The following is a 44328-nucleotide window of genomic DNA, read 5'->3' as shown; positions in this document are numbered from 1 at the left end:
CCGACCCCGGTGGCCCCGGGGGCGTCGGCGGTCCCGGTCGTCTCGGCGGTTCCGGCCGCTCCGGTCGCCACGCCCACGGCCGGTGTCACGGAGCCCCCTGCTCTTCCGCCCGCCTTCGAGGAGCCGGGGTTCGCCAGACCGCAGCACTATCCGAGGCGTTATCCGAGGCTTCCGCGGTGGTCGCGGCTCCCGCGGTGGACCAGGGAAACCGCCGAGGCGGAGGAGCCGGTCGGCTGCGCGGGCACCCTGGACAAGGGCGTGGAGTGCCCGGCGAGCCCGGGTGAGTCCAAGTCGTTCCTCACCCCGGTCCCGCAGGTGGGGGGGAGCGAGAGCGTCGCCCCCGTCACGGGAGGCTCCACGGCGGTGCCGCCGTCCCTCCCCTCGTCGAGCGCGGCGCCCGCCCTCAAGTCCGGGGAGTGATCCCGCCGGGGCGTCCGTTAGGGTGATCGGCGCGTGTCGAGTCGGAGGGGGAGGCCTGTGGGCGGACTCGCGCCGGGTGCGGTCGAGTTGAGCGGCGTCGGTGTCCGGGTGGTCGGTGGGACGTTGCTGGACGGGGTCGACTGGCGGGTCGGGTACGGCGAGCACTGGGTGGTGCTCGGACCGAACGGCGCGGGCAAGACGACTCTGCTGTCGCTGGCGGCGGCCGTACGGCATCCGACGGAGGGCACGGTGACCGTGCTCGGCCAGCGGCTTGGCCGGATGGACCTGCGGGAACTGCGCCGCCACATCGGCCTGGTCGCCGCGAGCCAGCGGCTCGTCGACGAGGAACTGCTTGAGGAGGAGGGCGCGAGCGCCCACACGGTCGTGCTGACCGGTCACACCGGCACGAGCGCCCCGCTGTGGGACCGTTACCGGCCCGAGGAGCACGAACGCGCCCACCGGATGCTGGGCGAGATGGGCTGCGGGGAGCTGGCTGAGCGGCTCTTCCGGGTCTGCTCGCAGGGAGAACGGGCCAGGATCCGCGTCGCCAGGGCGTTGATGGCCGATCCGGTTCTCCTGCTGCTCGACGAGCCGTTCGCCGGGCTCGACCTTCCGGCCCGGGAGGACCTGATCACCGCGGTGGAGGGCCTCGCCATGACCCGGCCCGCGCTGACCACGGTCACGGTCACCCACCACCTTGAGGAGGTGCCCGCGACCACGACCCACGCTCTGCTGATGCGCGAGTCGCGGATCTGCGCGGCGGGGCCGGTCGAGCGGGTGCTGACGGAGGAGAACCTGTCCGGCTGCTTCGGCAGGCCGCTGCGGGTCGGCCGGCACGAAGGACGCTGGTCGGCTGTGGCCGTACGGAGCTGACGCGGGACCTGCCGGTTTCGCGCCCGGTGGGGTCAGTCCTTCTTGCGCTGGCGGATGAGGCCCATGAACCCCGGGCTCGGCTTGAACCTCGCGGTCCAGGTCTCGGCGATCTCCAGGGGTTCCCCGGTCTGTGGGTTACGGCCGGTCCGTGCGGGTTTGTGGACGATCTCGAAGGAACCGAAGCCTGGGATCGCGACCTTCTCCTCGGCCGCGACGGCTGTCTGGATGGTTCCCAGGATCGCTTCGAGGGCCGCCGCGGTCTGCCTCCTGGTGAGTCCCGCCTCGGCCGCGGCCTTCTCGATCAGCTCGCGCTTGTTCATGGGGACAGTTAACGCCATTCCCCTCATCGTCGGGGAGGTGCCTGCCGTCCCATGGGGGGACGGCAGGCACCTGGGGCCTTCAGCGGTCCGACTGGGCGGCCAGCCGTTCCGCTTCCCCGTACAAGGCCTCGACGAGGATGAGCTCCAGGCGGAGGTCTTCGTCGACGAGGCCGTCCAGAACTTCCATTCGGGCCTCCCACTACTCGGACGTCTCACGGGCCGTGAAAGTTCACACGGGTACCGGATCGGACGTGACCGTGATCTGTGAAACCGCGCCGGGCGTGTGAGCGGCCTCCACCACTCCCGTGTCGTCCTATGTCGCGACGAGCTCGGCGAGATCGACGTGCTCGCCGACCTCGCGCACGTCCAGGCAGTACGCCAGCAGAACCCGCCGTTCGCCGACCCGCCGGGTGACACGCAGGCACGGTCGATCGTTGAGCACGACCGCCTCGACCTCGATGCCGTCCGGCCCTCGCCAGATCCCCATGGAGTCGAGGCTACGAACAGTCAGGTAAGGCCGGGGTAACCAACCGGGCATATCGTGATAGGTCCCGTAAGCCATGTGGTTTGACCGCTTCCGTCGGTGATTAGCCGTTGTGCTCTGGGTAACAGACGGTCTTAATCCAAGTAATCAGGGAGAAATCAACATGGTTCTGCCCAAGCTAACCCCCGAACAGCGTCAGGCGGCCCTCGCCAAGGCCGCCGAGACCCGTGTCGCCAGGGCCAGGCTTCTGGCCGAGGTCAAGGCGGGATCGATCAGTCTTGAGCAGCTGCTCTCCAGGAACGACGAGATCGCCAGGCGCATCAAGGTCTCGCAGGCGCTGCGCGCCCTGCCGGGGATCGGCAGCATCAAGGCGGCCCAGCTCATGCAGCGGGCCGAGGTCGACGAGACCCGCCGTCTCGGCGGCCTGGGAGCGCAGCAGCGGCGCAGGCTGATCAGGGCCCTGGTGAGCGGGACGACGAGCTGAACGACGCCCTGAGGCGGAACACGGCGAAGGCCCCGCCGTACGGCCTCGGGAGATCCGTACGGCGGGGCCTCACGCGACGACCTGGTGGCAGGGCCCGCCCGGGGAGCGATCCCATGCCCTGGAGGCGCCCGGGCGGGCCCTTGTCCGAGGGGTCAGTGAGCCGTCTCGAACTGCTCCTCCTCGGTCGAGCCCCTGAGGGCCGTGGTCGAGGAGTCCGGCGCCACGGCCGTGCTGACCAGGTCGAAGTATCCGGTGCCGACCTCGCGCTGGTGGCGGGTGGCGGTGTAGCCGCGTCGCTCCGCGGCGAACTCGGCCTCCTGGAGGCCGACATAGGCGGTCATGCCCTCCTCGGCGTACCTCCTGGCCAGGTCGAACATCGAGTAGTTGAGCGAGTGGAAGCCCGCCAGCGTGATGAACTGGAACTTGTATCCCATGTGCCCCAGCTCGCGCTGGAACTTGGAGATCGTGGAGTCGTCGAGGTGCTTCTTCCAGTTGAACGAGGGCGAGCAGTTGTAGGCGAGCATCTGGTCGGGGTAGACGGTCTTGACGGCCTCGGCGAACCGGCGGGCGACGTCCAGGTCCGGAGTCGAGGTCTCCATCCACAGCAGGTCGGCGTAGGGGGCGTAGGCCAGGCCCCGTGCGATGCAGGCGGCGACGCCGTTGCGGACGCGGTAGAACCCCTCCGCGGTGCGCTCGCCGGTGGTGAAGGCCTGGTCACGGGGGTCGACGTCGGTGGTCAGGAGCGTCGCGGCCTGGGCGTCGGTCCGCGCGATGATCACCGAGGGGACGCCCGCGACGTCGGCCGCGAGACGGGCCGCGTTGAGCGTCTTGACGTGCTGGCCGGTGGGGATGAGCACCTTTCCGCCCAGGTGGCCGCACTTCTTCTCCGAGGCGAGCTGGTCCTCCCAGTGCACGCCCGCCGCACCCGCGGCGATCATGCCCTTCATCAGCTCGAAGGCGTTGAGCACTCCGCCGAAACCCGCCTCGGCGTCGGCCACGATCGGGGCCAGCCAGTGGGGGGCGTCGCGCTCCTCCTCCGACCAGGTGATCTGGTCGGCGCGCAGCAGCGCGTTGTTGATGCGGCGTACCACGGCCGGAACCGAGTTGGCGGGGTAGAGGCTCTGGTCGGGGTAGGTCTGCCCGCCCAGGTTGGCGTCGGCGGCCACCTGCCAGCCTGACAGGTATATGGCCTTCAGCCCGGCCTTGACCTGCTGAACGGCCTGGTTGCCGGTCAGCGCGCCGAGGGCGTGCACGTAGTCCTCGGTGTGGAGCAGTTTCCAAAGCCGCTCGGAACCGAGCCGGGCGAGAGTGTGCTCCTCCTGGACGGAGCCCCGGAGTCGAACCACGTCCTCGGCCGTGAAGGTCCGCTCGGTACCCGCCCAACGAGGGTCGGTCTGCCACTCTCGCCGCAGCTCGTCTGCGGCTCCCTTGAGGCGATCGTTCATCGTCACTCCTTGTCGTCCCCTGGGTGCCTTGCACCGAGTGTGTTCCCCATCGAAAGGGACGAACAGGTCACCGATCGCGAAAGAATCAACTTTATTGCTGTTCTGGCAAGGATTGGCCGTCTTGGGTGCAGAAGAAATTCATAGTTTTCGATATGGACTAGACCAATCCCGGGTTGGGTGCGTGGGTGCTTGAAATATCTCTCGAAATTTCGTTTAGCATCGTGGTATGGCATCGCTCTTCGGAGAAGAACCGCTGTCCTTGACGCAGGAGCTCGACCTCATCGCGTTCGGGCAGCGGCTGAGACACCTGCGCAAGCAGCGCGGCCTCACCCTCTCCGACCTCGGTGAACGCGTCGGCCGCGCGCCGAGTCAGCTGTCGCTGCTGGAGAACGGCAAGCGCGAACCCAAGCTGTCGCTGCTGAAGTCCCTTTCCGTCGCGCTCGGCGTGCCCGTCGAGGAACTGCTGCGCCGCCAGGCGCCCAACCGCAGGGCCCAGCTGGAGATGGAGCTTGAGGAGGCCCAGCGCGACCCGCTGTACGCCGGACTCGGCCTGGCCAGGCTGAAGGTCTCCGCCCGCGTCCCCAACGACGTGCTCGAACACATCCTCGGCCTGTACGGCGAGCTACGCTCACGTCAGGCCAGGGGCACCGCGACCCCGGAGGAGGCGCGGGTCGCCAACGCCGAACTGCGGCGCATGCAGCGCGAACGGGGAAACCACTTCGAGGAGATCGAGAAGGCCGCGGCCGAGGCGCTGTCCGCGGTCGGCTACCGTACCGGGGCGCTGTCGCAGGGCACGGTCCAGGCCCTGGTCACCCACTTCGGCTACACCGTGCAGACCGTCCAGGACCTGCCCCGCACGGTGCGCTCCATCACCGACCTGCGCAACCGGCGCATCTACGTCAAGCACGAGCAACTCGGCATGCACACCCCGCGCACGATCCTGCTGCAGACACTCGGCCACCTCGCCCTGGGCCACCACAGGCCCCGCGACTTCGCCGACTTCCTGCGCCAGCGGACCGAGGCCAACTACTTCGCCGCCGCGGTGCTGGTGCCCGAGGCGACCGCCGTGCCCTTCCTCAGGGAGGCGAAACAGGACAGGGCGCTCAGCGTCGAGGACCTCAGGGACGTGTTCGCCGTCTCCTACGAGATGGCCGCGCACCGCTTCACCAACCTCGCCACCCACTTCCTCGACCTGACCTGTCACTTCGTCCGCAACGACGCGGGCGGGATCATCTTCAAGGCCTACGAGAACGACGGCATCGTCTTCCCCGCCGACGAGCAGGGGGCGATCGAGGGTCAGCGGATGTGCCTGCAGTGGTCGGGACGCCAGGTCTTCCGCTCCCCGGACAGGTTCTCGGTCTTCTACCAGTACTCCGACTCGCCGACCGGCACCTACTTCTGCATCGCCCACGTCGACCCCTCGCGGGAGCGGGACTTCGCGATCACCCTGGGCGTGCCGTACCGGGAGTCACGCTGGTTCCGCGGCAGGGAGACGACCAACCGCACCAGGTCGAACTGCCCGACCGGTGACTGCTGCCGCCGCCCGCCCGTCGAGCTGGCCCAGCGCTGGGACGGCTACGCCTGGCCCTCGGCGCGCGGCAACTCCCACGTCCTGGCCGCGCTGCCGCCGGGGTCGTTCCCCGGCGTCGACGAGGCCGACGTCTACGCCTTCCTCGAACGTCACGCCGCGGGCTGATCGCGCTCCAGCACGAGCCAGGGGTTGCCGAAGAACTGGTAAGCGGGCGCCGTCGCCGGGGCGACGCAGCGCAGCGAGCGCAGCACCTCGGCCGGAGGCTCCCCGGCCAGGGCGCGCCGGTGGAACTCCTCGACCAGGCCGTCCCCGACGGGCCTGAACGGCGCGACGGCGGCGCACGCCCCCGCCAGCAGGAACGGCTGGCAGTCACCGGGCTCGTCGAGGAAGACGAACGCGCCACCGCCCATGCCCCGGCCGAGGGACTCGGGGGCCGGGCCGCCCGTGGCGAAGTGCACCACGTCCGGCGGGTCGCCCAGCAGCGCGAGCACCTCGCCCAGCGAGGTGCCGACCTGCCTGGCGCCGAAGGCGGAGACCAGCGGGTGCGGGTGCGGCCCGCCGTGCACGACCGCCATGCCACGCCCGCCCGCCCGCGCCGGAGGCGGCAGCTCAGGGCGGTTCCCGCCGAGCGGCCAGCGCCCCGTCACCGCCTGGCAGTTCAGGAAACCGGGCAGGGACCGGTCGAACGGATGCTGGAGCACGGCCAGATCCCACGGGACGTGTGGCTCCTGGGACAGGAAGAGCACACTCGGCCGCCGGGGCGACACCCGCCCGGCCACCGCGTTGAGCAGCTCCCAGAACCCCGGCGGGACGTGCGCCGCGACCCGCGCCCCCACCTCCTCCAGGGGCAGGGACTGCTCGGCCAGGCCCCGCCCGAACTCCGAGGCCCGCATGCCCAGCTCGCAGACCTCCGCCTGGTCGGGGGTGACGAAGTGCGGCGACTGGTAGGTCCACCACAGCCGTCCCGGCCGGTCACCGTGGACGACGACCGCCGTGACGTCCGGCGCCTGCCCGGTCTCGGCGAGCCGAACCCGGGTTCCGGCCACCGGATGCGGGGCGTTGTCCCTGCCGAGCAGGCCGGGGGAGTCGAGGACCGCCAGCGCCCGCACACCGAAACCGACCACCTGGCCGCGCACCGCGTGCACCACCTGGATCTGCCTGGCGGTGACCGGCTGCTCCTGCGCCGTGGCGACCAGGCCGACCTTCGCCCTGGGGTACGGCGAGGCCTCGTCTGCGCGCAGCCGTACCCGCCAGCCGCCGGGCGCCTCGAACCCCTCCGCGACGATCTGGATGTCAAGATCGGCAGGTCCGAGCCCGCCGTACGGCGCCGCCCGCCCACCGGGTGCCTCCTCGGCCACCAGGCCGACCTCGACCTCGGCTCCCCAGCCCGCGACGACCTCGGCGGGCGCCTCGATGAGGGGAAGCGGGGGTGCCTGCCCGGCGGCGGACGACTCGCCCTGCCTGCGGCGACGGCGGAAGGCGCCGGTCAGTCTGCCGATCACCGAGCGCGCGGGCCCGGGGGAGGCGCCGGACGGGACGCGGCCGAGCGGGCCGGTGCTCGCGGCCGGAGGCTCCTCCTGCGGGGGCGCGTCCTGGCCGAGCAGCAGGCAGAAGCGTTCCCACGCGGGGCCGTACTGGGAGATGAGGGCGACCACGGCCTCGGCGAGCGGTCCTGGCGGCTGCCCGCCCTCCCCGGCGAGCAGCGGATCGAGCCGGGCGCCGAGCTCTGCCGGAGGCTCACCCGGCATGCCGCCGAGTTCGTCACGGACGGTGCGCGCCGCCCTCATCACGGCCACCGGGTCCATACCGTCCCTCCTCGCTCCGCTCTGAGCCGATCTTCCCACTGCGCGGCGGGTACGGGAGCCCGTACCCGCCGAGAATAGGAGCCGCATAGGGTGATACCCGTGGATTTCGAGGTGCTGGGAAGGAAGGGCTGTGCTGCCTGAGGTGGAGGCATGGCTGGGCAGGCGCACCTCGTCGTCGGATGACTGGTCCCTGCCCTGGTTGCTCAAGGCCAAGGGGAACAGCACGATCAGTGTCGTGCTTCCCGCGCGTGACGAGGCCGAGACGGTCGGTGAGATCGTCACGGCGATCCGGCGCGACCTGGTCGAGAGGACCCCGCTCGTTGACGAGATCGTGGTCATCGACTCACGCTCCGTGGACGAGACCGCGGCGCGCGCCGCGCAGGCCGGGGCCAGGGTGGTCGCCCAGGACGAGATCCTGCCGGACCTGAAACCGCTGGACGGCAAGGGGGAGGCCCTGTGGAAGTCCCTCGCGGTGACCTCGGGCGACCTGCTGGTCTTCGTCGACGCCGACCTGCGTGAGTTCCGCACGTCGTTCGTGACCGGGCTGCTCGGCCCGCTGCTCGACGATCCCGGTGTGGTCTACGTCAAGGGCTGCTACGACCGGCCGCTGCAGAATGTGCAGAGCGGGGGCGGGCGGGTCACCGAGCTGGTCGCCAGGCCGCTGCTCAACCTGCACTGGCCGCTGCTGGCCGGATTCGTGCAGCCCCTGGCGGGTGAGTACGCCGGGCGGCGCTGCGTGCTTGAGCGGGTCCCCTTCGTCACCGGCTACGGAGTCGAGCTGGCGCTGCTGGTCGACCTGCTCGAACTCGTCGGCCTCGACGCCCTCGCCCAGGTGGACCTGGGCAGGCGTGTCCACTCCCACCAGTCGACCGAGGCGCTCGGCGGGATGGCCGCGCAGATCCTGCAGACCGCCTGGTCCCGCCTGGAACGGCACAACAAGATGGTCTCGCTGCACACGCCCTCGCCCCGGCTGGCCCAGTTCCGCAGGGGGGCGCACGGCCACCAGGTGACCGTGCGCGACGTGGCCGTGGCCGAGCGGCCCCCGATGGCCACCGTCGAGGGACGGCGCCCGGCGAAGTGACCGGCCCGCGCGGGCGGCGGGGTTACGCGCCGCGCCGGTTGGCCAGCCGCCACCCGGCCAGCGCCAGTGCGGCCAGGACCAGCGCCCCGGCCACGTAGACCCACGGAGACGGCGAGGAGCCCCCGCCCGAGGAGGCGGCGGGGGCGGGGGTCACGGGGGTGGTGGTGACAGTGGGACGGGTGGGCGTGCCGAGCGCGGACAACAGGGCCGCGGGCAGCGGCTGCCCCTCGATCCCGTCGTCCGCGACCAGCGCCCCCGTCCCGGCGCGCACCCGGTGGTCGCCGTCGCACAGCGCCGTGTGCAGCGGCAGCCCCGGCTCGGTCGGGATCATGCCGCTCTTCCTGGAGGACGCGAACACCAGGTACCGGGCCCCCTGCTCGAAGTTGTAGCCGCAGGCCGCGCTGTCGGCGTTGGTCGTCACCTGGTACTCGGTCAGTGCCTGCCCCTTGTAGACCTGGTCGGCCCTGAAGGTGTAGACGACCGGCGCCGGCACGGACGCGTCGGTCTTGGCCGGGCGGGAGGCGAGCACCGTCCCGGTGAAGACGACACTCGCGTTCCCCACCTGTTCCGTGGGTTGGAGCGGGGCGCAACTGCAGGCGCACGCGGTGCCGGGAAAGGCCACGATGGCGGCGGCCAGCAGGAGGAGGACGGTGACGACCCTGTTAATCATGTCCTCATCACGTATCCCGGCGCCCTGCGGTTCGCCCGCGGGCTCATTCCTCCGGCGTGGGGCGGTCGTGACGGGGCGTTCTGTACCAGACGACCGCGCCGATCGCCGCGAGTGCCGCCAGAGCGGCCCAGATCCACCAGGGGATGCCGCTCGGAGCCTCCTCACCCGCCGCGGCGGGTGCCGGTGAGGCCGAGACCTGGACCGCGGAGGCGGTGGGCGCGACGGATTCACCCGGTGCTGACGGCTCTCCGGAACCGGTCACGGTGAAGGGGATCTCGCCCTCGATGGGGTGGCCGTCCGAGGAGACGACCCGCCAGGCGATCACGTATCCACCCGGGGCCAGCGGCTGTGTCACGTCGGCGGTCACCTTCGGTCCCTCGGTGCGCGGCGTGCCCAGGGGCGCCTGTGTGTTGTCCGTCCGGCGCAGGACGACGGCGGGGAAGTGGACCCGGGAGCTGAAGACCAGCTCGATCCGCTCGGGGGAGGACACCTCGGCGTTCTTCGCCGGGGAACTGCTGCGCAGCTGGTCGTGGGCGAGCGCCGCGGGCGCGGTCAGGACGAGGAGGACCCCGCAGCCCGCGACCGCCAGGACCATTCTGCGCATGAACTGCGGCAGATATGCCATAACGGACTCCATGGAGACTTCCGGACGCGCGATCGGCGCGGCCGGGCAAGGCGGAAGGCACCCCCGGCAGGGGCACCCGATCACGGGGCGCGCCGGCCACCGGACCCGCCAGGGTCTCCCTCAGCCGGCGCGCGGAAGCGCGGGCGGCCCGCGCCTGCGCGGAACCGGGCAGGCCCACCCGCTCGGGAGGGGCACGGCCTCGACGAACGGCACGAGAACGGGAACGGCCGCGGGCGTCCAGGTGGCGGCGAGCACCGGAAGGATCGGGAGCCGCGCGCCGTACACGCGGATCATGAGCCACAGGGCGCTCTCGCCGCGCCACAGCCACCAGCCGGTCAGCAGCGCCGCCGCGAGGTGGACCGCCGTCATGCCGGGCCGGGCGTGCCCGTGGGCCAGCGGGATCACCGGGTACGGCACGGGCGCGGCCCGGCTGAACAGCTCGTGCAGCAGGACCTGTACGCCCACGCTCGCGGGAAGCACGACCTGCGGGCCGCGCTCGTGCCCGTTGAGGGCGTAGCCGAGGCAGAGGGCGACGATCCCCCCGAGGACGGCCGTGTACGGCGGCACCGCCCCGCCCCCGGCCAGGGCGTGGCCACCGCCGGAGACCACGAGGCACAACGTCGCGAAGACGAGTGCCCGCGGCAGACGGAGCGCTGACGCCACTGGGGCCATGACCGTCATCCTGTCAGCCGGGTCAGGCCCCGAGAAGACCGGGGGACGTCGCCGCTGGGCTAGCCTGAGGCGCGATGAACCGTTTGACGACCTCAAGGGGCGAGTTCGAACTCGCCCGTTTCCCCGAGCACTCCCGGCAGGAGCTACGCGCCTGGGACGCCGCCGACGAGTATCTCCTGCGGCACCTCGAAGGGGCGGACGGCGAGCCGGTCGCCCTGTCCGGCACGGTGGTCGTGTCCGGTGACCGGTGGGGAGCCCTGGCCACCGCGCTGGCCGCCCACCGGCCCGCGCCCGTGCAGATCACCGACTCCTTCCTCACTCAGGAGGCGACCCGGGCGAACCTCGCCCGCAACGGGATCGATCAGGACGCCGTCCGGCTCCTGTCGACCGGGGACACGCCCCCGGAGCGGATCGACGTGCTGCTGGTCAGGGTGCCCAAGAGCCTGGCACTCCTGGAGGACCAGCTGTGCCGTCTGGCCCCGGCCGTGCACCCGGGCACCGTCGTCGTCGGCGCCGGGATGGTCACCGAGATCCACACCTCGACGCTGCGGCTGTTCGAGCGCGTCCTCGGGCCGACCAGGACGTCGCTGGCGGTCAGGAAGGCACGGCTGATCTTCTGCACGCCGGAGCCGCGCCCGGCCCCGGCCGTCAACCCCTGGCCGCTGAGCTACACGCTGCCCGGCGACGTCGGAGCGGTCTCCGGCCTGACCGTCGTCAACCACGCGGGCGTCTTCTGCGCCGACCGCCTCGACATCGGCACCAGGTTCTTCCTGAGGAACCTTCCCGGCCGCAAGGGGCCGGAGCACGTGGTCGACCTGGGTTGCGGCAACGGAGTCGTCGGCCTGGCCGTGGCGCTGGCCGACGAGGAGGCGCGGGTGACCTTCGTCGACGAGTCCCACCAGGCGGTCGCCTCGGCGCGGGCCACGTTCCTGGCCAACGACGTCCCCGCCCCGGACAGGGCGGAGTTCCTCGTCGGCGACTGCCTGTCCGGGACGCCCGCCGGATCGGTCGACCTGGTGCTGAACAACCCGCCCTTCCACAGCCACCGGGCGACGACCGACGAGACCGCCTGGCGGATGTTCACCGGCGCCCGCGCCGCACTGCGCCGCGGAGGTGAGCTGTGGGTCGTGGGAAACCGGCACCTCGGCTACCACGTGAAGCTGCGCAGGCTCTTCGGCAACTGCGAGGTCGTCGCGAGCGACCCGAAGTTCGTCGTCCTGCGGGCCGCCAAGCGCTGACGCCGTACCGGGCCGGTCCCGCACCGTCGCACGGCCCACGCCAGGTAGGCGGGTGTCTCGTCGGTGACGACGTGTTCGACGCCGTAGCCCGCCATGCGCCGCCACGCGGCGGGGTCGTTGGGGGTCCAGGCGTAGACGGCGACCCCGGCCCGCGCGTACGCGCGGGCCAGCTTTCCGGTGAGCCTGTCGTGACGGATTCCGACGAAGGCGAACCTCCTGGCCAGCGAGACCGGAGGGGCCGTCCTGGCCAGCAGGCCCCGGCGCGCGTGGATGGAGCGCACCGCCCGCAGCGTGTCCGGGGAGAACGACATCAGGCTCGCCCACCGGTAGGCGTTCAGCCGGTGGTACTCGCCGGAGAGGGAACGCAGGTCCGCCGCGTCCGGGACCTCCTTGAGGTCGAGCAGCGTCCGGCCGCCTGCCGCGCGCAGGAGCCGCAGCGCCTCGTCCAGCGTCGCGGGCCGCTCGCCGCCCAGGGTGCGCAGCGCGCGGAAACGGGACAGGGTCATGCCGGAGACCCGTCCCGTGCCCGTGGTCGTCCGGTCGACCGTGGCGTCGTGCATCAGCACCGGCTGGTGGTCCCTGGTGAAGTGGACGTCCAGCTCGACCTGTCCGGACCCCGCCGCCAGGGCGTCGCGGAAGGCCCTGAGGGTGTTCTCCGTGCCCGGCGGGCCGTACCCGCGGTGGGAGACGACGGCGGGCGCCGGACACCCGGCGGGCACCGGGGGGAGGGAGGCGGTTCGCTCACCGCCCCGGCCGAGCGTCACGACGGCCAGCGCGGCGAGCACCAGCGTCCCGCGCGCGAGCCTGACGGCGGCCGGGTTACCGGAGGACACGAGGGTGGATGTCGGACCGGGGAACAGGAAGCCGGGGAATGGTACACACAGTTATTGACTGTAACTGTGTGTCATCAATCCGCAAAGGGCCGGTCATGCCCGGTACGGCCGCCGGCCTGGGCCGGTGGCCGTACCGGGTCAACGGTCATCGGTCGCCGCGTACCTCGACCCGCTGCCTGCGGTAGTTCGCGCCCGGCCCGCCCGGGCGGTAGCCGCGCTCCACGTTGCCCGCGATGTCCACGGAGAACCAGTGCACCTCGGTCGTACGGTCGACCGTGATCCGCTGCGCCCCCTCACGCGTCCCAGCGGCGACGAGCTTGGGAGAGTTCAGCGTCGGCCTGCTGCCGTCCAGCGTGTAGTAGACGTTCGCGGGCTCGTCGGTGGTGAAGGTGAACGTGGCCGAGGCGCCGGTCCTGCCGGTCACCTTCAGCTCGGAGCCGGGACGCCGCCGGTCGCCCGAGTAGGCCCTGGCGACCTCCAGGATGGCGATCTGGCCGCTGGAGAACTCCATCGCCTCCTCGTGCCCCTCGGCGAACGGAGGCTGGAAGCCCACCGGCTGGAAGCGCTTGGTCGCCGGGTCGTAGAGGTCGGCGCCGACCTCGAAGTCCCAGCCGATGATGCCGCGGTTGTACCAGTGCTCGTCGGCGCTGTTGCCCGCCGCCGAGTACAGCACGTCGGGCACCGGCCCGGTACGGCCGGGCCAGATCGCGGTGCCACGCCTCTCCTGCACCGCGGACAGGATGTGCCGGGAGGACTCCCAGAAGTAGTTCTCCGTGCCCAGATCGGTCCGCGGCAGCGTCTCGCGACCGGCCTCCTTGTAGGCGCCGGGGGGCCACATGAAGTAGCCGCCGTAGGAGTGGGTGTTCATCGCGAACTTGATGTTGGGGTACTTCCTGGTGAGCCAGACCTGGTTGCGGTCCTCGGGCTCCGACAGCTCGGACGGGCCCGCGAACACGCCGCTGGTGCAGTCGGAGGAGGCCCCGAGGTAGCCGTCGAACATGGAGCCGACGGAGAAGTTGCGGTTCAGGTCGACGCCCCACGAGTTGCGCGAGGCCGGGTCGGCGGCCTTGGCCGGGCAGTGGTTGGTCATGTTCTTGCGCTGCATGTTGTAGTCGTAGAAGCTGTAGTGCCCGCCGTCCGGGTTGGACGTCGGCAGGATGAAGATGTCGAGGTCGTCGACGATCCTCCTGGTCCGCGGGTCGTGCGCGTAGTTGCGCAGCAGCCGTTCCGCCGTCTCCACGCAGACCAGCGGGGTCACCCACTCACGGGCGTGCTCCTGGCAGTAGAGGAAGACTCCGACCTTCGGACCGCCCCGTTTGGTGCCGACGCGCAGCGCCTTCATCTGGAACGGCTCACGTGAGACGCTCTGCGGCGCCTTCAGGCCGTCGGTCAGCCGGGTCGCGGGGGCCGCGGCGACCAGACCGCCGCCCTGGTCGCCCCGGTAGGTGGCGGCGGTCAGCAGCGCCGAGGCCGCGGTGTTCGCGTTGAGCGCGTCGACCACCTGACGGGCGGTGCTGGAGATCGCGCCGGAGGCGTCGGTGGCCAGGCCGACCACGACGTCCTTGCCGGTGACCGTGACGCTCAGCGGGGAGGAGGCGGCCTCGGGGCGGGTCAGGGCGAGGCTGACGTCGTTGCCGCCCTGCGAGCCGTACGCGGTCGAGGTCACGTAGAACGTGCTCGCCGCGCCCGTGCCGAACTGCGCCTGCGCGGCCCTGCGGTAGCCGTTCGTCTTGTACGGCAGGTCGATGATCTGGGTGATCCTGGGGAACTCGGCGGCCAGGGCGGTGATCCGGCCGGTGACCTCGGTCGGGTCCATGTAGTGGTCGACGAAGTCGGAGACGTAGTGCCCGCCGGGCGGTGTGCGCCGTTCGCCGAGCCACTTGGTGACCGGGACCGTGACCGAGCCGCCGCGGCTGCTCTTGATCGTCACCCGCGAGGGGGCCTGCGTCACCGGCAGCGGGTAGTCGAAGCGGTGGTACATGTACTGTCCGGCGTCGGTGAGGCGTGACAGCGTGGCCGTTCCGCCCGAGTCGGGGGGAGTGCCCCGCCCCGAGTCCCAGGTGGCCGTGAGCACGGTCTCGGCGTCGGTCGCGCTCGACTTGACCTCGACCGAGAGGAACCGCCGGTCGTCGGTGCTGGTGAACCACTCCGCGCGCAGCGGGGTCAGGGTGTCGTTCTGCTGCGCGGCGGTGACCGCGGCCGACATCGCGGTCCGCCGTTCCGCCTGGTTCGCCGCGAAAGCGGCCTGGCCGGGCACGGCGTCACGGACGTCGAAGCCCTGCCCGCGCAGCTCCCGCGCCTCCTGGGGGCTGAGTACGGCGTGCACCTCGATCCCGTCGTCGACGGCCTTGCGGTACTCCGCGAGGTCGACGCCCAGGGCGTTGAGGCGGTCGACGGCCGCCTGGTCGGGGACGACGACCCGCAGCAGGGCAACCCCGTCCTGCGTGGTGCTCGGCTGCCGGTCGGGGACCACCTCGCCGCCGGACAGGGCCGGGGGAGGGGGGCTGGCGAGCACCGGGGTGGCGCCGAGCGCCAGGACGACGGGCAGGACGAACGCGGCCACGACGCGGCCGCTCCCTCTGCCGTTGAGAGAATTTCTCATGCGAGATTCCTCCAGTTGGTGCGCTCGGCCGAGTAGGGGGTGTCACGGAATGAGCACACAATCGGAGGGAAATTTTGATCGATAAGATCATCTTCGTCAAGTCCCCCGGTTCGGACGGCGTAGGGTTATACGATTCCCATTCGATTGAAGTGAAATTTCATTATGTGTCGTTTGGATTGTGCTATCCGGGATGGCCTGGACGCCTGCGGCCATGGGCCTCGGGGGTGTGTGTTCGGGGGTGTGGCCAGGCCGTCCGGCGTTTTTTCTCGGGGCGTGGCCGGTCTTCGCTGGATTTCCCGGGATATGGGTCTTCGCTTTACGGATGAGCTCCTTCGTCGGAGAACGCGTGTTCCGGATGCCCAGAAAGGCCGTGTCGCCTCATGACCGCCGGGTGTGGAACACCGGGAAAACATGCTCTGTCATTTCCTTTGTCGGAACGTGGGGCCGTTGACCGCGTCCCTCCTGAGCTCCCCGGGCCGCCGTCGCGACGTGCTCGACTTCCGCGTCCTCGGCGCGGTTCCCCCACAGGGAGATCGCGATGCCGGGGGAGGCACGCCTGGCGCGGTCGTTGCGTACCACCCACATGAAGATCCGTTTCCGGATGTCGGGAGGGCCCCGCGTGACGCTTCCCCATAGGGGATGGTCCCGTCGGTCGTTCCGTGGACGTCGATGACCGAGATGACACGAGCGGGACCGCGGTCGTCGCCGGTACCGGGGCAGAAGGCCCGGCCACCGGTACGATCGCGGCGATCCGGACGGCCATGCGGCAGGCCGGAAGCCCGGTGAACCCGTCGCCGGTCGACACAGAGTCCGTTCTCCGGGATGTTCAGCGGGGTGGAGGTGAAGGTCCGGTACTCCAGCCGTGGAGCGTGATCGGGCAGGGCGGTGGTTTGCCCGCGGACAGGCCTGGTGACAGTGTTCGTTCCCATGCTTGTCGTGGCGCCGGGGTCGCTTCGGATTCCCGGAGCCGCGGACCCGGCAGGACGGAGGGACGAGGTCGACATGGCGGAGCCGGTTCCCGGGCAGGCGGCGGCCACGCCGGCTGATGTGGCGCGCGCCCGGGCCGAAATCGGGCCGAGCCTTCCGGCTCCGCTGGTGGCCCTGTGGAAGGTGAAGGACGGCCTGGCGACCGATGCCGGTGTGACCGTGTACCCGGCTGGGTGCGTCGGTGAACGCAACGCCACCTACGACGTCACGCGGTGCGCACCGGGTTTCGTCCTCATCGGCGACGACAGCGGTGGCCGCGGGTTTCTCCTGCGTGCCGGTGATCCGTGCTCCGCCGTGTTCTCGTCAGACCTGGGCGACCTGGGCCCCGAGGACTTCGAGGTCGAGGCCGTGGACCTCACGTCCTGGATCGAATCGCTCTGCCCTGACCTCTTCCGCTGTGGACCGCCCACGGTTTCCGGCCCGCGAACAACGCCGGACGGTTGACCCGACGGGCTTCTACAGGCCGAGTTTGCGCACCTGGTCCGTCACGGCTGTCAGGAGGGCGGTCAGCGCGGGAGTGGGCGGGGTGTCCCGGGTGACGGCGACCAGGCGGCGTCTGAGGGTGGTTCCTGCGATGTCCCGGATCGCGAGGGCGGGGTCGTCGCCGGGCAGGCTCAGGGTCGGCATGAGGGCGACGGCGGTCGCGGCGCGGACGAGTTCGAGTTGGACGTCGGCGTCGCTGGAGCGGTGCCGGATGTCGGGCTCGTAGCCGCCGAGGGCGCGGCAGGTCCCGACGACCATGGCGTGGTGACCGGTGCCCTCGGCCGAGGCGGCCCAGATGTCGGATCGCAGGTCGGTGAGCGCCACGGGTCTCCCGGGCCGGGCGAGCCGATGCGCGGCCGGCAGCACGATCTTCAGGTGTTCTTCGAGCAGAAGCGTGAAGCGGAGCCCGGCCGGGCGAGGGCGGGGGTGGCTGTCGTACTCGTCGCCGATGACGAGGTCGACCGCGCCCAGGCGTAGACCTGGCAGGGACTGTTCGAGCTCCAGCTCGAAGATCTCCACGCGAACCTGCGGGTGGTCCGCCTTCATGCGGGCCACCGCCGGGATGAGGAGGCGGCGGGCCGCCGATTGCAGGCCGCCGGCGCGGACAGTGCCCCGGATGACGCCGCTGAGGGTGGCAAGGTCGGCCTCCGCAGCCTCGGCGGCCGAAAGCAACACCCGCGCGTGCTGGGCGAGCAGGCGTCCGGCGTCGGTAAGCCGCACACCGCGCCCGGCCTTGTCGAGCAGCCGGGCGCCGGTTTCCCTCTCCAGCAGGGCGAGCTGCTGGGAGACCGTGGAGGGGCTGTAGCCAAGGGCCGCGGCGACCGCGGCCAGGGTGCCTCGTTCCTCGAACTCCCGCAGAAAGCGCAGCCGTCGAAGGTCCAGCTCGATCATTCGGAAACCCTAACGGGTCACCTCCAGGAATCATCGCTGGACCCGATGGGTCAGGTGTCCAATCCTTGGGCGCATGGGTGCAGCACTGTGTCTTCTGTCCGCGGCCTGCTTCGGCGCCATGGCGATCTTCGGCAAGCTCGCCTACGACGCCGGTGTCTCCCCCGGGGCGCTGCTGCTGGTGCGCTTCGCCCTGGCCGCCGTCCTGCTCGGGATCGTCCTGCTGGTACGGCCGGGGCTGCGCCGCGCCGCCTCCGGTTCCCCCCGGGGTGAGGCGGCCGGTCGGCCGGCGATGACGCGCGGCAGGGTGACGGCCGTCGCCGTCGGCCTGGGTGCCGTCGGGTACGCCACGCAGGCGAGTCTGTTCTTCTCCGCGCTGCGGCTGATGGACGCGTCCCTGCTGGCTCTGATCCTCTACACCTACCCGGTCATGGTCACCGTGGTGGCGGTGCTGCTCGGCCGTGACCGGCTCACCCCCGCACGCGGAGCGGCGCTGGCGGCCGCCTCGGGCGGAACGCTTCTGGTCCTGCTCGGCGCCGGCGGCGTGAGCTTCCACCCGCTCGGGGCGCTGCTGGCCTTCACCTCCGCGATCACCTACACCGTCTACATCCTCGTCGCCGACACCGTCGTGCACCGACTGGCACCGGTGGCGCTGTCCGCGCTGGTGATGACCGGTGCGGCCGGCACCCTCGGCGCCCGCGCCCTGCTCACCGGCGGCGTCGATCTCCGTTTCGGGGCGCCGGGATGGCTCTGGCTGGCCTGCATCGCCGTGGTCTCCACCGTCGTGGCGATGCTGACCTTCTTCGCCGGGCTCAGGCGCACCGGCCCGTCGACCGCCGCCATCATGTCCACCTTCGAGCCCGTCGTCACCGCCGCGCTGGCCACTGTCTTCCTCGGCGAGTCCCTGACCCCGGTGCAGCTCGCCGGCGGCGCGCTGGTGTTGTCGTCCGTGGCGGTCCTCCAACTCCGGCGCGCCGGTGCCCGCACGAACCCCTCGCCCGCGGCGGTCCGGCGGGCAGGACCCGTCCGACGCCCTGGGAGTGCCGGACCGTCTCCTGGTGCCGAGCTACATGCGCGTCCCGTGCGATGCGGGCCCGATCACCCCTGATCACCTCGACGGGCCGGTCGACCGGTTGCCCGCCTGATCCGGTCCGGCGCGACCACACAGCCGTCCGGGCGGTCGTCCGGCCCGCCGGTCACGGCCTTCTGGCCAGCCACACGGTCCTCGTGGTACGGACGGTGAGGTCCGTCCGCCGCAGCACGCACTCCGGGCCGTCGCCGTCGAGGAGAACGTCGAGCGCGGCCAGGTCGTCGGCGTCCAGCAGGTTCTCGACGCCGGAGCGGACGCGCCGCAGGGTCGCCAGGGCGTAGCGGCCCGTCGCGGCGGGCAGTGGCGGCCGCAGGTCGATGGCGAAGTTCCGCTCGGTCTCGACGGTGAACCCGGCCTCGGCCAGCGGCGCCCCCCAGTCGGATCCCAGGAGCGGCATGTGCTCGGCGCGCATCTCCGCCAGGAGGGCGTGACAGCGCGCCTCAAGCCCGGGACGGCCGACGCCCTGGTCGTCGGGCAGGAAACGCGGCATCGGCAGGGAGTCCATTTCGAGTACGGCCAGCAGCCCTCCGGGTCTGAGGGCCGCGTGGACGTCGGCCAGGACGCGGCCGGGGTCCGCCATGTGGTGCATGGAGGCCGAGGCCCAGACCAGGTCGACGGCGCCGACGGACGGCCAGGCGGTGTCCAGGTCCGCCTGGACGGTGCGGACCCGCCGGTCGAGGCCGAGGGCGCGGGCCCGGTCCGTGAGGCGGCGCAGCATGTGCTCGTCCTGGTCGAGGGCGATCCCCTCGGCCTCCCCGAACCGCGCGAGCAGCGTCAGGACGCCGGTTCCCGTACCACTGCCCAGGTCGAGGATCGTACGGGGCGGCGAGTCCGCGGCCAGCCCGGCGATCAGGTCCGTCACCTCGGCCAGGTGGGCGTGCAGGACCTCCGCGTCCAGATCGAGCAGCTCGGCCATGCCCGAGCCGTCGTGGTCGGCGGTGGCGTGGTGATGATGGTGGTGGTGAGGGTTTCCCATGAGGGAACCCTACGAGGAGTTTGCGTCGATGACATACTATCTTGCGTATGAAGCAAGACGGTGATCTCGACAGCGTGGTGCGCGGGCGGATCAGAGGGTTGCGCGTGGCCAGGGGCTGGTCGCTCGACGACCTGGCGGGCCGCTGCTACCTGAGCCCCTCGACCCTGAGCCGCATCGAGACCGGCCACCGGCGCATCAGCCTCGACCAGCTCAGCGCGATCGCCCGGGCCCTGGGCACCACCATCGACCAGCTCGTCGAGCCCGTGGGCGACGAGGACGTGGTGATCAGGCCGAGGCACGACGAGGCGCGGGGGCTGACCACCTGGATGCTGGGCGGGCGCGACGGGCCGCACGGGGTGACCGTCGCGAAGATGCGCGTCACCAAGCCCGTACGGCGCGGCGTCGACGAGCTGAAGGTCCACCCCGGCAGAGACTGGTTCACCGTCCTGTCCGGAACCCTCACGCTGCTGCTGGGGGAGCGGACCATCAGGGTCGAGGCCGGGCAGGCGGCCGAGTTCTCCACCATGATCCCGCACGCCTTCGGGGCCGAGGACGGCCCGGCGGAGATCCTGTGCGTCCTCGACCACGAGGGACAGCGCACCCACCTGTGGCAGCTGCCCTGACCGGCCCGGCCGTACCCGTGACATGAGGTCCGGGGTAGGGCCGGGCCGGCCCGCGGCGTCACACCACGGCGGGCCTGAGCGCGTCCGGGGTGTACAGCGCCGCCAGTTCGGCGGCGATCTCGGCCGGTGTGGGCAGCGCCTCGATCTCGGCCCTGACCTCGTGCGCCGTCGCGCGCAGCGCCTCGTCGGTCAGCAGGCGCTCGATCAGCGGCACCTGCAGGTCACCGATCAGTGTGGTGAGCGCGCTGCCCCTGGCGGCCAGCGTCTCGGCGTTGATGTGCCGGTCGGCCCCGTTGGGCAGGATGAGCTGCGGAACGCCCAGCGCGGAGCAGGTCAGCGTGGTGCCCGCGCCGCCGTGGTGGATGGCCGCCGCGCTGCCGCGCAGCAGAGCCCCGAGCGGCACCCAGCCGGTCACCCGGACGTTCGGCGGCAGGGGCGTGGACCACGAGGTCTCGCCGGAGCCCGTGGCGATCACGAACTCCGCGTCCACCGCCTCGGCCGCCTCGATGATCGGGGCGAACTCGCCGAGCCCGTGGGTCTCGGGAACCACCGTGCCCAGGGTGACCGCGACCCGGGGCCGGTCGCCCTCGTCGAGCAGCCACTCGGGCAGCAGCCCGCCGCCGTTGTAGGGCGTGTAACGCATCGACCACCGGGGCCGGGGTCCGATCACCAGGGAGGACGGGACGACGCCGATCGTCTCGACGCCCTTGGGCACCGTGACGCCGTGGCGCAGGAACGCCTCGTTCGCGGGCGCCCGATCGAAGACCTCGGGCTCGAATCCGCCGACCCCGTAGTTGTGCGCGACACACGGCACGCCCAGCTTGGCGGCGGCCACCGGCCCCGCGGTGAAGATCGGGTCGTAGACGATCAGGTCAGGGCGCAGGCGCTCGGCGAGCCTGACGTGCCCGTCCACGTAGCCGTCCCACATCGCGACGACGAGCGGCTTGATCTGCTCCAGCTCCTCGGGACTGATGCCCTCCCGGGGCTGCTGGAGACGCTCGGCCGCGGGGCCCTCCTGGAAGTCGGCGATCATCCGCGCCGTGGTGAGGCCGGGTACGGCGTCCAGTGTGAGGAACCCGGCGTCGCGGACCGCGAGGGCGTCCCCGGCGGCGGCGAAGGTGACCTCGTGGCCGGCGAGGCGGAACGCCCACGCGAGCGGCACCATGGGAAACACATGCCCGATTCCCGGAGCAGGTACGAAAAGCACGTGCATTTCTGACAGGTCCCCTCTGTCGTTTGACACCCTGTTTTCTTGACCTTGCTCTTCCGGGGTCAAGTCAACCGAATCCCACGCGTGTTGATCAAGAGCCACCCGGGTGACTTCTCACGGGAGTCAGGGCACCAGGACGATCTTGCCGCGTCCGTGCCCCTCCTCGCTGAGCCGGTGCGCCCCCGCGGCGTCGGCCAGCGGGAGGACGGCGCGGACCGGCAGGGCGAGGGTCCCTGCCGCGTGCAGGGCCAGGGCCCGTGCCACGGCCTGGACACCGTGGCTCTCCCCCTCACCGCCCCCGGTGAAGCGCGTCCCGGTCTCGACGGCCTCCGGCACGCTCACGATGCCGACGATCCGCTCGGGGCCACCGAGGAGGCCGACCGAACCGGCCAGCGCGCCCCCGGCCGCGTCCAGCACGGCGTCCACCCCCTGGGGCGCCACCTCACGAACCCGGTCGAACACCCCCTCTCCATAGGAGACAGGAACCGCGCCGAGCTCACGCAGGTAATCGTGGTTCGCCGCGCCGGCCGTACCGACGACACGGGCGCCGGACGCGACCGCGAACTGCACCACCAGGCCGCCGACGCCGCCGGCGGCCCCGTGGACCAGCAGGGTCTCCCCCGCACCGACCTTGAGGAGGTCCAGCACCCGGTTGGCCGTCTCCGCCGAGGTGTACAGCCCGGAGGCGGCCTCCCAGGACAGGCCGGCCGGTTTGGCGGAGAGCTGGGCGGCGTCGGCGAGGGCGTACTCGGCGTACCCGCCCGCGACCGGGCCGAGGACCTCGTCCCCGGCCGCCCAGGCGCTCACGCCCTCGCCGACCGCCACCACCTCACCGGCCGCCTCGCCTCCCGGCGTGTACGGCAGGTCGACCGGCAGGAACTCCTTGAGCAGTCCGGCCCGGATCTTCCAGTCGACCGGGTTGACCCCGGCGGCGCGTACCCGCAGCAGCACCTGGCCGGGACCGGGGGAGGGGACGGGCACCTCGGCGAGCCGCAGTTCCTCGGCGCCGCCGTAGGAGGAGACGACGACGGCCCTGCCGACGGTGGGGAAGGACGAAGAGGACATGACACTCCTTGAGCCTTGATCGGGGTGCGCGGGCGGTGCGCCCGCGCACCGGGACACGGCCGAAACGGTCTCATCCCCCGAGACGGACGAGAAGCGGAGTGTTTTCCCTAGGATCGAAAATCCTAGTCTCAGAGTCGGGATTTCCGGAGGGCACCCCACGGGCGGAGACCCGTCCGCGGGGTGCGGCCGTCAGCCGGAAAGGGCCCCGGTCAGGGCAGCGTCCGCAGGTAGGTCGGCGGCTTGCGCACCTGGCTCGCCTGCTCGAACGCGTAGCTGATGGCGATCAGCGTCGGCTCGGAGAAACGGCCGCCGAAGAACGTCACGCCGAGCGGCAGCACGTCCTTGGCGTATCCACCGGGGACCGTGACCGCCGGGTAGCCCGCCATGGCCGAGGGCGAGGAGGTGGCGACGAAGTCGGTGAAGTCGTCACCCTTGGTCAGATTGGTCACCCAGGCCCCGTTGTTGGTCGGGGCGAGCACCGCGTCGAGCCGGTTGGCGGAGATCACGGAGTTGATCGCGTCACGGGAGAGCGAGGTCGCCTTCTCCCTCGCGGCGCGGTACTCGAAGTCGTTCAGGTCGCCGCTGGTCGCCTGCGCCTGCTCGAACAGCTCCTGCCCGAAGTAGCGGAGTTCGGTCGAGGCGTGCTTCTTGTTGAACTCGATCAGCCCGGCCAGGTCCGCCGGGTGCTTCCCGGGGGCCTCGGCCAGATAGGCGTTGACGTCGTGCTTGAACTCGTTCGTCAGAGCCGGGAACTCCTGCTCGGCCGCCTCGTCCGTCCCCGTCAGTTCGAGGTTGTCGACCACGGTCGCGCCGCGTGCCCTGAGCGTGGCGATGGTGGCGTCCAGGGCGGCGACCACCTCCCGCTTGTTCCCCGCGGCCGAACGCCAGACGCCGATGCGCTTGCCGGCGAGCGCGTCCGGCCGCAGCGCCTTGAGGTAGTCACGGTTGCCGCCCGGCACGGTGGCCGGATCGCGCGGGTCAACCCCCTGGATGACGGAGAGCACGGCGGCCGCGTCGGTGACGTTCCTGGTGAGCGGGCCCGCGGTGTCCTGGGCCAGGGAGAGCGGCACCACTCCGGCGCGGCTGACCAGGCCGACCGTCGGTTTGACCCCGACGACGCCGTTGATGCCGGCCGGGCAGACGATCGAGCCGTCGGTCTCGGTGCCGATGGTGACCGCGGCCAGGCTCGCGGCGGCGGCGACCCCGGAACCGCTGCTCGACCCGCAGGGGTTGCGGTCCAGGACGTAGGGGTTGTTGGTCTGGCCGCCGACCGCGCTCCACCCGCTTGAGGAGGCGCTGGAACGGAAGTTGGCCCATTCGGACAGGTTGGTCTTGCCGAGGATCACCGCGCCCGCCGCGCGCAGCCGCTGGACCAGGAAGGCGTCACGGGCCGGGCGGGAGCCGAGCAGCGCCAGCGAACCGGCGCTCGCGCGTCCGGTGGCGGCGATGTTGTCCTTGAGCAGGACGGGGATGCCCTCAAGGGGGCCGCGCGCGCCCTGGCGCCGCCGCAGGTCGCTCTGCTTGGCCTCCCGCAGCGCCGCGGGGTTGGTCGAGATGACCGCGTGCAGTAACGGGTCGACCGTACGGATCCGGTCGAGGTAGAAGCGGGTGAGCGCCACCGAGTCGAAGCGCTTCTGGTTCATGGCGCGCTGCATGTCCAGGACGGTCGCGCGGTCCAGGTCCAGGCCGCGCAGGACGGTGCTCGACGGGGGTACGGCCGCCTCGTGGGCGTGTGCCGGTGCGGCCACGGACAGCCCGGCGACGAGTGTCGCCGCCGCCAGCCATCGCGTGGAATGCGTGAAAGTCATGGACGACCAGCGTAGCGATCATGCTTTCTGAGGAAAATGTTTCCGGTTCATACTTTTGCCGGACAGGGGCCGCTGTGATGGGCTGACGGACCGCGGTCCGCGAGAGGAGGATCTCGCGGACCGCGACCTCTCAGAGACGGTGGACGGCTCCCCTGATCGACCCCTCAGCCGGTTCCTCGGCCAGGAGGGGGCTCGGCGAGCCGCCACCGACGAGCACCTCCGCCCAGAACACGAACCCCGCGACCACGTAGTCGGAGTTTCTGTCCGGGTCCAGGAGGAACATCCTCGCCTTTCCCCAGTTCTCTCCGACCCGGCGCTCCTCCGAGCGTGTCACCTCGGGATCGGCGACGGTGAGGCGCAAACCTGAGTGGAGGGCGGGCAGGGAGATCCGTGAGACGTCCTGGAACAGGACGTCGAACACTCTCGGTCTCTCCTCGCCCTCGGGGTCGCCGTCGAAGCCTCGCAGGAGCACCTTGCCGTGCCCCACCTCGATCGCCCAGGGCTTGAACCGCCCCGGCAGGACGAGCGGGAGCCGTCCGTTCTCGATCGACACGTTCATCCCACACCAGCCCAGTCGTTGAGCCTACGGTTCCAGCGGAAGAAGTTGACTTGATCCATGATGCCCGCAGCGTCCACCTGCAACAGCTCCCACTGGGTGTGCAGCAGGTCACGAGAGTTGGTGTTCTTGGCGATCTCCAGTGCCTTCGCGGGCCCACGGTTGGCGCCGGGGAGACCGTCCAGCATGAACGAGATCTCGCCCTCGCCGCGTCCGGCCCTGGCGATCGCCGACTGGACCTCGTCCCGCCACGTCGCGCTTGGCGCTCCGAGGAGATTGCGCGCGCCGACCTTCTCCGAGAACTCGTTCAGTTTGAAGTCACGTCTCCCGAGCGCCACATGGTCCTTGGGGCCGATGAAGTCGCAGCCGTCGTTGTGGACAAGGAGCGAGGTGCCGCCGGTGACCACGTGGTAGGTGTGGATGTCGGCGATGGTGAAGTTGTGGACGCGTTCGTGGGCGGTCCACTTCTTGAGCGCGGTGACCTGGACGTGGGTGCCCGCGCTGGTGCGCAGCCACATGCCGGGCTGGAGTTCGCCGGCCTTGAGCCACTTGCGTGCGCTCTCGACCCAGAACGGGTGGCCGTCGGTCGCCGCGATCTGGCCGGTGGCCGATCCCTTGTCGCCGTCGGTGTCGACGGTGACGCGGACCAGGTTCTTTTCGCCCTCGCCGACGATCAGTCGTACGACCGGTTTGGCCGTGGTCTGGCCGGTCTCCGGGTCGGTGGCGACGACCTGTTCGCCGAGGTCGACTTTTTCGATGGGTTTGACGGTGCCGTCGGCCATGAGCACGGATGTACCGGCGACGAAGCTGTTGCCGGGTTTGCAGCTCGGCCTGTCGAGACGAGGCCTCTCCGACGCGGCCTTGGGTTTCGTCTTGGCCTTGGCCTTGGCGGCGAGGGCTTTGGATCTCTCGGCCGCTTCGGCGGCGACCTTCTTGGCGTAGGCCTCGGCCGCCGCCTTGGCCGCCGCGGCCTTCTCCGCCGCCGCTCTGGCCGCCCTCGCGGCCGCGGCCTTGGCCGCCTCGGCCGCCTTTTCCGCGCCGCGCAGGATGGCCTTGGCCCACTTGAGTTCCTCGAAGAAGGCGAAGACGGCCTTGCCCGCCCGCCAGATCGCCTCGGCGATCTTCTTGGCCTTGAAGATCTTGCCCCAGGGCAGCGCCCCGATCACGGCCATCACACAGGAGCCGATGTCGCCGTTGAGGCAGTTGACGATGTCGTTGATCCCCATGATCTCCATGAGGATCTGGCCGCCCGCCTCCAGGATGACGTCCAGCACGCTCTTGTTCTGCAACTGCTGGGCCTTGGCGACGTCCTCGGGGCTGGGCCCGGACTCGGCCTCCTGGCCGGGGGCGGTACCGTTGCCGCCGCCGTCCGCCGCCGCGTTCACCATGCCGGTGGGGTCGGTGTAGACGAGGGGGTTGTTGGAGGCGTAGGTGTAGGCGGAGGTGGCGCCGACACCCGTGGGCATGGGATCGACGCTGCTGAACCGGCCCGTGCCGGGGTTGTAGTTGCGGGCGCGCAGGTAGTAGTTGCCGTCGCCGGTCGTGCTGTCCTGGTAGGCGCCGGTGAACCGCAGTGGGTTGTCCGGGCCCGCCGCGACGCTCCGTTCGGGCGCGCCGGCTCCGCTCCGCCCGGCGGCTCCGGCCCCTCCCGGTGGCGGGGTCGCCCGCCCGGCGGCTCCGGCGGTCAGGGTGGTGCCCGTGCGGGGGTTGCCGAACGGGTCGTAGTCGTAGCCCGCCTCGATCTGGCCGGTCGGCGAGACCATGTTGGCGACGCCGCCGAGCCAGTCGTGGGTGTAGGAGTGCGCGCCGCCGGTCAGCAGGGCCAGCGGCTCGTCCTCGGGGCCGTAGGTGAAGCCCTGCCTCTCGACGACGGCGCCGCCCGCGTTGACGGTGGTGTCCAGCGCGATCTGCGGCAGGGTGCCGTTGACGTCCCAGCTCCAGCGCTGGATCGCCGAGACGGTGCCACCGGCTCCAGCGCTGGTCGCCGACAGGCGCAGGCCGGTGGCGTCGTAGGCGAAGGTGGTGGAGTTGCCGTTGACGGTGGCCTTGGCGAGGCTGTTGTCGAGGTTGTACTCGAACCGGTCGGCGCCCGCGCGGATCTGGTTGCCGTTGACGTCGTAGGCGAAGTCGCGGGCGACGCTGGAGCCGGGCCGGGTCACGGTCTCGCGGGTCAGCTGGTCGGCCTCGTCGTAGGCGTAGACGGTGGTGTCGTTGCCCGCCGTACCGGTGCGTTTCTGGCTGAGACGGTTGCCGACCAGGTCGTAGGTGTAGTCGATCCGCCCGGCCATCTGCGAGCCGGTGGCGCAGCTCGTGGCCGAGTAACAGGCAGAGGTGACCCGGTCGACCGTGTCGTAGGCGTAGGAAACCGACTCGCTCGCGGTGCCGCGCGTGGTGACGACCTTGGTGGGGTTGCCGACCTGGTCCAGGGTGAGGTCGAAGGCCGAGACCGGATCGGCGTCGCCGTTCGCGGTGGCGATGCGGGTCAACCGTCCGGCGTCGTCGTAGGCCCGCCTCTCGGTCAGGCCCGTGCCGCCGGGCAGGGTGGTGCTGGTGCGCCGCCCTGCCACGTCGTAGCCGAAGCGCCACTCGGCGCCCGCGCCCGCGGTGCCGCCGGTCACCTTCTGCTCGGTCTGCCTGCCGTCACCGTCGTAGGCGAAGGTGACCGCGGTGCCGTCGGGATAGGTACGGGAGGTGATGTTGCCGCGCTCGTCGTAGCCGTAGGAGAAGGTCTCGTCGGCCTGGCCGGCGGTCTTGCGGGTCACCTTGAGGATCTGGTCCTCGTCGTCGTAGCCGACCTCCCGCACCCCGGTGGGGTCACCGTAGGAGGTGGTGCGGTCCTTGGCGTCGTAACCGAAGGTGTAGGCCGGCCCCTGCGAGCCCAGCGCCGTCCTGGTACGGCGGCTCAGGATGTCGTAGGTGTTGACGACGGTCCGCTTGAGGCGCTCCTCGGGGCTGACCCACTCGGGACCGTTGACGGTGATCGCGGTCAGCGGGTTGCTCTCGGCGTCGTAGGTGACCTCGACCCGCCGCGACAGCGGATCGGCCTTGGTGATCAGGCGTCCGGCGTCGTCGTAGGACATCCGGGTGTAGCGGCCCAGCGGGTCGCGCACCGACTCCAGCAGCCCGTCGGTGCTGTAGGTGTAGACGGTGGAGCGGGCCGTCGGGTCGTTCGGGTTGTAGGGCGTCTCCGGGGTGTGGACCGTGGCCGGGAGGTCGTCCTCCCGGTAGGTCCGGTAGGTGGTGCGTCCCTTGGCGTCGGTGACCGAGGTGACCCGGTTGCTCGCGTCGTAGACGGCGGCCGTGGTGTTGCCGAGCGGGTCGACGGACTTGACCTGGTTGCCCGCCTGGTCGTACTCGTAGCGGGTGGTGAAGCGGGCGGGGTCGGCGCCCTCGACGTTGCCCCGCGGTTCGGTGACGCCGGTCAGCAGGCCGTCGTCGTCGTATCTCCAGGTGGTCACGCCGCCCTCGGCGTTGGTCTCCTTGATCCGGTTGCCCGCCGCGTCGTACTCGGTGCGGGTGGTCTTGCCCGCCGGGTCCTTGATCTCGGTCTGCCGGCCGCTGCGGTCGTAACCCATGGTGGTCCTGCGGCCGAGCGCGTCGGTGGTGGAGGTGACCTGGCCGTTGTTGTCGCGTCCGAACGCCGACTGCTTGCCCAGCTCGTCGGTCCTGTTCGTGGTCCGGTCCAGAGCGTCGACCTTGATGTCGCGCTCGGTGAACCCGCCGCCGGGATAGGGGTGCCGTACCCGGATCGGGTTGTCGTCGGCGTCGTAGAAGTAGGTGGTGGTGAAGTCGGCCGGGTTGGCGCCCGGCTCGTTGCCGCGCGGCGAGGTGACGGTCTTGAGCAGGCCCTTGCCGTCGTAGCCGTAGGTGGTCGTGATGGGGGCCCTGGTACGCAGGAGCGCCTGCGTCGAGGCCCGCCGTCCGGCGTCGGTGTAGGTGTAGGTGGTGGTGCGCCGGGAGTCGTCGACCGTCTTGAGCAGGCCGTTGGCGAAGTAGAAGTAGTCGGTTGTGGCCTCGGTCGGGGTCTGCCTGCGCACCAGGCGGCCGGTCTCGTCGAACCCGCTGCGCCAGGCGCCGTTCTTGCCCGGCTCAAGGGTGCTGGTCACCCGGTCCTGGGCGTCGTAGGCGTAACGGGTGGTGTAGGCCGCCCGGTTGCCACCGGGTACGGTACCGCGCGGGTCGACCGTGGCGGTCTGACGCCCGGTGGCGTCGTAGACGACCTCGCCGCGCCGCCCGGCGGGGGAGATCGCCGCCTTGAGCAGTCCGGCGTTCGGGTCGCCCTGCGGCAGGTACTCGTAGTGGCTCACCTTGCCGCGCTGGTCGGTCGTCGAGGTCCGCAACCCGCGGGAGTCGTAGGTGTGCGTGACGGCGTGGCCCTCGGGGTCCTCGCTGCGCACCAGCTCGTTGAACTCGTTGTAGGTGTCCTTCCACACCTGGCCGTTGGCGTCGGTGTGGGTGGTGGGGTTGTTGCGCTCGTCGAACCGGGTCTTCTCGGAGAAGCCGAGCGGCTGGGGCGCCTTGGTCTGCAGGCGGTTGCCGTTGGCGTCGAAGGTCGCCTCGTGCTGGTGCTGCTTGCCGTTGACCACCAGGTCGCGGTTGAGCTCCCGGTCGTAGCGGTGGTTGTCGGAGTCGCCGGTGCCGCGCTGGGAGTACACCAGCGTGTTGCCCCGGTAGCCGTCCCAGAGCACCACCCCGTCGGGGTCGGTGGTGGTGGCCTCCTGTTTGGCGGCGTCCCAGGCGAAGGTGGTCTGCTTGCCCAGGCCGTCGCGCTGCGCGGTCACCCGGCCGTCGGTGCCGTAGTCGTTGGAGATGATCGCCACGTTGTGCGGGTCGACCACCTGCGACAGCAGGGTGGTGGCGTGGTAGCGGTACCTCCAGGTGAACCCGCGGGCGTCGATCACCGAGGTCAGGAGTCCGTCGGTGTAGAAGTAGTTCACGTTGCGGCCGTCGGGCAGTTTGATCTCCCGGATCAGGCCGCCCTCGATCCGCACCGAGACCACCCGGCCCGAGGCGTCGGTGATGTTGACCCCGAGCCCCTCGTAGGCCAGCCGTACCCCGACGTCACGGGCGTTGCGGATCGAGACGAGACGTCCCTGACCGTCGAAGCCGTAGCGCACCTGCCGTGGTGTGGTCAGCTCCCAGCCGTCCGCCGTTCCGCGCAGGGTGGAGCGCACGCCGGGCGGGCGCTTGTAGGCGCCGCCTGCGGCGGGGGTGTAGCGGGCCTGGGCGCCGTCCTCGGCGCGTACCACGGCCACGCCGTCCTCGCCCACGCTCACCCGCATGTCGTAGGACCAGGCCCAGCCGGGACCGAGAGGGCTCGCCCCCCGGTTCATCGAGGAGTAGGTGCGCGCCGAGACGAACTGCGGGCCGTAGGAGGCCATCGCCAGGTCGCGCTCGGTCCGCACGAAGGCACCCGTGCCGGTGTTGACGCCCAGCGCCCTGGAGGCCTGGCCCGCGGCGGTCAGCGCCAGCGCGTTGCCGCACCCACAGCCGGAGGCCTGCTCGTTCGGGACCGGCGGCGGGTCCACGGTCTCGCGCGGGACCGAGCGGTCCGACGGGGCGGAGACCACCTCGCGGCCGTCGTCGTAGACCGCGGCGACGGTGACGAAGTACTCCCTGCCGGTCTCCAGCGTCCAGCCGTCGGCGGCGCCGAAGGAACGGCAGAGGTCGCCCGCGCCGCCGCAGTAGGACCGTTGCAGGTCGGGGCGCTGAACCAGGGTGGAGGTCTGCTCGGTCTGCGACTGGGCGTCGTACAGCCGCACCCGCGCCGCCGTCCACGAGGGATCGGCCTGGCCGACGTTGAAGTAGGTCACCAGCGAGGTGTCGCCCAGCACGTAACCCGGACGCAGCGACAGATCGGTGAACCCGTCGTCCACGGCCTTTCTCGCGGTTTTTCCGGTGAGGGACGTCCAGCGTTCCCCGCTGACCCTGACCGGCTGGCCCGCGGCCTTCGCACCCAGGGGTACGACCGGAGGCCGTTCACCCGCTTTGAACGCCCTGTCCGGGCGTATCCCCCTGGGCAGGGGGCGTTCGACGGGGCCGGGACCGGGCCTGGCCTGCGGAACCGGTGGCGGCGCGGCAATCGCGGGAGGCACGTCCGGTACCGTGAGAAATGACGCGACGAGCGTCGAGACGACAAGTGGAATCAGAATTCGGGCATGACGAAGTCGACCGATGGCGGGCATTGCCCAAAACCTCCCCCGTGGAGGGACCGGCAGCGGAAGAATCAGCTATCCAGGTACGCCAACGAGGGAATCATTCGGCATTGTGCACTGCAATGGCTTTGTTTCGCCGATGACGTTTTGTTATAGAGCCCGAATTCGCTGCGCCGAGCAGGTCGTTAATGCGGGGAAAACGTGATCAACGGTTCCGGCCTGGTGCGATGCAATTCCGGGGATCTTCCCTAATCAATCGGAAAGATCGGCGGACCTGATCCTTGCTCACGCTCCGCGTATTCCGTGTGACGCGGAAACACGGTGCCTTCCTTGGCTTTCCGCGCCACCGGGACGCACCCCGCGCTCACCCTGTCCACCGCCGGGTACGGCCGCCGCGATCCACTTCCCGGCACCCACGACCGGGTGGGCGCGGGTGCCGGAAGTGCCCTCAGCGGGGGTCGGGGTCCCGTCTGGGGACGGCGGTGACGAGCAGATGGGCGAAGGTGTCGCTGAAGGCGTGCAGCAGGGCGCAGGCGTGGGAGTCCTTCTCCCGGGTGACGGTGAACGCCAGGCTCCACTGCTCGACGACGGCGCGGTGGACGGTCTCCGTCTCGGCGGGGGCGGCCTCCGTGAGGGCCGTCCGCGACAGGTTCAGGCGGCGGCGGACCTCCGCCTCACGGGCGGAGTCCCCCCGGGCGAGCAGCCGTACGGCCCTGGCCCTGGCCATCGGCCACAGCGGGGTGGGCATCGTCGTCACCAGGATCTCCGCGGCCCGCCGTGCCGCGGTCTCCTTGACCGGAGGCAGGCTGTTGTCCTTTTTCTTTCGCACCGTCCTCGGCGCCAGGGCCGACGGGAGCGGCGACGAGGCCGAGGACGGTTCCGCGGGCAGGAAGGTGAGCAGCTCGGCGGTGGGGGTCAGGAGGCGGGGACGCCTGGCCTGGCGGTTGACGGTGAGGAGCACGGCCGTGGCGACGGCCACGGCGAGCATGAGGGCGAGGAGCTGCCAGTGGGTGCGCAGCAGGCCCAACGTGACGAGAAAGGTGGTCGGTCCACTCGGCGGGTGGGGGGTCCGGGTCAGCAGGTGGGGGGTGACGGTCATGGGCATCCTGACCGAGACCAGCGCGACCGGGGCGGGGAGGGGTGAGGTGGTCATGGGATCAGCGCGTCCCGCCCCGGCCCGCGAGCGTGGCCCGCGACCGATAGACGACATAGGGGCGCACCAGATAACCCAGCGGGACGCCGAAGGCGTGCACCAGCCTGCTGAACGGCCACAGCGCGAACAGGGCCATGCCGAGCAGGGTGTGCACCTGGAAGAGCAGCGGGGCGTTCGCCATGGCGGGCACGTCGGGCTCCAGCTCGAACAGGCTCCTGAACCACACCGAGACCCCAAGCCGGTAGTCGTAGGAGCCCGTCCTCGCCCCGATCAGGGTGGCCGCGACCCCGGCGAGCAGGACGGTGGCCAGCACCGGATAGACCAGGCGGTCACCACGGACGCCGGCCTGCCTGACGGCACTGACCCGCAGCCTTCGCCACATCAGGAGGGCGAGCCCGCAGACGGCGGCGACCCCGGCCAGGCCGCCGACGAACAGCGCGTTCGCGCGGTAGAGGGACTCGGTGATGTGCATGTCCTCGGTCAGCCGTTCGGGGACGAGCAGCCCGACGAGGTGGCCCGCGATGACGAACAGCAGGCCGTAGTGGAAGAGCGGCCCCGCCACGCGCAGCAGGCGGCTCTCGTGCAGCTGGCTTGATCGGGTGGTCATCCCGAAGCGGTCGTAGCGGTAGCGCCAGACGCTGCCCGCGACGAACAGGACAAGGACGAGGTAGGGCAGTACGCCCCACAACGCGATCTGCAGATGTCTCACCGGCGGGCTCCCTGGCTGGAGTGCTGAGTGACCGTTGGATAGGGAGTGAGGTCGAGGCCGACGCTCTCGGAGGGCGGCCCCGCCTGCGCGATCTCGCCCACCGCCCGGCGTTCCCGCGCGCTCGCCTGAGGCAGGGTCGCGCGTACGGCGTCGAGCACGTCGGCGTAGGGACTGCGGTACTTGTGCAGGGCGGCGGACAGCAGGTCGAGCGCCGCCCGGTGCCCGCGCAGCAGTGGCCCGCCCCGTTCGGGGCAGCGGGCCGCGAACTCCAGCATCAGCGGCAGGAAGTCGGGTAGTTCCGCCTCCTCCGGCCGCCAGCCGCTGGCGCGGTAGAGCGCCTTGATCTCGGCGAGGGAGGCGCCCCGCCGTCTGGTGTCGCCGTCGGTGTAGTAGGTCAGGTGCAGGGTACGGCGGCCGCTGCGGTCGAAGGTCGTGACGTACCGGGCGGCGAGGTCGAGGGTGTCCTGTTCCCGCACGTGGTCGCGGAAGCGCAGCAGGAGGCGGGCGGGCGGTGTCGGGACGACGGCCAGGGCCCGTCCTACCAGGTCGAGGTGGCCGGGCCAGTCGGGACCAGGATAGGCGAGCAGCAGGGAGGCGGCCTGGTGGACGACGGCGTGGTTCATCCGGCCTCTCCTCTGCGTGGTGGGAACAGGCCGTCGGGCCGGCCCCTGCCGTCCCAGCCGAACAGGTTGAACCGCCCGCTCCGCTCGTCGCCGCCGTCCGGGATCGGTGACGCGTGGAAGGCGGCGGTGTCCGCTCCCGCCCTCATCCCCGCGAACATGTCCTCCGTCATGCCGGGGCCGCCCGGTCCGTCCAGGCTGCACCCCGCCGCCGCGTCGGCCCGCCCCGCGCCCGCGGCGTAGGCGGTGGGGATGACGTACCGTTCGTCGTACTTGGCCAGGGCGAGCAGGCGGTACATCTCCTCGATCTCCCCGGGCCGCATCCCGACGTCCTCCGCGACCGTGGGGTCCGGTTCCTCGCCGAGGTTGAGCGCCCGCATGTGCGAGCGCATCGCCGCGAGTCTGCGCAGCGCCGCCTCGACCGGGGCGGTGTCGCCCGCGGTGAACAGCCCCGCCAGGTACTCCAGCGGGATGCGCAGCGCGTCGATCGCGCCGAAGAGGTTGTCCGCGTCCTCCCCGTCGTTGCCGGTCCCGGCCAGCGCGTCCACCACCGGGGACAGCGGCGGCACGTACCAGACCATCGGCATGGTCCGGTACTCCGGGTGCAGCGGCAGCGCGACCCGGTAACGGGTGATGAGCGCGTTCACCGGGGAGCGCCTGGCGGCCAGGATCCAGTCGTGCGGGATGCCCGCCGCCTCCGCGGCGGCGACCACCTCGGGGTCGTCGGGCGAGAGGAAGCAGTCGAGCTGGGCCGGGTAGAGGTCCTCCTCCCTGGGCGTCGCGGCGGCCTCACCGACCCGGTCGGCGTCGTAGAGCATCACCCCGAGGTAGCGCAGCCTGCCGACGCACGTCTCGGAGCAGACGGTCGGCGCCCCGGCCTCGATCCGCGGGTAGCACAGTGTGCACTTCTCCGCCTTGCCGCTGTCGTGGTTGAAGTACACCTTCTTGTACGGGCAGCCGCTGACGCACATCCGCCAGCCCCGGCACCTGTCCTGGTCGACCAGGACGATGCCGTCCTCAAGCCGCTTGTACATCGCGCCGGAGGGGCAGACGGCCACGCAGGACGGGTTGAGGCAGTGCTCGCAGATGCGCGGCAGGTAGAACATGAAGGAGCGCTCGTACTCCAGCCGCACCTCCTGGCTGACCCTGCGCAGCACCGGGTCGCCCGCCAGGTGCTCGGGGCCGCCGCCCAGGTCGTCGTCCCAGTTGGGCCCCCAGGTGACGGCCGTCGGGGAGCCGTCGATGAGCGAACGGGGCGCGGCCGTGGGCACGTCGTCGCCCAGCGGGGCGTTGATGAGGTTCTCGTAGTCGTAGGTCCACGGCTGGTAGTAGTCGTCGAGCAGCGGCAGTTCGGGGTTGGCGAACAGCCGGCTCAGGCGCCTGACCCGGCCGCCGGAGCGCGGCACCAGCCTGCCGTTGCGCAGCCGCCAGCCGCCCTTCCACCTGTCCTGGTCCTCGTAGCCCCTGGGGTAACCCTGCCCGGGACGGGTCTCGACGTTGTTGAACCAGACGTACTCGGTGCCCGCCCGGTTGGTCCATGTCTGCTTGCAGGTGACGGAGCAGGTGTGGCAGCCGATGCACTTGTCCAGGTTCATCACCATGGCGATCTGAGCCATCACGCGCATCAGTACTGCACCTCCTGGGAACGGCGGCGGATGACGGTCACCGCGTCACGCTGGTTGCCGGTCGGCCCGTAGTAGTTGGGCGCGAAGGACAGCTGGCCGTACCCGCCGATGAGGTGGGTCGGTTTGATCAGCAGTTTGGTGAGGGCGTTGTGCACGCCGCCCCGGCGCCCCGTGGCCTGCGACCTCGGCACGTTCACCAGGCGTTCCTGCACGTGGTACATGAAGACGGTGCCCTGCGGCATCCGGTGGGAGACCACGGCGCGGGCGACGACGACGCCGTTGGCGTTGACCGCCTCGATCCAGTCGTTGTCCGCGATCCCGGCGGCCCGGGCGTCCTCGACGCTGACCCAGATGACGGGGCCGCCCCTGGCCAGGGTCTGCATCAGCAGGTTCTCCTGGTACTCGGAGTGGATGGACCACTTGGAGTGCGGGGTGACGTAGCGGACGGTCACCGCGAGATCCCCCTCGTGGGTCCCGCCGTACTCGCCGAGGGCCGCCGTGTCCAGCGGCGGCCGGTAGACCGGGAGCTGCTCGCCCAGCTCGGCCATCCAGTCGTGGTCGAGGTAGAAGTGCTGGCGCCCGGTGAGGGTGTGCCACGGTTTGGCGTGCTCGACGTTGACGGTGAACGGCGCGTAGCGGCGGTCGGGGGCCTCCTTGCCCGACCACTCGAAACTCGCCCCGACCTGCACGGGACGGTCCTGGGTGTCGGAGAAGACCACCCTGCGCTCGGCGACGGAGGCGGCCAGTTCGGCCATGCCGGAGCCGGGGCCGCAGCGTTCGCCGAGCCTGGTGAAGCCCTCGGCGGCGACCCGCCCGTTCGTGGTGCCGGACAGGGCCAGGATCGCCTCGCACAGCTTGACGTCGCTGTCCAGCAGCGGCCTGCCCGCCGCAGGGCCGTCCCCGGCCTGCCCGCAGCGCGCGGTCAGCCAGCGCGCCTCGGGCGCGGTGCCGACGGTGACGCCCTTGACCGTCAGGCCCACCTGTTCCGGCAGCGGGCCGAGGGAGGCGAGCTTGGCGGCGACGGCGGTGTAGTCACGTTCGACGAGGGCCAGCGCGGGCAGGTTGTGGCCCGGCCGCGCGGGGACGTCGCCGCCGCGCCAGTCGGGGACGCGGCCGCCGGGCTGGGCCGTCTCACCGGGCGTGTCGTGCTGCAGCGCGGTGGCGACCAGGTCGTGGGCGACGTCCAGCCGCCCCGCGGCCAGCTCGGAGAACCTGCGCGCCAGACCGTGGAAGATCTCGAAGTCGGTGCGGGCCTGCCAGGGCGGGCTGATGGCCGGGGAGAAGGCGTGCACGTACGGGTGCATGTCGGTGCTGGACAGGTCGTGCTTCTCGTACCAGGTCGCGGCGGGCAACACCAGGTCGGAGAACAACGTGGTCGAGGTCATCCGGAAGTCCAGCGAGAGCAGCAGGTCGAGCTTGCCGCGCGGTGCCTCGTCGCGCCACTCCACCTCACGGGGCCTGTCGTCAGGGGGCGCCTCCTGGGCGGTGGCGTTGTCGGGAGCGCCGAGCAGGTGCCGCAGGAAGTACTCGTTGCCCTTGGCGGAGGAGCCGATGAGGTTGGCCCGCCACACCGTCAGCACCCTCGGCCAGTTCTCCGGCGCGTCCGGGTCCTCGCAGGCGAAGCCGACCCTGCCCGCCGCGATCTCCTCGGCCGCCCACAGCGCCGGGTCCTTCCCACTGGCCCGCGCTCTGGCCCCGAGCTCCAGGGGGTTGGCGGAGAAGGTCGGATACGACGGCATCCAGCCGAGCCTGGCCGACTGCGCGACGAGGTCGGCGGTGTGCCGTCCCGCGAACAGCCGCCGCCCGGTCGCGCTGGACAGCGCGTCGGCGGAGAAACGCTCGTAGCGCCACTGGTCGGTGTGCACGTACCAGTACGGTGTGCCCGCCATCTGCCGTGAGGGACGCACCCAGTCGGCGGCCGTGGACAGCTGCTGCCATCCGGCCAGCGGCCGTACCTTCTCCTGGCCCACGTAGTGCGCCCACCCGCCGCCGTTGACGCCCTGGCAGCCGGTCAGCAGCAGCAGTGAGAGGAACGAGCGGTAGATCGTGTCGGAGTGGAACCAGTGGTTGGTGCCCGCGCCCATCACGATCATCGCCCGGCCCCGGGTCTTCTCCGCGGTCGTGGCGAACTCCCTGGCGATCCGGGTGATCCGTTCGGCGGGGACCGAGGTGATCCGCTCCTGCCAGGCCGGGGTGCAGGGGGAGTCGGCGTCGTCGTAGCCGTCCGGCCACCGTCCGGGAAGGCCGGGGCGGCGCACGCCGTACTGGGCGAGGAGCAGGTCGAAGACGGTGGTCACCAGGCGTCCGCCGATCCGCCGCACCGGCACCCCGCGCCGTACCGCGCCCGTCTCCCCGTCGCCTTCACCGAGGCCGGAGTCGAAGCGGGGCAGCAGGATCTCGGCGGTCTCGCCGCCCTGCGGCGGGTGGAGGCTGAGCAGCGGCTCGACCGCGCCCAGGTCCAGGTTCCACCGGCCTGCGCCCGCCTCGCTCCAGCGTTCGCCGAGGGTGCCGTTGGGCGCGACCGGCTCACCGGTGACCGCGTCGAGGAGCACCGGCCGCCACCGGTCGGCCCCGTTCACCGCGGCCCCGTCCCCTGGGGCGCTGCCCTCTGGGGCGCCGTCCGGTGCCAGGTCGGCGGCGGTGACGAACTTGCCGGGCACGTATCCGCCCGTCTCGTGCTCCTCCAGCGCGACCAGGAACGGCAGGTCGGTGAAGCGTCTGACGTAGTCGGTGAAGTACGGCACGGTGCGCTCGACGAAGAACTCGTTCAGGATCACGTGTCCCATCGCCATGGCGACCGCGCCGTCCGTGCCCGGGTGCGGGTGCAGCCACTCGTCGGCGAACTTCGTCGCGTCCGAGTAGTCGGGCGAGACCACGACGACCTTCTGGCCCCGGTAGCGGGCCTCGGCCATCCAGTGCGCGTCCGGGGTGCGGGTGACCGGGACGTTCGACCCCCACAGCATCAGGTAGGCCGCGTCCCACCAGTCGGCCGACTCGGGCACGTCGGTCTGGTCCCCGAAGACCTGGGGCGAGGCCACCGGCAGGTCGGCGTACCAGTCGTAGAAGGACAGCATGGGGGCGCCGATGAGCGACATGAAACGCGCGCCGATCGCGTGCGAGGCCATCGACATGGCGGGGATGGGGGAGAAGCCCGCGACGCGGTCGGGGCCGTACTTCATGATGGTGTGGACGTGCGCGGCGGCGGCGATCTCCAGCGCCTCCTCCCACCCGATCCGCACCAGCCCGCCCTGGCCGCGCGCCGACTGGTAGCGCCGTCGTCTCTCCGGGTCCGAGGTGATCTCCGCCCAGGCCGCGACGGGGTCACCGAGCCTGGTTCTGGCCTCCCGGTACATCCGTACCAGGACGCCACGGGCGTGCGGGTGGCGGACCCTGGTCGGAGAGTAGGTGTACCAGGAGAAGGAGGCCCCGCGCGGGCACCCCCTCGGCTCGTACTCCGGCCGGTCGGGACCCACGGAGGGGTAGTCGGTCTGCTGGGTCTCCCAGGTGATCAGCCCGTCCTTCACGTACACCTTCCAGGAGCACGACCCGGTGCAGTTCACCCCGTGGGTCGAGCGCACCACCTTGTCGTGCGCCCATCGCTCCCGGTAGGGGGCGTCGTTGACTGCCTGGTCGCCGCGGAAGACGGCCCGCAGGTCGGGGGTTGTCTCCGAGCGGTGCAGTAACCTGCCCGCCTGGAGGAGCATCTCCGTTGCGGCTGCCGCCGCCCGGTCGGTTCTGTCACGCGCTGTCCGAGGAACCATGGAACCCCCTCGGCGGGCATGCGTCATCACGCCCGCGCCGCTCCTGATGTTCACTGTGTGGAGCTGCCCGCTGTCGGTGGCGGCCTCATTGCCGCATGGAAACAACCGGAGTCAGCAGGCGGGCAACACTTTCGTCAAGGAAAGTGTTTCTATCATGCGATGGTTAACGGGGGAATCCGTCTGCTCGGCATGTCGATTCTTTCGGGCCCGAAACGCGCGAGACGGCCCTCCGGAACGACGGAAAGGGTCGCCGGGAGGGCCGTCTGCGGGGTTTTCTGCACGTCAGGTGGATATGAGGAAGGAAAATGAGCCATTGATGTGGGCCGTCGCGAACGGGCCTTTATGGCTGTATGTGTGGGGTTGTCATGGGGAAAACGGAGCTTCAGGAGAGAAGGTCGGTATCGTCCTCATCCTGCGCGACCGCGGTGAACTCCTGCAGCCCCCGGGCGAGGGCCTGCCGCGTCCCGGGCGTCAGCCGCTCCAGCGCCGCGCCGATGCGCCTGCGACGGGCCGAGCGCAGCCGCCGCAGCGTCTCCCGGCCCCGCTCGGCGGTCTCGATGCGGATCTCACGGCGACTGTGCGGGGCGGGGAAACGGGTCAGCAGCCCGGCGCCGTCGAGCCGGTCGACCATCCGGCCCGTGGCCGAGATCGACATGCTGAGGTGGGCGGCGAGCGTGCTGAGGTTGAGCGGGCCGTGCCGGTCGACCGCCAGCAGCACCCGAAGCTGGGTGAGCGACAGGTCGCTCATCTCGGCCACCGCGTTGAGCGTCACCTCGACCAGGACCAGGGAGGCCTCCTCGACCACCCAGGCCGAATCGCTCTCCCCGCCGGAGGGAAGCTCGTCGCCGCCGCCGTGGATCGCTTCGGTGGTCATGCGCGCCCTTTCGCTGTACGGTTCGCCGCCCCCGTGGCGACGCCCTCTGTTTAGACCGTACTGAGCCCGGGCCGTCCGCACGACCGTGTACGCGGACCGGCCCCGCCGGGTGAGCGCGTCGCGCCCGCCCGCCGGGGCCGGTCCTGGGTCGGTGAAAGGGGTCGGCGAGGGGTCAGTGCCGCCGGTAGGTGACGGTGAGCGTCGGCTGCCCGACGCCCTCCTCCTTGTTCTCCGAGGCGGCGAACGCACGCCAGTTGTCGGCCTCGGCCTCGTTGGCGCTGCGCAGCTGGACGCCGTGGTTGGGGGCGCCGGCGGCCCAGGCGCGGGCGATGGAGGTCACCTCCCAGCGCAGGTAGCCCGCCCCGCGGCGGCAGGGGGCGGTCCAGGTACGGCCGCGACCCTCACGGTTGGTCGTGGCGCCCGCCGAGGTCGCCGGGGGCTTGTTCGCCCAGGTCAGGTTGTGCTCGTTCCAGGCGCCGGTGAGGCGCTCCACGGTCAGGCCCGAGCCGACCCGCCTGCCGCAGGCGCTGGTCTCGACGTTCCACAGCCCGAGCCGGGCCGACAGGACCTTCTTCCTGTTCAGCGCGTGGGTGTCGAACCTCAGCAGGGAGCGCATGACGTCGCTTCCGCTCTGGTCCTCCTTCAGCATCGTCCCGGCGATGATCAGGACGTCGCCCGGGTGCGAGTTCCAGGAGGTCGCGACGTCGGTGTCCGCCTCGATGGGCAGGGTGGTCGTCGGGTCGACGGTCACCGGGTAGACGGTCGCGGGGTTGGACAGGAACGCCTGGTCCGGCTTGAGGACCAGGGTCGTCGAGCCGTTCTCCGTCTCGACCCTCGTGTCGATCACCGAGACCGCCTTACCGCGGGGCTTGCCGTGCCCGCGCGAGTCCCACATCAGCGGCTGCGACGCCGAGGCGACGACCTCGCCGTTGTCCGTGCCCTCGGTGTCGGTCAGCAGCAGCCGTCCCGCCGGGGACTCCGACAGCGCGACCCCGGTGGTCTGGACGGGGATGCGCAGTTCGAGCGGGCCAGAGGGCCGCTCCCGCAGCACCACGTCGTGCCGGAAACCGGTGGGCAGCGCGGTCACGACGAGGTCGGCGGCGGGTCCGGCGGCGTCGGTGAACGTCGCGACGTTCCCCTTGACGACGGGCTTGGGCAGCGGCTTGGGCCACTGCAGGGAGAACACGCGTCCCGCGTCGTCCGTCAGCGTCGCCAGCGGCCCGTCGCCGCCGCCGGAGATCCTGACGTCCGCCCGCGCCGCGCGCGGCCTGAGCGCCCCGCCCTCCTCGACCAGGTCGGTGTCGACGGCCACCCACTGGCCGTTCCGCCTGACCTGCGAGGGGCCGGAGGTGATCGTGGAGGTGAAGCTGCCGTCGGGGTTGGCCACGGTGGTGCTGGTCTCGTCGGTCAGACCCGGCACGGGGACGGCCCGCCCCAGCGAGGCGGCCTGCTCCGCGGCGGCCTGCTCGACGGCGTCCCGAGCGTCGTCGTCGGCCACGGTCTGCGGCTGCCCTGCGCCCGGCGCGGCCAGGGCCTGGACGGCCGTCCCGCCGGTGAGAGCGGCCACCGTCGTCACGCCCAGGGCCAGCCGGCCCAGGGAACCCCCAAGAGAAATGCGCATGTGCGTCCTATGTCGTGAGCGAACATTCGACGGGAATGCCCTTTCGCACGGAAAACGCGTTCACACCGACCGTGACGGGTCGCGTGGAGTTCGAGCGCCCGTCATTTCCCCTGGAAACGGCGGGCGGTTACGGATTCCTCCGGCATGGGATTCACCGGCGCCGTTTCTTGCCCCGTGGCGTCGGTGTGAAGAGGGAGGAAGGCGGCCGGTTCGCCGAGCGAACCGGTGTGATCACCCTTGGTGAGGGTGTCCCGTCGTGGGTGCGAGCATGGTTCCCCGTTTCTGCGATGAAGCAAGATCCCCGTTGGCCCAAATAACTATCACGAATAAGTACTGAAAAATAAGGACATTAGTGCAGTGTGGCGCACGTCACACCGGCGTATTCGTTTCCTTCCGCGACGCGGAACGCGCGGGGCCGCACCCCCGTTTCCCGGACGTACGGCCCCGCGGACTGTCAGCAGTCGCTCTCGTGGTAGGTGCTGTGACCGCTCCAGACCCCCCAGCTCGCGGTGTAGCCGTAGCAGTCGGTCCACTCGCCGCCGACCGCGGTGGTGAGCGAGTCGTCGGAGTAGTAGGTGGTGCTGCAGCTGCGCCCCATCCCACAGGGCATGGCCTGGGCCGGGGCGGCGGGGAGAAGGGCGAGAAGGGGAGCGGCGAACGCGGTGACGAGGAGCACGCGGCGCATCGTTGGGGGGTCCTTCCTGTTCGTGGGAGGGCGTGGAACGAAAAGGCCCCGATGGCGGACGGCGGAGGCCTCACGGATCCTTCATGGATCCTTCATGGATCACTGCCAGGGTGTGCGCGGGACGGTGAACCGGCAACCGGAGGTCTCATGGATGAGGCCGTCCCGACAGTCGCGGTGCCGGGACGGTGATGTCCGAAAATCAGTCCGCGACGTAGTCGATCGAGTCGATCCAGTACCCCGACCCCGCCGACAGCCTGCGCGCGTGCATGAACATGGCGCCGCCCTCGTAGGAGTAGGCGCACCGCTGCCCGCCACGCTCGGACTCGCATCCCTGGAAGATGTGGCCGACGCCGCCGTACCTGGTCCTGAACAGGGTCTTCACCGCCCCGGCCGAGGCGACCTCAAGACCGCGGTTCCTGTCTGTGGCCTCCCGCACGATGACGCCGGCGCCCGCCGGCCGGTTCACGAAAAAGCCCTTTGTTTCGGAAACGGTGCCGAGCGCCGCCCGGAGTAAGGTGCCGCAGAGAGGAGTCGTGCGATGGGGAAAAGCGGTAACACGGAGATCTATCGTCAGGCGCGTGACCTGCTGCTGGGATGCGGCGGGGAGCACGCGGAGGCGGTGCGGCGCTTCACCTGGCCCCGGTTCGAGGGCCCCTTCAACTGGGCGGTCGACTGGTTCGACGCGATCGCGCGCGGCAACGGCCGTACGGCGTTGTGGATCGTCGAGGAGGACGGTTCCGAGGCCCGCTACACCTTCGACGAGATGGCCCGGCGTTCCGACCGGGTCGCGGCGTTCCTGGCGGCCCAGGGGGTTCGCCGGGGGGAGCGCGTCATGCTCATGCTCGACAACCAGATCGAGCTGTGGGAGTCGATGCTGGCGGTGATGAAGCTGGGCGCGGTGATCCTGCCCGCGACCACCGCGCTCGGCCCGGGCGACCTGCCCGACCGCATCGGCAGGGGCGGAGCCCGGTACGTGATCGCCAACGCCGCCGACACCCCCAAGTTCGACGGGATCGAGGGGACCTACGTCAGGATCTGCGCCGACGGCGCCCCGGCGGGCTGGGTCGCCTACCGTGACGCCCACACCCTCGACGCGCCCCCGGCGGCGCATCCGGGCACCATGCCGGACGACCCGCTGTTGCTGTACTTCACCTCGGGTACCACGAGCAGGCCGAAGCTGGTCGAGCACACCCAGGTCTCCTATCCGGTCGGCCACCTGACGACGGCCTACTGGATCGGCGTGCGGCCGGGGGACGTGCACCTGAACATCAGCTCCCCCGGGTGGGCCAAGCACGCCTGGAGCTGCTTCTTCGCGCCCTGGATCGCCGAGGCGACGATCTTCGTGCACAACTACGGCAGGTTCGACGCGGGCGCGCTGCTCGCGCAGATCCGCAGGGCGGAGGTGACGACGTTCTGCGCACCGCCGACCGTCTGGCGGATGCTGATAAAAGCTGATTTGTCGGGCGGGCCGGGGCGGCTGCGGGAGGTGGTCTCCGCCGGGGAACCGCTGAACCCCGAGGTGATCGAGCAGGTCCGCGGCCACTGGGGGCTGACGATCCGCGACGGTTTCGGGCAGACCGAGACCACGCTCTCGGTCGGCAACGTGCCCGGTGAACCGGTCAAGCCCGGCTCGATGGGACTGCCCATGCCCGGAGTCCCGGTGGTTCTGGTCGATCCCGTCACCGGCGAGCGCGCCCAGGAGGGGGAGATCTGCGTCGACCTGGGCGAGCGGCCCGTCTCGCTGATGGCCGGTTACCGGGGCGACGAGACGCGCAACGCCGAGGCCATGGCGGGCGGCTACTACCACACCGGAGACGTCGCCTCCCGCGACGCGGACGGCTACATCTTCTACGTCGGCCGCACCGACGACGTGTTCAAGGCCTCCGACTACAAGATCTCTCCCTTCGAGCTGGAGAGCGTGCTCATCGAGCATCCGGCCGTCGCCGAGGCCGCCGTGGTGCCCGCGCCCGACGAGCTGCGCCTGGCCGTGCCGAAGGCCTACGTCACGCTGGCGGCCGGGTGGGAGCCGGACAGGGAGACCGCGCTGGCCATCCTGCGTCACGCCCGCGAGCGGCTGGCGCCGTACCAGCGGGTACGGCGCCTGGAGTTCTCCGGGTTGCCGAAGACGGTCTCCGGCAAGATCCGCCGTGTGGAGCTGAGGGGACGCGCGGAACGGGACGCGGCCGGGGGCGGATCCTCCGGCGAGTGGCGCGACGACCAGTTCCCCGAACTGCGTTCCTGAGGCCCGCCGTACCCCGCCCCGGCGACGGTGAGGGTGACCGGGACGGTGACCGGGAGTGGACAAACATGTCACCCGTTCACGAACAGTGCCTGGTCCGGGGGGGGGGGGGGGGGG

The 44328-nt window shown here is 71.1% G+C and carries 35 protein-coding genes; 10 read left to right on the top strand and 25 right to left on the bottom strand.

Features of this window, described 5'->3' with window-relative positions:
• Nucleotides 1-420 (top strand): hypothetical protein (locus ACFOYY_RS12010; protein ID WP_386189810.1); only part of this gene is annotated, 420 nt, incomplete at its 5' end.
• A gap of 57 nt (nt 421-477) precedes the next feature.
• Entirely contained in the window at nt 478-1293 is an 816-nt protein-coding gene (locus ACFOYY_RS12005) for an ABC transporter ATP-binding protein (RefSeq protein ID WP_352009388.1), read from the top strand.
• A 32-nt stretch (nt 1294-1325) separates the two neighbouring features.
• Here ACFOYY_RS12005 and ACFOYY_RS12000 read toward each other — a convergent pair whose 3' ends face one another.
• Both ACFOYY_RS12000 and ACFOYY_RS11995 read right to left on the bottom strand, forming a co-directional pair.
• A complete protein-coding gene (locus ACFOYY_RS12000; RefSeq protein ID WP_184714124.1) occupies nt 1326-1613 on the bottom strand; it encodes an HU family DNA-binding protein in 288 nt (95 codons plus the stop codon).
• Between the two features lie 313 nt (nt 1614-1926).
• Nucleotides 1927-2100: a hypothetical protein gene (locus ACFOYY_RS11995; RefSeq protein ID WP_352009389.1), complete on the bottom strand. Its 174-nt coding sequence runs from the start codon at nt 2098-2100 to the stop codon at nt 1927-1929.
• Nucleotides 2101-2260: 160 nt separating this feature from the next.
• On the opposite strand from ACFOYY_RS11995, the gene mihF reads away from it, so the two are divergent.
• A complete protein-coding gene (mihF, locus tag ACFOYY_RS11990; protein ID WP_352009390.1) occupies nt 2261-2581 on the top strand; it encodes an integration host factor, actinobacterial type in 321 nt (106 codons plus the stop codon).
• Between the two features lie 152 nt (nt 2582-2733).
• Here mihF and aceA read toward each other — a convergent pair whose 3' ends face one another.
• Nucleotides 2734-4026, bottom strand: coding sequence for an isocitrate lyase (gene aceA / locus ACFOYY_RS11985; protein ID WP_352009391.1), 1293 nt, complete (start codon nt 4024-4026; stop codon nt 2734-2736).
• 226 nt (nt 4027-4252) lie between these two features.
• On the opposite strand from aceA, the gene ACFOYY_RS11980 reads away from it, so the two are divergent.
• Nucleotides 4253-5722 carry a helix-turn-helix domain-containing protein gene (locus tag ACFOYY_RS11980; protein ID WP_386189809.1) on the top strand — a complete coding sequence of 490 codons (1470 nt, stop codon included), beginning with the start codon at nt 4253-4255 and terminating at the stop codon, nt 5720-5722.
• On the opposite strand, the gene ACFOYY_RS11975 is transcribed toward ACFOYY_RS11980, so the two are convergent.
• Entirely contained in the window at nt 5707-7362 is a 1656-nt protein-coding gene (locus ACFOYY_RS11975) for a hypothetical protein (protein ID WP_386189808.1), read from the bottom strand. The two genes, ACFOYY_RS11980 and ACFOYY_RS11975, sit on opposite strands and share 16 nt — an antisense overlap.
• Nucleotides 7363-7492: 130 nt before the next feature.
• Here ACFOYY_RS11975 and ACFOYY_RS11970 point away from each other — a divergent pair, with 130 nt between their 5' ends.
• The gene (locus tag ACFOYY_RS11970) at nt 7493-8443 is read left to right on the top strand and encodes a glucosyl-3-phosphoglycerate synthase (protein WP_352009394.1); all 951 of its coding nucleotides are present in this window, start codon (nt 7493-7495) and stop codon (nt 8441-8443) included.
• Nucleotides 8444-8465: 22 nt separating this feature from the next.
• On the opposite strand, the gene ACFOYY_RS11965 is transcribed toward ACFOYY_RS11970, so the two are convergent.
• The 3 genes from ACFOYY_RS11965 to ACFOYY_RS11955 form a co-directional block, all read right to left on the bottom strand.
• The gene (locus tag ACFOYY_RS11965; protein WP_352009395.1) at nt 8466-9113 is read right to left on the bottom strand and encodes a hypothetical protein; all 648 of its coding nucleotides are present in this window, start codon (nt 9111-9113) and stop codon (nt 8466-8468) included.
• A 43-nt stretch (nt 9114-9156) separates the two neighbouring features.
• A complete protein-coding gene (locus tag ACFOYY_RS11960; RefSeq protein WP_386189807.1) occupies nt 9157-9738 on the bottom strand; it encodes a copper resistance CopC family protein in 582 nt (193 codons plus the stop codon).
• 120 nt (nt 9739-9858) lie between these two features.
• On the bottom strand, nt 9859-10410 hold the full coding sequence (locus ACFOYY_RS11955) for a hypothetical protein (protein WP_362771875.1): 552 nt from the start codon (nt 10408-10410) through the stop codon (nt 9859-9861).
• 74 nt (nt 10411-10484) lie between these two features.
• Here ACFOYY_RS11955 and ACFOYY_RS11950 point away from each other — a divergent pair, with 74 nt between their 5' ends.
• Complete coding sequence (locus ACFOYY_RS11950; RefSeq protein ID WP_352009398.1) at nt 10485-11648, top strand: methyltransferase; 1164 nt, start codon at nt 10485-10487, stop codon at nt 11646-11648.
• Here ACFOYY_RS11950 and ACFOYY_RS11945 read toward each other — a convergent pair.
• Entirely contained in the window at nt 11558-12481 is a 924-nt protein-coding gene (locus tag ACFOYY_RS11945) for a glycerophosphodiester phosphodiesterase (protein ID WP_386189806.1), read from the bottom strand. The two genes, ACFOYY_RS11950 and ACFOYY_RS11945, sit on opposite strands and share 91 nt — an antisense overlap.
• 145 nt (nt 12482-12626) lie before the next feature.
• The gene (locus tag ACFOYY_RS11940) at nt 12627-15083 is read right to left on the bottom strand and encodes a M14 family zinc carboxypeptidase (protein WP_386189805.1); all 2457 of its coding nucleotides are present in this window, start codon (nt 15081-15083) and stop codon (nt 12627-12629) included.
• A 1002-nt stretch (nt 15084-16085) separates the two neighbouring features.
• Here ACFOYY_RS11940 and ACFOYY_RS11935 point away from each other — a divergent pair.
• Nucleotides 16086-16514 carry a hypothetical protein gene (locus ACFOYY_RS11935; protein WP_386189804.1) on the top strand — a complete coding sequence of 143 codons (429 nt, stop codon included), beginning with the start codon at nt 16086-16088 and terminating at the stop codon, nt 16512-16514.
• A gap of 12 nt (nt 16515-16526) precedes the next feature.
• Here the strand turns inward: ACFOYY_RS11935 and ACFOYY_RS11930 are convergent, their stop codons facing one another.
• Nucleotides 16527-17444 (bottom strand): LysR family transcriptional regulator, encoded by a 918-nt coding sequence (locus ACFOYY_RS11930; protein WP_386189803.1) that lies wholly within the window; start codon nt 17442-17444, stop codon nt 16527-16529.
• A 73-nt stretch (nt 17445-17517) separates the two neighbouring features.
• Here ACFOYY_RS11930 and ACFOYY_RS11925 point away from each other — a divergent pair, with 73 nt between their 5' ends.
• Nucleotides 17518-18549, top strand: coding sequence for a DMT family transporter (locus ACFOYY_RS11925; RefSeq protein WP_386189802.1), 1032 nt, complete (start codon nt 17518-17520; stop codon nt 18547-18549).
• A gap of 88 nt (nt 18550-18637) precedes the next feature.
• Here ACFOYY_RS11925 and ACFOYY_RS11920 read toward each other — a convergent pair whose 3' ends face one another.
• Nucleotides 18638-19507: a class I SAM-dependent methyltransferase gene (locus ACFOYY_RS11920; protein WP_362916648.1), complete on the bottom strand. Its 870-nt coding sequence runs from the start codon at nt 19505-19507 to the stop codon at nt 18638-18640.
• A gap of 47 nt (nt 19508-19554) precedes the next feature.
• Here ACFOYY_RS11920 and ACFOYY_RS11915 point away from each other — a divergent pair, with 47 nt between their 5' ends.
• Nucleotides 19555-20130, top strand: coding sequence for a helix-turn-helix domain-containing protein (locus tag ACFOYY_RS11915; protein ID WP_352009406.1), 576 nt, complete (start codon nt 19555-19557; stop codon nt 20128-20130).
• A 58-nt stretch (nt 20131-20188) separates the two neighbouring features.
• On the opposite strand, the gene ACFOYY_RS11910 is transcribed toward ACFOYY_RS11915, so the two are convergent.
• The 14 genes from ACFOYY_RS11910 to ACFOYY_RS11845 form a co-directional block, all read right to left on the bottom strand.
• Entirely contained in the window at nt 20189-21295 is a 1107-nt protein-coding gene (locus ACFOYY_RS11910) for a nucleotide disphospho-sugar-binding domain-containing protein (RefSeq protein ID WP_352009407.1), read from the bottom strand.
• Between the two features lie 168 nt (nt 21296-21463).
• A complete protein-coding gene (locus ACFOYY_RS11905) occupies nt 21464-22405 on the bottom strand; it encodes an NADP-dependent oxidoreductase (protein WP_386189801.1) in 942 nt (313 codons plus the stop codon).
• 209 nt (nt 22406-22614) lie between these two features.
• A complete protein-coding gene (locus ACFOYY_RS11900) occupies nt 22615-24213 on the bottom strand; it encodes an amidase (protein ID WP_386189800.1) in 1599 nt (532 codons plus the stop codon).
• A gap of 130 nt (nt 24214-24343) precedes the next feature.
• Entirely contained in the window at nt 24344-24766 is a 423-nt protein-coding gene (locus tag ACFOYY_RS11895; protein WP_352009410.1) for a hypothetical protein, read from the bottom strand.
• Between the two features lie 2 nt (nt 24767-24768).
• Nucleotides 24769-30864, bottom strand: coding sequence for an RHS repeat-associated core domain-containing protein (locus ACFOYY_RS11890; RefSeq protein ID WP_386189799.1), 6096 nt, complete (start codon nt 30862-30864; stop codon nt 24769-24771).
• A gap of 508 nt (nt 30865-31372) precedes the next feature.
• Nucleotides 31373-32077, bottom strand: a complete 705-nt coding sequence (locus tag ACFOYY_RS11885) for a hypothetical protein (protein WP_386189798.1) — start codon at nt 32075-32077, stop codon at nt 31373-31375.
• Between the two features lie 4 nt (nt 32078-32081).
• Nucleotides 32082-32786 (bottom strand): respiratory nitrate reductase subunit gamma, encoded by a 705-nt coding sequence (narI, locus tag ACFOYY_RS11880; protein WP_362916631.1) that lies wholly within the window; start codon nt 32784-32786, stop codon nt 32082-32084.
• Nucleotides 32783-33409, bottom strand: a complete 627-nt coding sequence (gene narJ, locus ACFOYY_RS11875; RefSeq protein WP_386189797.1) for a nitrate reductase molybdenum cofactor assembly chaperone — start codon at nt 33407-33409, stop codon at nt 32783-32785. The genes narI and narJ overlap by 4 nt, the downstream gene beginning before the upstream one ends.
• Nucleotides 33406-35031 (bottom strand): nitrate reductase subunit beta, encoded by a 1626-nt coding sequence (gene narH, locus ACFOYY_RS11870; protein WP_386189796.1) that lies wholly within the window; start codon nt 35029-35031, stop codon nt 33406-33408. Before narH ends, narJ begins: the two co-directional genes overlap by 4 nt.
• Nucleotides 35031-38792: a nitrate reductase subunit alpha gene (locus tag ACFOYY_RS11865; protein WP_386189795.1), complete on the bottom strand. Its 3762-nt coding sequence runs from the start codon at nt 38790-38792 to the stop codon at nt 35031-35033. The genes narH and ACFOYY_RS11865 overlap by 1 nt, the downstream gene beginning before the upstream one ends.
• A gap of 382 nt (nt 38793-39174) precedes the next feature.
• Nucleotides 39175-39666: a MarR family winged helix-turn-helix transcriptional regulator gene (locus ACFOYY_RS11860; RefSeq protein WP_352009417.1), complete on the bottom strand. Its 492-nt coding sequence runs from the start codon at nt 39664-39666 to the stop codon at nt 39175-39177.
• A gap of 172 nt (nt 39667-39838) precedes the next feature.
• Entirely contained in the window at nt 39839-41287 is a 1449-nt protein-coding gene (locus ACFOYY_RS11855) for a DNRLRE domain-containing protein (protein ID WP_386189794.1), read from the bottom strand.
• A 454-nt stretch (nt 41288-41741) separates the two neighbouring features.
• Nucleotides 41742-41972 carry a DUF6289 family protein gene (locus ACFOYY_RS11850; protein ID WP_362771909.1) on the bottom strand — a complete coding sequence of 77 codons (231 nt, stop codon included), beginning with the start codon at nt 41970-41972 and terminating at the stop codon, nt 41742-41744.
• Nucleotides 41973-42171: 199 nt separating this feature from the next.
• Complete coding sequence (locus tag ACFOYY_RS11845; RefSeq protein WP_386189793.1) at nt 42172-42438, bottom strand: hypothetical protein; 267 nt, start codon at nt 42436-42438, stop codon at nt 42172-42174.
• Between the two features lie 72 nt (nt 42439-42510).
• On the opposite strand from ACFOYY_RS11845, the gene ACFOYY_RS11840 reads away from it, so the two are divergent.
• Nucleotides 42511-44214, top strand: a complete 1704-nt coding sequence (locus ACFOYY_RS11840; RefSeq protein WP_386189792.1) for an AMP-binding protein — start codon at nt 42511-42513, stop codon at nt 44212-44214.
• The last annotated feature ends 114 nt before the right edge of the window (nt 44215-44328 follow it).

The sequence above is a fragment of the Streptosporangium jomthongense genome (assembly GCF_042650425.1).
Lineage (GTDB): Bacteria > Actinomycetota > Actinomycetes > Streptosporangiales > Streptosporangiaceae > Streptosporangium.
The sequence above is the reverse complement of the archived record's forward strand: the minus strand, read 5'-3'. Positions and strand labels throughout refer to the sequence as shown.

What these genes read in the sequence shown, in the direction of transcription:
- ACFOYY_RS12000 (WP_184714124.1), bottom strand. Translation starts at nt 1,613, where the DNA reads ATGAACAAGCGCGAGCTGATCGAGAAGGCCGCGGCCGAGGCGGGACTC.
- ACFOYY_RS11995 (WP_352009389.1), bottom strand. Translation starts at nt 2,100, where the DNA reads ATGGGGATCTGGCGAGGGCCGGACGGCATCGAGGTCGAGGCGGTCGTG.
- mihF (WP_352009390.1), top strand. Translation starts at nt 2,261, where the DNA reads ATGGTTCTGCCCAAGCTAACCCCCGAACAGCGTCAGGCGGCCCTCGCC.
- aceA (WP_352009391.1), bottom strand. Translation starts at nt 4,026, where the DNA reads ATGAACGATCGCCTCAAGGGAGCCGCAGACGAGCTGCGGCGAGAGTGG.
- ACFOYY_RS11980 (WP_386189809.1), top strand. Translation starts at nt 4,253, where the DNA reads ATGGCATCGCTCTTCGGAGAAGAACCGCTGTCCTTGACGCAGGAGCTC.
- ACFOYY_RS11975 (WP_386189808.1), bottom strand. Translation starts at nt 7,362, where the DNA reads ATGGACCCGGTGGCCGTGATGAGGGCGGCGCGCACCGTCCGTGACGAA.
- ACFOYY_RS11965 (WP_352009395.1), bottom strand. Translation starts at nt 9,113, where the DNA reads ATGATTAACAGGGTCGTCACCGTCCTCCTCCTGCTGGCCGCCGCCATC.
- ACFOYY_RS11960 (WP_386189807.1), bottom strand. Translation starts at nt 9,738, where the DNA reads ATGGCATATCTGCCGCAGTTCATGCGCAGAATGGTCCTGGCGGTCGCG.
- ACFOYY_RS11955 (WP_362771875.1), bottom strand. Translation starts at nt 10,410, where the DNA reads ATGGCCCCAGTGGCGTCAGCGCTCCGTCTGCCGCGGGCACTCGTCTTC.
- ACFOYY_RS11950 (WP_352009398.1), top strand. Translation starts at nt 10,485, where the DNA reads ATGAACCGTTTGACGACCTCAAGGGGCGAGTTCGAACTCGCCCGTTTC.
- ACFOYY_RS11940 (WP_386189805.1), bottom strand. Translation starts at nt 15,083, where the DNA reads ATGAGAAATTCTCTCAACGGCAGAGGGAGCGGCCGCGTCGTGGCCGCG.
- ACFOYY_RS11935 (WP_386189804.1), top strand. Translation starts at nt 16,086, where the DNA reads ATGGCGGAGCCGGTTCCCGGGCAGGCGGCGGCCACGCCGGCTGATGTG.
- ACFOYY_RS11930 (WP_386189803.1), bottom strand. Translation starts at nt 17,444, where the DNA reads ATGATCGAGCTGGACCTTCGACGGCTGCGCTTTCTGCGGGAGTTCGAG.
- ACFOYY_RS11925 (WP_386189802.1), top strand. Translation starts at nt 17,518, where the DNA reads ATGGGTGCAGCACTGTGTCTTCTGTCCGCGGCCTGCTTCGGCGCCATG.
- ACFOYY_RS11920 (WP_362916648.1), bottom strand. Translation starts at nt 19,507, where the DNA reads ATGGGAAACCCTCACCACCACCATCATCACCACGCCACCGCCGACCAC.
- ACFOYY_RS11915 (WP_352009406.1), top strand. Translation starts at nt 19,555, where the DNA reads ATGAAGCAAGACGGTGATCTCGACAGCGTGGTGCGCGGGCGGATCAGA.
- ACFOYY_RS11910 (WP_352009407.1), bottom strand. Translation starts at nt 21,295, where the DNA reads ATGGTGCCGCTCGCGTGGGCGTTCCGCCTCGCCGGCCACGAGGTCACC.
- ACFOYY_RS11905 (WP_386189801.1), bottom strand. Translation starts at nt 22,405, where the DNA reads ATGTCCTCTTCGTCCTTCCCCACCGTCGGCAGGGCCGTCGTCGTCTCC.
- ACFOYY_RS11900 (WP_386189800.1), bottom strand. Translation starts at nt 24,213, where the DNA reads ATGACTTTCACGCATTCCACGCGATGGCTGGCGGCGGCGACACTCGTC.
- ACFOYY_RS11885 (WP_386189798.1), bottom strand. Translation starts at nt 32,077, where the DNA reads ATGACCACCTCACCCCTCCCCGCCCCGGTCGCGCTGGTCTCGGTCAGG.
- narJ (WP_386189797.1), bottom strand. Translation starts at nt 33,409, where the DNA reads ATGAACCACGCCGTCGTCCACCAGGCCGCCTCCCTGCTGCTCGCCTAT.
- narH (WP_386189796.1), bottom strand. Translation starts at nt 35,031, where the DNA reads ATGCGCGTGATGGCTCAGATCGCCATGGTGATGAACCTGGACAAGTGC.
- ACFOYY_RS11865 (WP_386189795.1), bottom strand. Translation starts at nt 38,792, where the DNA reads ATGGTTCCTCGGACAGCGCGTGACAGAACCGACCGGGCGGCGGCAGCC.
- ACFOYY_RS11860 (WP_352009417.1), bottom strand. Translation starts at nt 39,666, where the DNA reads ATGACCACCGAAGCGATCCACGGCGGCGGCGACGAGCTTCCCTCCGGC.
- ACFOYY_RS11855 (WP_386189794.1), bottom strand. Translation starts at nt 41,287, where the DNA reads ATGCGCATTTCTCTTGGGGGTTCCCTGGGCCGGCTGGCCCTGGGCGTG.
- ACFOYY_RS11850 (WP_362771909.1), bottom strand. Translation starts at nt 41,972, where the DNA reads ATGCGCCGCGTGCTCCTCGTCACCGCGTTCGCCGCTCCCCTTCTCGCC.
- ACFOYY_RS11840 (WP_386189792.1), top strand. Translation starts at nt 42,511, where the DNA reads ATGGGGAAAAGCGGTAACACGGAGATCTATCGTCAGGCGCGTGACCTG.